Raw genomic sequence first — 47,397 nt, 5'->3', positions numbered from 1 at the left:
CAGAAAAGACCGATTTGCCTCGGTCCTGCCGAGCATGCACCGCGACACAGTGAATCATTCCCCGGACACCCCTGCCTGAAAGGGGGAAGGTCGGGATGGGGGTCAGCCGCAGGCGACGCTCCAAGTGGAGACAGCCGATCCCCACCCGCTTCGCTCTAACGAGCGAAGCGACCTCCCCTTTTCAAGGGGAGGTTTTGGAGACGGACGACGCCGGTTCGGAACCGAGAATAAGCGTGAGCCCCATCCAAAAGTTTACCTGTAATTCAAAACTGCGCCCGATTCCGGCGACATATGGCCTATAACATCATAATACCTTCTGCTAAAACTTGACGCAGTATTCAAAGCGAAAGTTGCGAAGGCTCGGCGATTGGGGTTATGAGACGGCCTCGATCGCTAAAGATCAAGAAACACGAGCAAGGGAGAACGCAGGATGCATAGGCTGATCGTTGCCGCCGCGGCAGCGCTGACGGTGTTGGGAGGCGCGGCGTCCGCGCAGGAATCCATCAAGATCGGCTATATCGATCCGCTCTCCGGCGGCGGCGCCAGCGTTGGCGAAGGCGGCCTGAAGACGTTTCAGTATCTCGCCGACGAGTTGAACGCCAAGGGCGGCATCCTCGGCCACAAGATCGAGATCGTCCCACTCGACAACAAGACCAATCCGCAGGAAAGCCTGGTGCAGGCGCAGAAGGCGGTCGACGCCGGCGTCCACTACATCACCCAGGGCAACGGCTCGTCGGTCGGCGCGGCGCTGGAAGACTTCGTCACCAAGCACAATTCGCGCAACCCCGGCAAGGAAGTGCTCTACTTCAACTACGCCGCGGTCGATCCGGCGATGACCAACGAGAAGTGCAGCTACTGGCACTTCCGCTGGGATGCGAACTCGGACATCAAGATGGAAGCGCTGACCAACTACATGAAGGGCCAGCCGTCCATCAAGAAGGTCTACCTGATCAACATGGACTATTCGTTCGGCCAGTCGGTGCGCACCACGGCGCGCAAGATGCTGGGCGAAAAGCGGCCGGATATCCAGGTCGTCGGCGACGAACTGCACCCGATGCTCAAAGTCACCGACTTCTCGCCCTACATCGCCAAGATCAAGGCGTCCGGCGCCGACACCGTCGTGACCGGCAACTGGGGCCAGGACTTCGCGCTGCTGCTGAAGGCGGCGGCTGACGCCGGCCTCAAGGTCAACTGGTACACCTATTATGCCGGCGGCGCCGGCGGACCGACCGCAGTCAAGCAGGCCGGCCTCGAGGGCCAGGTGTTCCAGATCAGCGAAGGCGTCCCGAACTCCGGCAACAAGGCGGCGATGGATTTCGAGAAGGACTTCCGCGCCAAGACCGGCATTTCCGTCTGGTATCCGCGCGCGGTCAACGAGATGCGGATGTTCAAGGCGGCCGCCGAGAAGGCCAATTCGATCGATCCGGTGAAGGTCGCGGCCGCACTCGAAGGCATGAAGTTCGAAGTGTTCGACGGCGGCGAGGGCTTCATCCGCAAGGACGACCACCAGTTCTTCCAGCCGATCTACATCTCCTCGTTCGGCGCGCTGGCCGACAAGACCAAGGAGCCGTTCGACGAGGAAAACACCGGCTGGGGCTGGCGCATCGTGTCCAAGATCGACACCGCGCAGACGATGCTTCCGACCACCTGCAACATGAAGCGGCCCTGATCGGCCGCTCTCTCCCGTCATTCCGGGGCGGTCCGCAGGACCGAACCCGGAATCTCGAGATTCCGGGTTCGGTCCTGCGGACCGCCCCGGAATGACAGGTAAGCTCCTTTCCTTCGACAGGTCTTTGATCACGTGAACCGTTCCAGTCTCAAGCGAGTGCGCCGTGGCTGAGCTGATCGTCATCTCGACGCTCAACGGCGTCCTGTTCGGCATGCTGCTGTTCCTGTTGTCCAGCGGGCTCACCGTCATCTTCAGCATGATGGGCGTGCTGAACTTCGCGCATGCCAGCTTCTACATGCTCGGCGCGTTCTTCGGCTTTCAGCTCACCCGCTGGATCGGATTCTGGCCGGCCCTGGTGCTGGCGCCGCTGCTAGTCGGCGCGGTCGGCATGGCGGTCGAGCGCTACGGTCTGCGCAACACCCACAAGCACGGCCATGTCGCCGAACTGCTGCTGACCTTTGGTTTAGCCTTCGCGATCGAAGAGATCGTCTCGATGATCTGGGGCAAGAGCCCGGTCGACTACCGCGTCCCGGCGGCGCTCGACTTCCCGGCCTTCACCGTGTTCTCCACCAATTACCCCGCCTACAAGATCTTCATGCTGGTGATCTCGGTCGTGATCTTCATCGCGCTGCTGGTCACCTTGAAGAAGACGCGCGTCGGCCTGATCGTGCAGGCCGCGCTGACCCATCCGAGCATGGTCGGCCATCTCGGCCACAATGTCGGACGCGTGTTCATGCTGGTGTTCGGCGTCGGCAGCGCCCTTGCGGGTCTCGCCGGCGTCATCGCCGGTCCCTCGCTGGTGACGCAGTCCGACATGGCCGCGCTGCTCGGCCCGATCCTGTTCGTCGTCATCGTGTTCGGCGGCCTCGGCTCGCTGCCCGGCGCCTTCATCGCTTCGCTCCTGATCGGCTTGATCCAGACCTTTGCAGTTGCTTTGAACGGCTCGCTCGCCAGCGTGTTCGGCCCGCTCGATCCGAGCCTCGGCCCCTCGCCGCTCACGGACATCTGGAACGTCACGATCGCGCAGATCGCGCCGATCCTGCCTTATGTGCTGCTGGTGCTGGTCCTGATCTTCCGCCCCATGGGCCTATTGGGGACGCGCGAGTCATGAGCAACGCTTCCACGCCCTCCATCGCTGCGGCCAAGCAGGAGCCCGGCAGCGCCTTGAGCGTCTATGGTGTCTGGCTGCTCGCCGCGGTCGCGCTGGTCGTGCTGCCGCTGGTGTTCGGCACCGGCGGCTCGCTGACCTCCTTCAGCCTGATCGGCATCGCGATCATCTTCGCGCTGTCCTACAACATCCTGCTCGGCCAGACCGGGCTGCTGTCGTTCGGACACGCGGTGCAGTACGGCCTCGGCGGTTTCCTCGCCGTGCATGTCATGAACGCGGTCGCGAGCCACAACTGGCCGATCCCGCTGCCGGTGATCCCGCTGGTCGGCGGCATCGGCGGCATGGCGTTCGCCCTCCTCGTCGGCTGGGTCATGACCAAGCGCGCCGGCACCGTGTTCGCGATGATCTCGCTTGGCATCGGCGAGCTGGTCGCCTCGTCGTCGCTGATCCTGCGTAGCGTGTTCGGCGGCGAATCCGGCATCACCACCGACCGCACCTCGCTGATGCCGATGTTCGGCTGGACCTTCGGGCCGCAGATCCAGGTCTATTACCTGATCGCGTTCTGGGTGATGGTGTCGGCGATCGCGATGTATGCGCTGACCCGCACGCCGCTCGGGCGGATCTGCAACGCGGTGCGCGACAATCCGGAGCGCGTCGAGTTCATCGGCTACGATCCGCATGTGGTGCGCTATCTCGCCTACATGTTCGCCGGCTTCTTCGCCGGCATCGCCGGCGGGCTGACCGCGATCAATTTCGAGATCGCCAACTCGGCCTATCTCGGCGCGACGCAGTCGGGCCTCGTGCTGTTCTCCGCGTTCATCGGCGGCACCGCCTATTTCTTCGGTCCGATCCTCGGCGCCATCCTGGTGACCTATCTGCAGCTCGGGCTGACCAGCGTCACCTCGGTCTGGCAGCTCTATTTCGGCATCATCTTCATCGGCATCGTGATGTTCGCACCCGGCGGCATCGCCGGCATCCTGATGAAGCACCGCCCGCTGATCCGCGCCGGAACGCTTCGTTCCGTGATCCCGTCCTATCTGGTCGCGACGATCCCGACGCTGGCGCTGGCGCTCGGCATCATCCTGACCATCGAAACCGTTGCGCGCTTCTCGGGCGGCGATGTGATCAACCTGCTCGGCGTTCCCTTCGTCGCCACGGCGCCGACGACCTGGGCGGCCGCGGCGGTCCTGCTCGTCGGCGGCTTCCTGGTCGCGCGCATCACCTGGCGGCGCGTTGCGGAAGCCTGGGACCGCGCCGCGACGGTGGCCCGTGACCGGGGGTATCTCGCATGACCGCTGCCATCCAAGTCAACGCCGTCGAGAAGAGCTTCGGCAATGTCGCCATCATCCGCGATCTCAACCTGAGCGTCGCCAAGGGCGAACGTCACGCCATCATCGGCCCCAACGGCGCCGGCAAGTCGACGACGTTCAACCTGATCAGCGGCCACATCAAGCCGACCTCCGGCGAGATCCGCCTCAACGGCGAGGTGACCTCGGGCTTGCGGCCCTTCGAGATCAACCGGCGCGGGCTGTCGCGCTCGTTCCAGGTCACCAACGTGTTCGCCCGCATGACGGTGTGGGAGAACGTCCGCTGCGCCGTGCTGTGGGCGACTGGCCACCGCTACGCGTTCTGGAAGAACGTCGACAATCTGCCCGAGGTGAAGCAGCGCACCGCGCAGATCCTCGACGACATCCATCTCAGCCACCGCCGCGACGTGCCGGCGGGCCTCTTGACCTATGCCGAGCAGCGCGAGCTCGAGATCGGCATCACGATCGCGGGCGGCGCCAGCGTCATCATGCTGGACGAACCGACCGCGGGCATGAGCCACGCCGAGACCGAGCGCGCCGTCGCGCTGATCCGCCGCCTCACCGAGGGGCGCACGCTCGTGATCGTCGAGCACGACATGAGCGTGGTGTTCGGCCTCGCCGACCGCATCTCGGTCTTGGTCTACGGCCACATCATCGCCTCCGGCACGCCGGAGGAGATCCGCGGCAACCCGAAGGTCAAGGAAGCCTATCTCGGCGAGGAGGTCGACTGATGCTCGAGGTCAGGAATCTTCACGCCTATTACGGCAAGAGCCACATCCTGCAGGGCGTCGATCTCGACATCGCCGCCGGCGAGGTCGTCAGCCTATTGGGGCGCAACGGCGTCGGCCGCTCCACCACCGTCAAGGCGATCATGGGCGAGGTGCCGCCGCAGGGCACCATCCGCTTCAAGGGCCAGGATATCGCGGGCCTGCCGAGCCACAAGATCGCACGCCTCGGGCTCGGCTATGTGCCGGAGCATCGCGACATCTTCCCGAGCCTGACGGTTCGCCAGAACCTGATCCTCGGCATCAAGGACCCGCGCCGCCCCGGCAAGTGGCGGCTGCAGGAGATGCTCGACATGTTCCCGAACCTCGCCGCGCGCGCCGACACGCCGGCGGGCGTGCTGTCAGGCGGCGAGAAGCAGATGCTGACCACCTGCCGCACGCTGCTCGGCGACCCCGAATTGATGATGATCGACGAGCCGACCGAAGGCCTGGCGCCGCTGATCGTGCAGCAGGTCGGCGAGCTGATCGCGCGGATCGCGAAAGCCGGCGTTGCGATTCTCCTCGTCGAGCAGAAGCTGTCGATCGCGATGAAGATCTCGAACCGGGTCTACATCATGGGCCACGGCCGCGTGGTGTTCGAAGGCACCCCCGACCAGCTCAAGAGCAATGCCGCCGTTCGCGAGGAATGGCTCGAGGTGTGAGGCGGGTGACGGCGATCGACGAAGCAATCGAACGTCGACGTAGCAGCGCCATCAGTCAGTTCGCGAACACGACCCAGACCAGCGCGACCAAGAGACTGTGGAAACAAATTATCGAAGCCAGGAATAGCCAGTCGTCCCCGGTCATGGGGCCGAAAACCACGGTCGAAGCGCGGCGACAGCGACACGCGAGCTGGGAAAAGAGGTTCGACTGCATGGGACTGCCCTAGCGGAGTACGCTCCGCCAGGTCTTGCTCGTCTGTGCCAGCTAGTTGAGAGCTGGTGTCAGCCCATCACCGATCGCCATTCGAGCTGCGATAGGCCCTCGGCGTGAGGCCGGTCCAGCGGACGAACGCATGCGTGAAGGAAGAGACCTCGCTGTAGCCCAATAGCCATGCGATCTTGGAAATCGGCAGCTCCTCATCTTCGAGGTAATGGCGGGCAAGGGCAATTCGAAACGCCTTGAGAACGTCTGAGAAGTCCACCCCCTCCGACGACAATGCGCGAGCGAGAGTTCTCCGGCTCATGCCAAGACGACGCGCGACCGCCTCGGCATTGGCTTTGCCGTGCGGAAGCAACTGGGCGATGTGTCCTTCGACGCGTGACTGCACGCTGCTTCGTCTCGGTGCCCGGTTACGAAGCGCTTCGTCGGCATATTGAAGCAACATCCTGTTGAGATGCAAATCGGCCCCCACGACAGGCAATGCGCCGATCCGGGACGGAAACAAGAGCTCGTCGCTGTCCGCTGCAAATTCGATCTCGCATCCAAGAAGAGATCGCACATCCGACGGCGTTTCTCGTCTGGAGTGCTTCAACTTGATTTGCTTTGGGACCAGCCTGCCGTCAGTCAGTACGCGGCAAATACGGATCAGCGCAACCAGCCAGAATTCCGCATGGTGACGATCCGACGACCGATCGATGTTGACATATTCGAACCCGATGGCGAAGCCGCGATCCAGAGAGCTTCGCAACCGCACACCCTCGTTGTTGATCGCGCAGTAGCGTCCGCCGATTTGCAAGGCGTCAACGAGATGCTCCGATGAAGCCATGACGTAGTACAGAAGCCCGATCTCGCCCAGCTCGAAGCCTTGAGCCAGATGGAGTCCGAAGCAGTCGTCCTGCAATTCCCTTGCGGCGAGTTCGAGCAGCCTGACCTGCGCTCGTGCATCGATGCGGCGCTTGCGGTCCTCGACGTCGTCGATTTCCAGGCCTGCAGCTGACACGATCGGGACCGGATCAACCTGCGCATCGCGCAGCCGGGCACATGCGAGACGCGCGATTCCCCCGGCAGAGCTCGGTATCGACGGCAAGGCGCTAGCAACGCGTGTGGCGGCTTTCATTCGGCACCGAACTGTGTTCGTGGCTCAACGTCGGGAGCTTCCGGGATCGTATTTTGACCTATGTCAAACGAGCTCATGGGTACGAGGCATCCGGTCTGACACCATCTCGCAATTTAACGACCCAGGATCACAAGACGCAACGGGCGCAAATCGTCTAGCCGATTGCTCCGCGGCCACTCCATTTCTGCCTTGAAACGACGGCAGTCAGCTTCCAATGGGCCCGCGCAGGGGCGAACGCGTCATGGGCTTGGTCAAGCATGCAAATTCGCTGGGACAGGCGATTGGTGCCCAAGCGAACAGCCATATGAGCTAGGTCGTGGTTGGACAAACACCTGCCCAGCATAGCGGCATTCATCGTTCAATTCATTACACGATCATTGAAGGCGAGGCCGCCGGCACCTGGCGTTACTCGTTCTCCATCGGCGATCGCAACTATTCGGGAACGGTTCAGGCGGTCCTGGGATTGCTGGCGGCACGCCGCGTGAGGATGAAGATCGATCGGGCGCTAAGGCAAAACGCGTCAATTGATCATCAAGGCCGGCAGCGGGTGGAGAAAGAGGCCGAGACGCCCGCTCCGCTCGTCCCACCGGCCGATCCCAAGGACTAGCGCGACTGTAGCCACCCTAGCCCGGCCGGAGCAACGCCACGACATCGCCCGCGCGCAGCGTCTGGCCGGGCTTCACCGGCACCGAGGCGATGCGGCCCGCCGCGGGTGCGTGCACGGAGATCTCCATCTTCATGGACTCGATGATGGCCAGCACGTCGCCGGCCGCGACCTTGGCGCCTTCCTCGACCAGCACCTTCCAGATGTTGCCGGGCACTTCGGAGAACGCGCCGATCTGACCGTCGGGAATCCCCGTCGCGGCGGCTGCCGCATCGATCGTTTCAGCCGGCGCCTCGTCGAGCTTCATCTCGCGCCAGCGCTGGCGCTCGGCGTCGAACGCGGCCTGCTGCGTTGCCTTGAACGCGGCGATTGACGGCTTGGCGTCGGCCAGTGTCCTGGCATAGTCGGCGTAGGAGAACTCGCCCTCTTCGATCCTGATGTCATACTGCCCTTGCGGGAACGCGGCGCGGGCGTCGAGGAGTTCATCGGCGTCGACCGGGAAGAAGCGGATCTTGTCGAAGAACCGCAGCAGCCAGGGATGGCCCGGCTCGAACACCCGCGTGGTGCGCCAGGTGTTCCAGACCTGGATGGTACGGCCGAACAGCTGGTAGCCGCCCGGCCCTTCCATGCCGTAGATGCACATATAGGCGCCGCCGATGCCGACCGCGTTCTCCGGCGTCCAGGTCCGCGCCGGGTTGTACTTCGTGGTCACCAGCCGATGCCGCGGGTCGAGCGGCGTCGCCACCGGCGCGCCGAGATAGACGTCGCCGAGGCCGAGCACGAAATAATCCGCGTCGAACACGATACGGCGGACATCGTCCTCGCTCGCAAGTCCGTTGATGCGCCGGATGAACTCGACATTCGACGGACACCATGGCGCATCGGCGCGCACCAACTCCTGATATTTGCGCATCGCAAGCTCGGCCTCCGGATCGCGCCACGACAGCGGCAGATGCACGGTGCGGCTCGGCACCCGCATCGCGTCGACCGGCGGCAATTCGCGCTCGATCCGCCTGAGCACGTCGAGCAGCTTCGTTCGCGACAACGCGGTGCCGTCATAATGGATCTGCAGCGAGCGGATGCCGGGCGTCAGATCGATCAGGCCACTGAGCTTCGCCTCTTCCAGCGCCTGCGCCAGCACATGCACGCGCAGCCGCAGCGCGATGTCGAGCTCCATCGGGCCATACTCGACCAGCAGATTGTCGTCGCCGGCGCGGCGGTAGACCACCGGAATCGGGCCGTCGTCATTCCGACCGATGATCGCCGATCCGAGCTCGGGCGCGCGCAGCACCGTGGGGCCGGCAACCGGATCGTCGCGTTTGACCGGCACGAAGCGGACCGTGTCGCCCGGCCGGAGCTGGCCGACCTTCCATAGCTCGTCGCGAGCGACCACGGCCGGACAGACGAAGCCGCCGAGGCTCGGTCCGTCGGGCCCGAGAATGATCGGCATGTCGCCGGTGAAGTCGATCGAGCCGACCGCATAGGCGTTGTCATGGATGTTCGACGGATGCAGCCCGGCCTCGCCGCCGTCGGCGCGCGCCCAGCGCGGCTTCGGCCCGATCAGCCGCACGCCGGTGCGGGCGCTGTTGAAATGCACCTCGTAGCTCGCCGCGAACAGCGTCTCGATATCCTCGTCGAGGAAGAAATCCGGCGCGCCGTGCGGGCCGTAGACGACGCCGATCTGCCACGCCGATGTGAGTTGCGGCCGCTCGTGTTCCGTGGCGCGCCGCGGCGCCGCAAGGCCCGATGGCTCGGCACCGATATGCAAGACGTCGCCGGCCTTCAGCGATCCCGTCGCATGGCCGCCGAAGGCGCCGAGCGCAAACACAGCACGCGATCCGAGAATTTCGGGTACGTCGATGCCGCCGCGCACGGCGAGGTAGGTGCGCTGCCCAGGGCCCTTGATGCTGCCGATCGCGAGCGTCTGGCCGGCGCGCACGGCGAGCGGCTCATCGTAGGCGACATCAGCGCCGTCGAGCGATGCCTTCATCTGCGCGCCCGACAGCGCGACGATCGCATCGGTGTTGAAGCGCAAGGTCGGCCCGTTGACCGTCAGCTCCAGTGCGGTCGTCGGCTCCGGATTGCCGACCAGACGATTGGCGAGGCGAAACGACCGTTCGTCCATCGGGCCGCTCGGCGGCACGCCGACATGCCAGAGATGCAGCCGGCCGGGCAATTCCTGCACGCCGCTCTGCGCGCCCGGCGCGACAACGTCGATGGTGCGGGGGCGATAGCCGAATTCGCCAAGCACACTCGTCGCCACTTGCCCGCTGCGGAACACGTCGGACGCCGCGATCGCACGCAGATAGTCCAGATTGGTCTCGATGCCGGCGACGACCGTATCGTCCAGCGCTTTCGAAAGCCGGGCGATCGCGGCCTCGCGCGTCTCGGCTGAAACGATGATCTTGGCCAGCATCGGATCGTAGAACGGCGACACCTCGGTGCCGGTCTCGATCCAGCCGTCGATCCGCGCATCCGGCGAAAAGCTGACCTGCGTCAGGCGGCCCGCGCTCGGGCGAAAGCCCGCGCCCGGATTCTCGGCATAGAGCCGCACCTCGATCGCAGCTCCCTTTGGCGTGAGCGCGCCCGCCTGGCCGAGCACGTCCTCGCCGGCCGCCTGCCGGATCATCCATTCGACGAGGTCGACGCCGGTGACCTGCTCGGTGACGGGATGCTCGACCTGCAGGCGGGTGTTCACCTCGAGGAAATAGAAATCGTCGCGCTCGACGTCGTAGATGAACTCCACCGTGCCGGCAGATTCATAAGACACGGCCTTGCCGAGCGACACCGCGGCCGCATGCAGCCGCCGGCGGATGTCGGCGGACAGCCCCGGCGCGGGCGTCTCCTCAAAGACCTTCTGGTTGCGCCGCTGCAGCGAGCAATCGCGTTCGCCGAGGGCCACCACGCCGCCCTTGCCGTTGCCGAAGATCTGCACCTCGATATGGCGGGCACTGGCGACGAACCGCTCGAGATAGACCCGGGCATCGCCGAAGCTGGCCCGCGCCGTGCGCTGCACTGATTCGAAGCGCTCGCGCAGTGTCGCCATGTCGTGGCACAGCTGCATCCCGATGCCGCCGCCGCCCGCCGTGCTCTTCAGCATCACCGGGAAGCCGATCGTTTCGGCCTGCTGCACCGCCTCGTCGATGGTCTCCAGCAGGCCCGAGCCCGGCAGCAGCGGCACGCCGCTGCGCTCGGCGATCTCCCGCGCCTTGTGCTTGAGACCGAAGGCGTCGAGATGCTCAGGCCGCGGCCCGATGAATTTGATGCCGTGCCCGGCGAGCCGCTCGGCAAAGCGGCGGTTCTCCGACAGGAAGCCGTAGCCGGGATGCACCGCCTGCGCGCCGGTGGCAAGGCACGCCGCCATGATCGCATCGACATTGAGGTAGCTCTCCGCGGCGGGCGCAGGACCGATCCGCACCGCCTCGTCGGCGTCGAGCACCGGCCGGGTGAAACGGTCGGCGTCGGAATAGACCGCGACCGAAGAGATGCCCATGCGGCGCAATGTTCTGCCGATCCGCCCGGCGATCTCGCCGCGGTTGGCAATCAGGACCTTGCTGAACATGCCTCACGCCTCCGGCTCGAAGATCGTCACCTGAACCGGCGTCGGAAAGAATCCGTTGCAGGGGTTGTTGATCTGCGGACAGTTCGAGATCAGGCACAGCACGTCCATCTCGGCGACCAGCTCGATGGCGTCGCCCGGCTTGGAGACGCCATCGACCACGGTGAAATTGCCGGCGGGATCGATCGGCACGTTCATGAAGAAGTTGAGATTCGGCACGATGTCGCGCTTCGACATGCCGTATTTCGCGGCCTCGATCACGAAATTCTCGCGGCAGGCGTGCTGGTAGCGGGTCTGGTGCCCGAACCGCACGGTGTTGCTTTCGCACGAGCAGGCGCCCGCCGAGGTGTCGTGCAGGCCGCAGCTGTCGGCCGTCACACGCAGCATCACGCGGCCTTCGTTGGACATGATCGTGGTTCCCAGCCCGACATAGGCCGAGCCCTGCGCGCGCAGCGTATCCTGGCCGCTGTAGCGCTCGCCGAAATCACTGGCGCAATAGAACAGCGTGTCGACCGCCTGCTGGCCATGGCTATCGGTGATCCGCAGCGTCTGCCCCTTGCGGATGATCGCCGACCACGGCTTGCGCGCGGGAATTTCGACATCGAGAACGATGCGGCCGGCGGTGCGAACAGGTTGCATGGTCATCGCACGGCTCCTTCCAGGGCTTCGCCGAGATACAGCGCATTGTTCTCGTAGGCGCGGGCCGCTTCCGCGGTCGCAGTCCGGCACAGATCGTCGGCCGCCGGCGCGGCCGCGCGGTAGCGCACGATCTCCACGCTCGCCTGCGGATAGATTTTGGCGGGATCGAGCGGATGCGGGCAGTTCGACAGCGCGATCAGAAGCTCCATCTCCGCGCGCAGATCGACGAAATCGCCCTGCTGCCGCCGCTGCTCCGACCAGACGAACTTGCCGTCGGCGTCGATCGCGACCGGTGCGAAGAAGCTGACGCAGGGATGCACGTCGCGGCGATCAAGGCCAAACTTGGCTGCGGCGAGAATGAAATTGTCGCGCGTGTTGCGGAAATTCCCGTCGCCGTATTTGGCCAGGTTGGTGGCCGCAGTCGAGCCGCCGACCACGGCATCATGTGCGGCGCTGCTGTCCTCGGTGATCCCGAGCAGCGCGCGCCCCATGTCGGACAGCAGCACCCGCCCCTTCTGCAACCGCGCCGCCCACTGCACCTTGATGGTGTCGGCGTGGTTGAGCCGTTCGGTGGTGTCGGTGCTGTTCCAGGCGAGCAGGCTGACGGTTGACGTCCCCGACGTGTTGACGATGCGCAGCGTGTCGCCGCGATTCAGCCGCGTGGTCCAGTACCAGCCGGATGGGATCGTCTCGCGGTGAATGACAGTGTCGGCATCGATCGACGCGGCGTCGCGCGCAGTCGGCGCCGGCAGTGCCCGCGGCGCGTGCTCCTGCCCCGCCGCCTTCACCTCGTTATACCGCCGGGTATGCGCCGCGATCTCGGCCTTTTGTTCCTCTGACAGGATCATGGTTGCTCCTTCAAGACGAGAGCGCCGGGCCGTCCCGGCTGGTGCTCCTTGCCTGACCGGGTCGTCCCGGTCGGAGCTGGTTGAACTGACGACCGCAGCTCCGCACTGCGGCGCGGAAATATCTCGAGGTCGCGCGACACCGTGGCGCCGTAGCGCTCGCGCTCCTCGGGGCGGTTGCGCTGCCGCTCCAGCGCGATCACGCGCGTCGCGAGTCCGAAGGCTTCACTGAGGTCATGCGTCACCATCACGACCGTCAGATGGGTCTCGTTCCAGAGCCGCTTCATCAGAAGGTGAATGTCGGCGCGGATTCCGGGATCGAGCGCACCGAACGGCTCGTCGAGCAGCAGGATCTTCGGCCCGCGCATGATCGCCTGCGCCAGCGCGAGCCGCTGCTGCATGCCGCCCGACAAAGCGGACGGATATTTGCTCTCCTGGCCGGCGAGCCCGACCTCGGCGAGCAGCTTCATCGCTTCGTCGGCGGCGGCGCGGCGCGCGGCGCCGAACAGCCGGCCGGTGAATTTGGCGTCGCGCAGTTCGCGCCCGAGCATGACATTCTGCAAAACCGTCAGATGCGGAAACACCGAGTAGCGCTGGAACACCACGCCGCGGTCGGCGTCCGGCTCGCCGGGCAACGGCTTGCCGTCGACCAGGATCTGGCCGCGGGTCGGCTGCTCCTCGCCGAGCAACATGCGGAGCAGCGTGGTCTTGCCGCAGCCGGACGGGCCGACCAGCGCAATGAAGGCACGCGGCTCGACCTCCATCGTGATGCGCTCGAGCACGATGTGGTCGCCATATTCCTTCCAGACGTCGTCGAAGCGGATCGTGCTCATTCCGCCCTCACCGAGGCAAACCACGGAAACAACCTTCGCTGCATGACGCGTAGGCCGACATCGATCAGGAACGCCAGCAGCGTGATCCAGGCGACGTAGGGGATGATGACGTCCATCGCGAGATAGCGGCGCACCAGGAAGATCCGGTAGCCGAGCCCGGAATCGGAGGCGATCGCCTCCGCTGCGATCAGGAACAGCCATGCCGGCCCGAGCTGCAGGCGCAGCACGTCGATCAGACGCGGCAGGGTTTGCGGCATCGCGACGCGCAGCGCGATCTGCCAGGTCGAGGCGCCGAGCGTCTGTGCCTTGACGATCTGCTCGCGCGGCAGCTCCTGCACTTTCATGGCGAGATCGCGGATCATGCAGGGCAGTGTCCCGATCACGATCAGCGCGATCTTGGAATTCTCCCCGAGCCCCATCACGATGAACAGGATCGGCAACAGCGCCAGCGGCGGCACCATCGAGGTCACCGATACGAACGGCCCGAGCAGGGCGTTGGCGCCCGGCAACAGCCCGATCACGATCCCGAGCACCAGCGCAGCCGCCGTCGAGATCGCCAGCGCCGAGCCCAGTCGCCCCAGGCTGGCGACGGTGTCGGAGGCCATCAGATAGCCGCCGGTGCGCGGGTCGACCTCGAACGCCATCTGCTTGACGGCCTGCACCATGCTCGGCAGCGCCGGCAGCAGCTTGTCGTTCGGGTTCTGCGCGAGCCGCGCGCTGGAGCCGGCGAAGTAGGCGATTGCGACCAATACGAACGGCAGCGCGAGCAGATAGAATCGCGTCTGCCGTCCCGGCCGTATGTTCACAAGTCGCATGGGCAGCTCCTGCTTGGGGCGACGCGCTGCGCGTCAGAGCTTGGCGTCAGAGCTTGCCCTTGGCGGCCTCGTCCATGTAGGTCGGGTCGAAGCGCAGCTTGACGTTCGACTTGTCGCCCAGCACCGATTTGTCGGCGAGCTCGATGCCGACGGCGTCGGCCGACTTCGCGCCCTTGCCGAGCAGGTCCTTCTCGAACAGGAACTTGCGCACGCGATCCATGGTCGCGCCGACGGTCTGGCTGCGCGTGAAGGCTTCGGCGTCGGTTGCCTTGTCGAACAGTTTTGTGGTCGAGAGCTGGCTGTCGAAGCCGGCGAGGTCGGTGCCGGAGGCCTTGGCCATCGCCTCCTTGGCGGCCTTCGCCGCGGCATCGTTCGCCGTCATTTTCGACAGCGTCTCGTACCAAATGCCGACCAGCGCCTTGGCGAAGTCCGGATTGTCCTTGGCGACTGCGGTGTTCACCACCATCAGGTCCATGATCTCGCCGGGGATTTGCGAGGAATCGAACACCTTCTTCGCATCGGGCGAGCCGAGGATTTCGGTTACGATCGGATTCCAGGTCACCACCGCACTGACGTCAGGCGTCTTGTAGGCGGCGGCGATATCGGCGTCGGAGGTGTTGATGACCTTGACGTCCTTCTCGCTCAGCTTGCTGGTCTCAAGCGCGCGCGCCAGCAGATAATGCGACACCGAGAACTCGACCAGGTTGACGGTCTGGCCCTTGATCGCGGCGAGATCAGACTTGTTCTTCAGGATCACCGCGTCGTTGCCGTTGGAGAAATCGCCCATCACGACCGCGGTGGTGTCGACGCCGCCGGCTGCCGGAATCGACAGTGCGTCCATGTTGGTGATGGTGACGGCGTCATAGCCGCCGGCGGTGTACTGGTTGATCGATTCGACGTAGTCGTTGAACTGCTTGACCTCGATCGCGATGCCGTATTTGTCGGCCCATTTCTTGACGATGCCGGTGTCGGCCGCATAGCCCCACGGCATCCATCCGACATAGATCGACCAGGCGACCTTGAAGCTTTTCTTCGGCGCGGCGTCGGCCGCAGGCGCAGCCGCCAGCACGACCGCGCAGCCGATGACAACAGAGCGAAGGAAGAAAACGAATTTGTTCATTGCCGATCCCTCTTGCGAAATTTCACAAAAAGGGACTGGCGAAAAGACCATCGCTCCGCCAATCCCTTGGCTGACGAGGTCTCCCGGGCTTTTATCCCGCCGTGCACCTGCGGGGATGTCTCCCCCGCAAGCGGCTGCTCTCGGACCAGCACCTTGCTTCGCAAGATCGGAACCCTAGCGGCCAACTCGACGCCATTGATGCACGAGGCGTGCCAGCGGGCGGGCAATTGAATCTCATGAGATTTTTCCGCGCGCGCGGCGCGGCCACGACAGTGTCTTGCTTAAAGATTGCGCAGATCTGCTCAGAATTGGCTCTGTCCTTTCGCCACCGGCATCAGCAGGATCGCACGATGGCTGATGTCGAGGGAGTTCGATGCGCAAGCTTCTGAGCGTTCTGTGCGCCGGCCTCTGGCGCGGATTGCACGGCCGGTTCGGCCTGGTGCCGAATTCCGAACTAAAAGACTGATCGCAAGATCGCAAAAAAAGAGCCCCGCTCTGCAGCGGGGCTCCTGCACAGAGATCCTATTTCCGATCGGAGTTTTGCGCCGGCGTCTGCGGGCTCTGGCCTGAGCCTGACGACGGCGGGTTGTTGTTCTGGTTGGGCTGGCTGGACTGCGTGTCCCGGCCGGCATTTGACTGATTGCCGCTACCCTGACCGACGGTCGACTGGTTCTGCGGTGCAGCCTGGCCCGTCGTATTCTGCTGCGGGGCCTGCTGCTGAGCGGACGGCTGATTTCCGCTCTGGCCGGTTGTCGACTGGTTCTGCGGCGAGTTCGCCTGACCCGTGGTCTGCCCGGTCGTGTTCTGCTGGGCAGGCTGCTGAGTGCCGGTCTGGCCGGTCGACTGGTTCTGCGGCGCGTTGGTCTGACCGGTCGTCTGTCCAGTCGTGTTCTGCTGGGTGCGGCTCTGGCCGACCGTCGACGATGCGCCCGCGCCCTGACCGATCCGATCCGACAGGCCGAGTGCGGCCACCGTGCGCGTGTCGACGCTGCCGCTGGTCGTGATGCCCTCCTGACGCTGGAAGGTGATCAGCGCCTCGCGGGTCCGCGATCCCAATACACCGTCAGCCTCGCCGACCAGCAGGCCGCGGTCGATCAGCACCTGCTGCACCTCGCGGATCTGCTGCGGGTTCAGGTCCATCATCGCAACGCTACCGCTACCACCGCCACCGCCACCGCCGCGATGGCTGAAGCGCGTCCGCGGTCCGACCGGGACGACGTCGACGACACGGCGCTCGCGATCGAGGAACACGACTTCATCCTCGACGACGAAGAAGCTGTCGTCGCGATAATACGGGAACGCATCGATCAGCGCCGGGAAGGCGGCAACCGACACCGCGTTGAACCTCCGCGGCACCACCACGCCCGGATTGACCGCGAAGTTGATCGTACTGACATTGACACGTGGTGCGTTACGCGCCGACAGCACCGAGCGCTGGATCGTGCTCTGCTGCTGCGCGGTCACGGTGCGCCCGGCCTCGGTCTGGACCGTGGCGTTCGACTGCGCCTGGGTCTGAGCGGTTGTCCCGGCTTGTCCCTGAGCCTGACCGGTGGTCTGTCCGGAGTTCATCCGGTTTTGCGTCGTACCGGACTGCGGAGCGGCCGCGCCCGTGGTCTGGCCGGCTCGCGTATTCGGGGCTGCCGTTGTGCCCTGGCCGGTGGTCGTGTTCGCGCCCTTTGCCTGGCCCGTGGTCGTGCTCTGGCCGGTCGTCATGCCCGGCTTGCCTTGAGTCTTGCCTTGAGCCTTGTCCTGAGCCGTGCCCTGGCCGGTCGTGGTGCCCTGGCCGCGGTTCGCGGTGTTGGCGCGATTCTCCTGCTGCTGGCTTTGCCGCGTCGTGGCGCTGCCGCGTTCGCGGGATTCAGATCGCCCCATCTGCTCGCGCTGGTCTCGGCCCTGGCCGACGGTCTGCTCTTGCTTGCTCTGGCTGCGCTGACCCTGCTCGGCGCGGCCGCTCTCGCGGGCCTGGCCGGTGGTCTGGCTGCGCTCGGCGGCACCGCGGCCCATCTGTCCTTCAGCCCTGCCGGTTTCTCGTGCGCCGCCCTGGCCGCGACCGACCGTCATGCCTTCGCTTCGCGATGCCCCGGGACTGCCATGCATTGCGCCGCCGGAACTGCCGGCCGACGAGCCTGCGGAGCGGCCGTGTTCACCACCGCCGCCACCGCCCGCACCGACGCTTCCGCCGCCGCCCGGGCCGCCACCACCCATGCCGCCCCCGCCACCCTCGCGCATGCCCTGCGCCGATGCGAGGCTGACGCCTGCCAACAGCACGGCCGTCGTCAGCAGAAATTTGCTCTTCATCATCTTGCTCTGCATTACCGATTCCTCCTGCAGTTTGGCGGCTATCCGGATCGCGAAGCTGGCGCCGATGGCTGGCACGCTCCGCGCCGGGGCCGCGTTCCAACAAAGCCGGCGAGCGACGCGACGCAACGGTACGCGCGTCTCGCCGGTGAACTCTGAGAAAACAGCGGCGCCGCCCGCACCGTTCCTAGACACCGCCGCGACGCGACATTTCGCGCCAAGGGAACACCACACGTTCATCTTGAGTTCATCTTGAGCCAGCGGCCTGATGTCTGGTCACGCTTCAGGAACCGATGGCCACGCTTTCCCGTTTTTAATCGAAGTGTGCGTTCGTCGTCATGACGATGCTCAGCGAGCTCACGCGGATCATCGTCCGCTGCGACTGGCGGTGGATCGAAACAGGCTCCGTTCGGCTTTGAACATTGGATTCGCCGTCAACGGCAGCACCACTGCGCCCACCTCGCCGCCGGGCCCGGATCCCTTGCAGGCGCGCGGCCATACGCAACCAATGCCACTCTCCTCCGTTGACCGGCTGGGCATCATCATCGAGGAGGATCACATGCGGAAAACAGGGCTTGTTCTTGCAACCGTCGGTACGCTTGGGGTGAGCGCCATCGCGGCCCCGGCGCCCGCCGAAGCACGGTGGGGACACGGAGGGTGGGGGTGGGGTCCGGCGGTCGCGGGCGGATTGATTGCCGGCGCAGTCGTCGGCGGCCTCGCCTCGTCAGCCTACGGCTATCCCGGCTATTCCTATGGTTACGGCTACCCCGGCTACGGCTACGGTTATGGCTATTCGCCCGCCTATTACGGCAGCTATGCCTATGACGACGGCTATTACGCTGCGCCGTATCGTTGGGGCGGCGGCTACACGACGACATATTATAGCGGATACCGGCCGGCCTATTACGGCTACCGCTATCGTCACGTGGTGCGGCCGGCATACGCCTATTATCGCGGCGGCTATCCGCGCTGGCGTCATTGGTGAGATCGGCCAGAGCAACCCGGCGCGGCCAGCCGAGCTGACTGGCGCCGGCAAGAGGCCGACAAGGGTCGACCGGGTTGAGCGGCAGCGTTACCCGGCGACCCGCAGCGCGGTCACGGCGACGCAGGCGTTGCCTAACGGAATCAGCACCACCTGCGCGCCGTGCGGCAGCGCCATCGGCGCGATCATCGAGCGTGCCGGTCTGTCCGTTGAGCTTGGCGAGTTCGGCGGCCGGTGCTCAAGCCTGCACGCGCGCGGACTTCCTGTACTGCGCGGTTTCGGCGCGCAGCAGATCGCAGAATTGAAGTGCGAGACGGCTTCGCGGCCGCTGCGAAGGAAGCAGCAACATGGTGGCGATCTCCAGCCGTGGCACGAACGGCTTGAGTACAATTTTGGAGCTTGCAAAATCCCGGGCCACGATCGGGTCGACGATTGAGAAACCCAGTCCCTGCGCAACCAGGGCACAACGCTGCATGCTGTACTGGATCTCCGCGACCGTCTTGATCTCGACCTTGGCCTCATCGAGGACGCGCTCAAAGCGGGATCGATGCGGTGCGCTCGGGGAAGCTGCGATCATGGGCTCTCCCCGCAGATCTTGCGCTGCGATCGATCGCTTCGAGCGTAACCGGTGCTGGCGGGGCAGGACGCAGACCGCCTCCGTTGTCATGAGGAGCTCGTCGTCGACCGCGGCAAACCCCGCCTGCGGCCGCGCCAGCCCGACGTCGCATTGTCCCGAGGCCACCAGGCTCCAGACGCGCTCGGGGCTGTGGACGGCCACCGATACGACGATGTCGGGATTCTTCCTCAGGAAGCTGCTGACGATCTGCGGCATCAAGGAATAGGTGAACGCCGGAAGACATGCGATCCTGAGCGTCCCGCTGCCGCGCTCGCGAATGCCGCGCGCGGCGCGCGCCAGATACTCGAGGCCGGCCTGGTTTCTCTCGACCTCGCGCAGGAATATCTCGCCTTCCGGAGTCAGCGTGACGCCGCCTCGCCCGCGTTCGAACAACGCAAAGCCGATCTCGCGCTCGAGACGTGCGATCGCGCGGCTGATGAAAGGCTGTCCCACCCGAAGGCTCAAGGCGGCCTTGGTGATTCCGTTGTGGCGCACGACCTCTCGAAACAGGTCAACATGTCTTGGATTCAAGGGCATGACTAATTTGCATATGAACTGGCTTTCCGGTCATTTGACGGCATGCGCATCGGGTGCGTCAATACGGCATGTACCCGTCGAGCAACCATGCAAGCTTCGCCACCGACCGCATCCTGTTGACCAGGATCACCGGCCCGGAGTCTTCGCGCGCACAGCAGCTTCGCGAGGCAGCGATGCTGCGGCGGCTCGATCGCGGCACATCGGATCGGCCGAATGCCGCACGCCCGGCGGCGGCACGGGACCAGGTCGACACCGCGGCCGCGTTCGCAATCGAGGCCGCGGGATCGGGAGACCTGCTCGGCGTGTCCGGGTTCGGCACGATCGACCGGCACGAGAAGCGGGCTACGTTCGCTCCAATCTGGAGCATCGGACGACTGGACGAGGCCGTGCTCGTCAGTCACGTTGCGCATCTGATGACGCGGTATGCGTTCGAAGTGCTCATGGTCGAGCGGGCCGAGGTGCATCTGGACTGGCGCCTGAGGCACATGCTTGATCTCTACGCCGACCTCGGTTTCCGCCGCGAAGGCAGGCTTCGCGCATACTTCGCTGCCGATGAAGAGCCGTCCGCCGATGCTGCGGTCCTCAGCGTGGTTCGCTCTGAATGGCCCTCCGTTGTGCGTCGGCAGCGCGGGGTTCTCGCCGGCGAAACGTGGCGCTACCGGCTTCCATCCGACCGCCCTCCGTAGCGGCGGCCAAGCTCGGACAAAACGATGTCACAAGAATGCGGGCGTATGACTCAACGGTCGAGCCACCCACTCAGTGTCGTCCCTGCGAAAGCAGGGACCCATAACCACGAATGCTGATTGTTGAACGATGCTGGGACGACGAGTCCCGTTCCCAACACCCGCCGCGGGGTATGGGTCCCTGCTTTCGCAGGGACGACGTGTGGAGGGAGCCGCGGTCCCTCGGTTCAAACACTGCTGTCTCTGGAATACTGGGTCACCCGCATGCGACGGGTGATGACACCAAAGTCGGAGGCCAAGCGGTCTTAGGAAGACAACTATAACACTCAACTCCTTGGCTCACAGAACGACATGGCTACGATCCGACTTATGACGGGTCGAGAGATTTATGGAGGTATCAAGAAACGGCTTGCCGAGCCGGAGCTCGCGGCCAAGGGCCCGCCTCCGCCCATTGGGCTTCGGCGCGGCATCCTTCTCTCGCTGCGCGAGCGAAGGATGGTGGGTGCGACAGGGATCGAACCTGTGACCCCTACCATGTCAAGGTAGTGCTCTCCCGCTGAGCTACGCACCCAAAGCGTATTTGGATCGGGTCCCTATAACGGACGGCGGCGGGGCAGGCAAGGATACAAAGTGAAGGTTTTTTGGCGAATCAGGCCGCCAGCAACTTGTTCACTTCGCTGACCAATTCCCTGAGGTGCACGGGCTTGGCCAGCACTTTGGCGTTTTTCGGCGCCTCCGAATCGGAATTGAGGGCCACCGCGGCAAAGCCGGTGATGAACATGATCTTGATATCGGGATCGAGTTCCGAGGCACGGCGCGCCAGCTCGATACCGTCCATCTCGGGCATCACGATGTCGGTGAGCAGCATTTCGAACGGCTCCTCGCGCAGCCGCTGGTAGGCCGACATGCCGTTGTCGTGCGGCGAGACCTTGAAACCCGCGTTTTCGAGCGCCTTGACCAGGAAGCGGCGCATATCGGTGTCGTCTTCGGCGAGAAGTATTTTCGGCATGGCAGGAATCGTCGAATCCGGCTTGAGGAGCAGTCCGAACAGTAAGCCCGACAGACGGTAAATTTCGGGTGAAATTTGCGTCAAGCCAGCGGCAAATGCGCGCCATCCATTTGTGGACCGAACCGGACATCGAATCAACCGGGTGCCGCATTTGCTGCTTTTAAGACGCGTTCCAGCTGAAACCACACTCTTTTCACTTGGCAGAATGATCGCGATTACCGACAATGCGTGCTCATAAATCTCCGCTTTTCCGGCAAACTCAGTTGCTGCGGGGCGAGGCGGACGCAAGGGACGGCGCCAAGGGAATGACCGAATTTGCTGGCGAGTTGTCGCCCCCGTTCGAGATCGTTGAGCCGCAGGCCTGGCGCGCGCCGATCATCTTCAATTCCCCGCATTCGGGCTCGGTCTATCCGGCCGAATTCCTCGACGCGTCGCGAATCGATGTGGTGTCGCTGCGGCGCTCCGAAGACTCTTTCATGGACGAGCTGATCGCGGGCCTCAGCGATCGCGGCTTTCCGATCGTGCGGGTCAACTTCCCGCGCTCCTATGTCGACGTGAACCGCGAGCCCTACGAGCTCGACCCGCGCATGTTCACCGGGCGGCTGCCGAGCTTTGCCAATACGCGTTCGATGCGGGTGGCCGGCGGGCTCGGCACCATCCCGCGCGTGGTCGGCGACGGCCAGGAGATCTATCGCGAGCGGCTCGACGTCGACGAGGCGCTGCGCCGGATCGAGGTGCTCTACAAGCCCTATCACCGCGCGCTGCGCCGGCTGATCAACAAGGCGCACCAGGCGTTCGGCGCCGTGATCGTGGTCGACTGCCATTCGATGCCGTCGGTCGGCGTGTCGCGCGACGAGCCGCGCCGGCCCGACGTCGTGATCGGCGACCGCTACGGCACGAGCTGTGCGGCGCTATTGCCCGACCTCGTCGAGGAGATCATGAGCTCGCTCGGCTATTCGATCGGCCGCAACAAGCCCTATGCCGGCGGCTTCATCACCGAGCATTACGGCAATCCGGCGAGCGGCCTGCACACCGTGCAGATCGAGCTCAACCGCGCGGTCTATATGGATGAGCGCCGCCGCGAGCGCGGCCCTCGCTTCGCGCAGGTGGCCGCCGACTTTGCGACCCTGGCGGATGCGCTCGCGAAAATCCCGTTCGGCGATCTCGGCCCGTTCCAGGCGGCAGCGGAGTAATCAATCCTTCGTCGGGCACTGCGATCCCGACGAAGTCATGAACTAGGAATTCAAGTTGGCGGCGCGATAAGCGCCGAACTGGATTCTCAGTTCACTTGCGGAAACGACGGCCCAAGAAAAAAGGGCCGCTTGAATGAACAAGCGGCCCAAGTCTAGGGAGGAAACGCCCAAGGAGGGCAGCGATAGCGCGAGGCGCTACCGCACCGCAACAATATGCGACCGCGCTGCACAAAACGCAAGAACTTTCGAAACATTTCTTGGGTAATGTTGGAAAGTCTGGCGAAACTGCAACAGGCCGGAAGGAGCGGCTTTCCGTATGTAGGATCAATATCTTACAAGGAAAGCCCCGGGCGGCCAGCGCTCTGCGCATAGCTTGTATACCAGAATTCGCAACTTCGTGATCGAGACCGGGACCCGGGGCGCTTTCGAATCCGAAGCCAAATCGAAAGTCCGGAACCGCGTCATCGGGCTGGATAACACTCCGTTAATCGTGCGCGCCGCGCCGGATTGAGCTAGGCAAGACCGCATCCGATTTCTACCGCGTCGTTTGCGCAGTTCAGGGACATGCCGTGACGGTCATCGACTTTACCGCCTTCATCGGCCGCCTTGCGACCGCATCCGGCGAAACCATCCTGCCCTTCTTCCGCACCTCGCTCTCGGTCGACAACAAGAGCTCGAACGATTTCGATCCGGTCACCGAGGCCGACCGGGCGGCGGAAGCCGTGATGCGGCGGCTGATCAAGTCGAACTTCCCCCAACACGGCATCGTCGGCGAGGAGTTCGGCAATGAGCGCGAGGACGCCGACTATGTCTGGGTGCTCGATCCGATCGACGGCACGAAATCCTTCATCGCCGGCTTTCCGATCTGGGGCACGCTGATCGCGCTGCTGCACAAAGGTACGCCGGTATTCGGCATGATGCACCAGCCCTATATCGGCGAGCGCTTCTCCGGCGACAACGGCTCGGCGCATTACTCCGGCCCGTCGGGCGAACGGCGGCTCTCGGTACGGCGCTGCGCCTCGCTGAAGGAGGCGACCGTCTTCACCACGAGCCCGCTGCTGATGAATCCGGATGACCGCGCCCGCTTCGGCCGCATCGAGAATGCAGCGCGCCTGTCGCGCTATGGCGGCGACTGCTACTCCTATTGCATGCTCGCCGCCGGTCATCTCGACCTCGTGGTCGAGACCGAGCTGAAGCCTTACGACATTGCCGGCCTGATCCCGATCATCACCGGCGCCGGCGGCGTCGTCACCACCTGGGACGGCAAGCCGGCGCAAAGCGGCGGCCGAATCATCGCGGCCGGCGACCCGCGCGTGCACGAAGCGGCGATGAAGCTTTTGAACGCCTGAGTTCCCTGCCTGATTCTTGAGTTGCCGGGCGTCTGATCTGCGCCCATCCTGACCGCAACCAGAAAAGCCAGGGATGGGCGACATGACGATGCGCGGCAGGCTGCTGGCAGCCCTTCTCCTGCTTCTCGCGCCCGTCACGGCTTTCGCCCAGGATTTCCCGACCAAGCCGCTCCGGCTGATCGTGCCGTTCCCGCCCGGCGGGCCGAACGACATCATCGCGCGGGTGATCGGGCAGAAGATCTCGGAGCTCGCAAGGCAGCCCGTGATCGTCGACAACCGCGCCGGCCAGGGCGGCGTGCTCGGCACCGACGCGGTCGCGAAGGCGGCGCCCGACGGCTACACGGTGGCGATCGCGAGCGCCGGCGCGCTGGCGATCAGCCCCAGCATGGAGAGGGTTGCCTACGACACGCTGAAGGATCTCGCGCCGGTGACGCTGGTCGCGACCGTGCCGGAGATGCTGGTGGTCGCCGCCAACGTGCCGGCGAGGAACATGAACGAACTGGTCGCGCTCGCCAGGGCGCAGCCGGGTAAGCTCAACTTCGCCTCCTCCGGCCCCGGCAGCCTGCCGCATCTCGCCTGCGAATTGTTCAAGCTGACGGCCAAGATCGACATCGTGCACGTGCCCTATCGCGGCGCCGCGCCGGCGGTGAACGACCTGTTGGGTCAGCAGGTGCAGATGACCTTCCTCGACCTGCCGGTGATCCTGCCGCAGATCAAGGCGGGCGCGCTGCGGCCGATCGCGCTCGGTGGGCGCGAACGCGCGCCGACCGCACCCGACGTGCCGACCACCACCGAGGCCGGCATGCCCGAACTGGTCATCGAGAACTGGTACGGCATGGTCGCGCCCGCACGAACGCCGCCCGCGATCGTCGCAAGGCTGAACCAGCTCGCCACCGCGGCGATGGCCGATCCGATGGTCAAGCAGAAGCTCGCCGAGCAAGGCCTGACGCTGGCCGGCGACACGCCGGAACATTTCCGCGACTTCATCGCCGCCGACATCAGGAAATGGGCGAAGGTGATCCAGGACGCCGGCGTGGTGACGACGAAATGAGCCAGCCGTCAGCGCTGCGCTTCGGCGCGCAGATAGTCCACAAGTTGCTTGGCCGCCCGCGGCAGCGCCTTGAAGCTGCGCGCGCAGATCGTCAGCCGGCGGTTGGCCCAGGCGTCGCGGATCCTTATCGTCGTGATCGGCATCGACGCCGCGCAGCGCCGCGCCGCGGTCTCCGGGATCACGGCGATGCCGACATCGGCGGCGACCATCTGGCAGATCGCGTCGAAGCCGCGCAGGCGGGCGCGGAAGCGCAGCCGCGCCCCGAGCTTTGCGGCATGCCGCGAGATATGAACCTGCAGCGCGGATGTTGCCGTGAGGCCGACGAAATCGCGGCCGACCACTTCCTGGAAGTCGATCTGGCGGCGGCCGCCGAGATCGCCGCGACGCGACGCCACCAGCATCAAGCGGTCCTCGCTGAACAGGAACCGCTCGACGCTGTCGGGCAGCGCGTGTTCCGCGGCGAAGCCGAGATCGGCGGCGCCGCTGGCGATCGCGGTCGCGATATCGGTGCTCTCGCGCTCCTCGACGTCGACGCTGATGTCGGGATGCTCGTGCAGGAAGGCCGCGAGCGCGCGCGGCAGATGCTCCGAAAGGCCCGAGGTGTTGGCGAGCAGCAGCACGTTGGCGCGCACGCCGCTGGCATAGGCGGCGAGATCGCTTTGCAGCGCCTCGACATTGTGGATCACGATGCGGGCGTGGCCGAGCAAGCTCTCGCCCGCCGCAGTAAGTTCGACGCCGCGGCGGCCGCGCTTGAGCAGCGCGACGCCGAGCGCTTCCTCGAGGCCCTTGATCCGCTCGCTGGCCGAAGCCAGCGCAAGGTTCGCGCGCGCCGCGCCCTGGGTGATGCTGCGCGCATCGGAAACCGCGATGAACAATTGCAAATCGGTCAGGTCGAACCGCATGACGTTTCCCACCCCATACCTTCGGGTCGTCCGAAGGCTAACTCCGTAACCTCCAGATTGTGCCGTTCGCATCGATCGGTCAATGTGCCGCCATGGTCGACCATCTCCTGATCTTCATCGCTTTCGCCTTCCTGCTCGCCGGCTTCGTCAAGGGGACGCTCGGCCTCGGCCTGCCGACGGTCGCGATGGGGCTGCTCGCAACCACGATGGCGCCGGGCCAGGCGATTGCTATCGTGATCGTGCCGGCGATCGTCACCAATATCTGGCAGACCTTCGTCGGCCCCTATCTGCGCGACATCATCAAGCGGCTGTGGCCGTTGATGCTCGGCACCGTGGCGGGCATCTGGATCAATGCCGGGCTGCTGACCGGGCCTTACGCGGCCTACGGCACCGTGGTGCTGGGCGTGCTGCTGGTGATCTACGCGATCGCCGGGCTGAGCCGGTTCAGCTTCAAGGTCGCGCGGCGCGACGAGAAATGGATCGGCGGCATCGTCGGCGTCATCACCGGGCTGATCTCGGCGGCGACCGGCGTTCAGGTCATCCCCTCGATGCCTTTCATGCAGGCGATCGGCATGGAGAAGGACGAACTGGTGCAGGCGCTCGGCGTGTTCTTCACCACTGCGACCGTGGCGCTCGCGTTCAACCTCACGGCATCGGGCCTGCTGACGGCAGCCACCGCGCTGCCGGGCGCGGTCGCGATGGCGGCGTCGTTCACCGGCATGTTCATCGGCCAGGCGGTTCGCACACGGATGCACCCCGAGGTGTTCCGCCGCTGGTTCCTGATCGCGATGATCCTGCTCGGCATCTATCTCGCCGGCAGCGCACTGCTCAAGATCCACGGCTAGAGCGGCAAAGCGAGAGCCTCAAGGCGCGAGCTAGCGCGCCTCCAGCGTCGCGACGCGGACGCCGAGATAGATGAAGAGCGCGCCGAGCGAGCGGTTGATCCAGGCGATCACGCCGGCCGATTGCCTGATGTGGCCGGCAGCCCGCGCCGCGAAGGCCGCAAGACCAAGGCACCACAGCGTGCCGCCGGTGATGAAGATCAGCCCGAGCACCAGGAAGGCGAGCGTCTTGTGCGGCGAATCGGCCGCCACGAATTGCGGCAGGAAAGCCAGGAAGAACAGCGCCACCTTGGGGTTGAGGATATTGGTCAGCGCCCCCTGCCAGAACACACGCGAGATCGAGGTCTCGCCGCCCTGCCCCGTGATGTCAGCGACTGGTCTGGCGCGCGCCAGCAGCATCTGCAGACCGGTCAGCACCAGATAGGCCGCGCCGACCAGCTTGACGGCCAGGAACGCGGTCGACGAGGCCATCAGCAGCGCCGACAGCCCGATCGCCGCACCCAGCACATGAACCAGGCAGCCGCAGCTGATTCCGACCGCCGCAGCGGCTCCGCCGCGCCATCCGAGCTGAATCGTGCGCCCGATGATATAGGCGGTATCCGGCCCCGGTGTGACGTTGAGCAGCAGGCCGGACAGGACAAACAGCCAAAGTTCGTGAATTCCCAGCATGGCAGTGAGATTAACCTATGCAAGTAACCGCCCGGAAAGGATGATCAGCCAGCCGGCGCCATCCCAGCGACACACGAATTCAGTAGAGAAACCACTGTACGATCCGTTGGTCGCATGCCAATTCCTGCTACTATGCATTATAGGTGCCTGCAAACCGGGCTTCCGCCGGACCCGGCCTGTCTTGTAAGTATCGGATTCGGTCACCTCGGCTAAGTGGCCATTCCAGGGCACAGGAGACATGGAAAGACGGCTCGCTGCCATTCTTTGCGCTGACATCGCCGGCTATTCCCGCATGATGGGTGCCGACGAGGCGGGGACGCATGCCTCGTTCAAGGCGCACCGCAGCGCGATTTACCCGATCATCCTCAATCATGGCGGCCGAATCGTCAAAAACACCGGCGATGGCTTCCTCTTGGAATTTCCGAGCATCATCGGCGCGATCGAGGCCGCCGTCGCGATGCAGACCCTGATGGCCGAGCGCAACGAACATTTGCCGGCCGACCGCGCCATGCACTTCCGGATGGGCGTCCACATGGGCGACGTGATGGCCGACGAGGACGAGGTGTTCGGCGACGACGTCAACATCGCAGTCCGTCTCGAGACGGTCGCAACGCCCGGCGGCATCGCGGTGTCGGACAAGGCCCGCACCGAAGCGGGACGGCGGCTTGCCGTCACCCTCGTCGACGCCGGCCCGCACCGCTTCAAGAACATCGCCGAGCCGGTCAATGTCTGGACCTGGGCGCCGGCCGGATCCGATGCCCAGGAGCAGGTTCCGGACGACGGCCCGCATCTGCCGGGGCAATACCGGACCGCAATCGTCGGCGTGCTGCCGTTCGACAATCTGAGCGGCGGCGCCGACGAATATTTCTCGGACGGCCTGACCGAGGACCTGATCCACGCGCTGTCGCTGCAATCCTTCTACCGCGTGCTGAGCCGCAACTCGACCTTCGCCTACAAGGGCAAGAACGTCTCGACGCGGCTGATCGCGCGCGAGATCGACGCGACCTATCTGATCCAGGGTTCGGTACGGCGCGCCGGCAACAAGATCCGCGTCTCCGCCGAGCTGATCGCGCCGGAGAAGGGCGAGCAGCTGTGGACCGGCCGCTACGACCGCGACATGGGCGACCTGTTCGCGATGCAGGACGAGATCACCGCGAATCTCTCCGCCGCCGTCGCGCAGGAGATCTATCGCGCCGAAGCATCGGCACCGGCGCGCTCGCCGAACGCCGAACTGACGGCGTGGGATCGCTTCCTGAAGGGGCTGTCGCACTACTACCAGCAGACCAAGGACGATTGCGAAACCGCGATCGCGCTGTTCAAGGAAGCGATCGAGCTCGACCCCGCGCTGTCGATCGCGCGCGCCTATCTGGCGCTGATTCAGATCCAGAGCATCCAGTTCGGCTGGATTCCGAGCACGCGCGAATTGTGGGCCTCGTCGGTCAGCCTGGCCGAGAGCAGCGTGCGGCTCGACCCGCGCTCCTCGTTCGCGTTTTCGCTGCTGGCCTATCTGCACGCGATGCAGGGCCATTACGAAGCCGCGATGGACGCCATCAAGCGGGCGATCGAGCTCAACCCCTACGACATGGGCGCGCGCGGCGTGCTGGGAATCTGCCACATGGTGATCGGCGACCATCGCAAGGCGGTCGATCTGTTCTCGACGGCGGTCCAGCGCGGCAACAGCGACCCGCGCTACCAATGGGCGGCGCTGAACGCGTTCAGCCATTATCTGCTCGGGCAATATGACGCGTCGCTGTCGTGGTCGCGCGAGGGGCTGTATCTGAACCCGAACCATCTGCAGTGCCTTGCGGTGCGCACCGCAGCGCTCGCCCAGCTCGGCCGCGCCGACGAGGCCGCGCAGGCGGCCGAGGCCCTGCTCGCCAACCATCCCGAGCTGACGGTCGAGCGTCACTTGCGCAATTTCCACTGGAAGAACCCGGCCGACATCGCGCATTATCGCGACGGCCTCTTGAAAGCCGGGCTGCCGTTCGGCAAACTCGCTCTGGTTGCATCCACCTCGAAATTCGCCGTCGACTCCTGAGCGAATTCATCCACCGGTAATGGATGCTTTTTAAGCTGAAGCTTTTCAGGATGTGGTTTGATGTCCGATACGGCTGCAAGCGCGGCGCCCGCCCCGCAGATTTCTCCTGACAATCCGTGCCCTTTCCTGCGGGCGCTCGCCGCCGGCAACTATGTCGGCGGCCATATCGTGCCGCTGCCTGAACTGACCGGGACCATCGGGCGCGCAACCGGCAAGACCGGGTTCGAGGGATTCACCGCGCGGGCGAAGATCTTCATGGTGGCGCAGATCGCCAACGGCCTCGGTCCTTTCAGCCAGCTGCGCAGCCTGTTCCAGGGCGCCATTCTCGACGCGTTACGCAACGGCCCGCTCGACAAGCACGGCGCCGGCTCGCGCATCCTCGACCAGCACGCGGTGGTCCATGAGGACGAGATCGCGCGGCTCGCGACCTTCGGCAGCGACCACAAGGCACCCGACGGCAGCGTCGAACGCGGGCTGTCGGCCGCCGAGATCAAGACCTTCATGGCGGCGAACTTCCAGCGCGCCAAGGACGAGCATCCGCCGTCCTACGGCATCCTGCACTGCTACTATCCGCTCCTGATGCTAGGCGAGTGGCCGGTGCTGCTCGACATCATGGGCAAGGGCGAAGGCAAGGACCGCTATCTCAGCGTCGCCGAGGTCAGGACGCTGTTCGTGGACAAGCGCTTTCCTGACCGGATCGTCGCGCTGCTACAGCGCTAGATTTTTGTTGGACGCGTTTTCTTCACGCGAACCGGTTTCCCCTTCGCTCGAAAACGCCATGTTTCACTTGAACAGCGGCGTGCCCGGCACGAACGCATCGAACGCCGCCCAGAATTGGCCGCGGTAGCGGTCCTGCTCCTGCAGGATTTCGTGCTTGGAGCCGGCGATCACCAGATGCGAACCGGCGCGCAAGTGATAGGCGAACTCCTCGATCGCGGCCGTCGACACCACCTCGTCATTGCTCGCCGCCAGCATCAGGATCGGCTGGCGGATTTCGGACGGATACGACGTGCCGCGGAAGGTGCGCATCGCGGTGAACGCGGTGTCGGCCCATGCGATCGTCGGCGCCGCGATGCCGAGCGTCGGATCTTCTTCCAGGATCGCCGCGTTGCGGGCATGGCGCACCGGATCGCTGGTGACGGGATTGCCGATGAAGGGCGCGAGGCCGACCAGTTCGTCGCTACCGCCGGGAACATAGCGGCCGCCCTGCCCGGCCAGCCGCATGATCCGAAGCAGCGCGCTCGGGAAGAACGACACGCGGCGGCGCGGCAGGTCGATCATCGGCGCCGACAGCACCATGCGGTCGAACCAGCGCTTGCCGGCATGCGCGAGGCGCAGCATCACCGCACCGCCCATCGAATGCGCCAGCGCGAAATAGGGCGGCGGGCAATCCGGCAGCACCACCTGCTGCACGAAGGTCTCGACGTCGACCTCGTAGTCGGCGAAGTCGCGCACATAGCCCTTGCGGGGATCGCGCAGCCGGCGCGACGAGTGGCCCTGCCCGCGCCAGTCGATCATCGCCACCGCAAAGCCACGGTCGCGCAGATCGCGCACGGTCTCGAAATATTTTTCGATCATCTCGCCACGCCCGCCGAACACGCAGACCGTGCCCTTGCGGCCGGGCGGCGGCGCCCAGCGCGCAAAGCGCAGCTCGGCCCCGTCTGGTGTCTTGATGGTACCACTGACAACGTCGTCCGGAACCGGGTTGGCGGGAATCGAGACGAGCGTCATGAAGGGGACCGGAGTGGTGAGACAGGGTGGAGATCAAGGACGCCGGCGCCGAAAAATGCGACGCGGTTTCCGCCTCTTGAACGCGACGTGACCCCTCCCATATCATTTCCGTGCAGGCCGCTACCAGTGCTTCGGAACCGAAACATCAGGCTGCACACATCTAAGCCCGGCCCGATGGCGGGCGGGTAACTGAAACAGTCGCTCAATGGAGGACTATTCCTATGCGTAGCTACGACCTCACTCCGTTCTATCGTTCCACCGTCGGCTTCGACCGCCTCTTCAACCTGCTCGATCAGGTGACCTCGGACGGCAGCCCCGGCTATCCCCCCTACAACATCGAGCGCACCGGCGAGAATGCTTACCGGATCAGCGTTGCGGTCTCCGGCTTCTCGCAGGCCGAGCTTTCGATCGTCGCGAAGGAGAACACGCTGACGATCAAGGGCGAGAAAACCGCCAACGAGAACTCCGGCAACGGCGCCGAAGTGCTCTATCGCGGCATCGCCTCCCGCGCCTTCGAGCGCGTCTTCCAGCTTGCCGACTTCGTGCAGGTGAAAAACGCTTCGCTCGAGAACGGTCTGCTCCACGTCGATCTCGTCCGCGAGATTCCCGAGGCCAAGAAGCCCCGCAGCATTCCGATCGGCGGGGGCGAGAAGGCTCCGCAGGTCGTTGACGGCTCGGGCGGCAAGGTCGCCGCCTAAGCAACAAATCCCGCGTCAGCAGATATTGGCTGATCGCGAAAACGCCCCGGGAAACCGGGGCGTTTTTTGTTGCCGGTAAACGCTACTCCAATCCCTGCACCTTGGGCATTGCCTGGGTCGGCAGGATCGCGGGCGCCGGCGGCGGAGCACCCTGACCGACGGTCGGAGCCTCGGCTTGCTGGACGGCTTGCTGCGCAGCCTGGGCCTCGGCCGGCTTCGGGGCTGCGGCCTGCTCGGCCGTCGCGGGTGTCGCTGCCTGAGCAGGCTGCGGCGTGGCCGCCTGCGGGACGGCGGCCTGGGCCGCCGGGGCCGGAGCCTGGGCTGCCGCCGGCGCTTGGGCTGCCGCCGGAGCCTGGGTCGCCGGAACCTGAGCCGCCGGAACCTGGGCTTTGGCCCCCAGCGGGTTCCGCTTCGGCACCGGCACGCGGCTGGCGACATGCGGGATGGGGAGTGGCGGGCGCGGCACCCGGGCCTGGATCGGCCGCGGCATCGGCCCGACGGGACCGTCGGTCGCGCTCATTTCCTCTTCGTAATTGTCGCCGAGCCGGGAGGCCGGCGTGAAGCGGATGATGTGGCCGTCGCGGGCATCGATCACCAGCCGGCCGTCGTCGCCGCCCTGGTCGATCACCGAGATCGTGTAGACGAACCCGCGCTGTCGGGGCGCGCCAAGCGGCAAATAGCCGTTCTCGCGGAGCACGGTATAGACCTCGACCGGCGGCAACAGGCTCGGGACCCGGCCAAAGCGCGGCGGCGGCGGAACCTCGGGCATGGCGGCATAGGGCCCGTCCATGTCGGATACCCTGACCAGAAGCGGGCTGCCGATCCGGGCGGACGTCGCCAGCTGGGCCTCGGCCGAGGCTGCGCTGAGCGCGAGGACGGCGGCAGCAACCGAACCTGTGAACAACTTCATCGCCGTAACTCCTGTCTGCCCCGCCCTGGAGCGTTTCCGCTCTCTTGCCGGCTTGCCCGGGGCAAAACTTCAGTTTCAAATTCGGCGGTCCTTGGTCCCTCCTTGGGCCAGATCACGGCGTGTTTGCTTCGAATCGGGGGCGCCACATGCCCGTCGAGCCGTTCGATCCGAGCATGCGGGCGAGGACTTCCTCGCGCTTGTGTGATAGACAAAAATTTGGCAAGGTCTAAGTTAGGACAGTAGAGCTGTCTCAATTTCGAGGCCATCCCGGCATAGGGATTGCAACGAGACCTCGGCGCCCCGAGCTCCGAGAATGCTGCAGGCAGGGCCGTTCCTCAGGGGACGTTGAAACGCCCGTCGTCTGAATTTAGGAAAATGCGGCTCGCGGCGGACGAGCGGTGGCCCGGTGGGTGCCGCAACGTCCAAGGTGCGCCAAATACGGTGGGGCCCTTACGAAAGGGAGAGGACACATGAGCGGGTCGGAATTCGAGCGCGAAAACATCGTGGCAGGAACGCTGTCGGCGACCGCGGACTCGAAAGCCGCCGAGCCCGCGCGTGAGTTGCATACTTGGCGCCCCGAAGCCGAGGGCCTGTACGATCCCAGCCTGGAAAAAGACTCCTGCGGCGTCGGCTTCATCGCCAACATCAAGGGCCAGAAGTCGCACCAGATCGTCTCCGACGCGCTGAACATCCTGTGCAACCTCGAGCATCGCGGCGCCGTCGGCGCCGACCCGCGCGCCGGTGACGGCGCCGGCATCCTGGTGCAGATCCCGCACGCCTTCTTCGCGCGCAAGACCGCGGAGCTCGGCTTCAAGCTGCCGCAGCCCGGCGAATACGCCATCGGCGCGCTGTTCATGCCGCGCGATGCCGCGTGGCGGAACGTGATCAAGAGCATCATCGCCGACGAGATCAAGAACGAGGGCTTCAAGCTGCTCGGCTGGCGCGACGTGCCCAGCGACAATTCATCGCTCGGCGTCACCGTGAAGCCGACCGAGCCCTACCACATGCAGGTCTTCATCGGCCGCAATGGTGCGGCCAAGACCGAGGACGATTTCGAGCGCCACCTCTACATCCTGCGCAAGTCGATCTCGCAGGCGATCTATCAGCGCCGCGACCGCGGCATGGCGGGCTACTATCCGTGCTCGCTGTCGTGCCGCACCGTGATCTACAAGGGCATGTTCCTCGCCGACCAGCTCGGCAAGTACTATCCCGACCTGCATGAGGCCGACTTCGACAGCGCGCTGGCGCTGGTGCATCAACGCTTCTCGACCAACACCTTCCCGACCTGGTCGCTGGCGCATCCCTACCGGATGATCGCCCATAACGGCGAAATCAACACGCTGCGCGGCAACGTCAACTGGATGGCGGCGCGACAGGCTTCCGTGCATTCGGAGCTCTACGGCAAGGACATCAGCCGCCTGTGGCCGATCTCCTATGAGGGCCAGAGCGACACCGCCTGCTTCGACAACGCGCTCGAATTCCTGGTGCAGGGCGGCTACTCGCTGCCGCACGCCGTGATGATGATGATTCCGGAAGCGTGGGCCGGCAATCCCCTGATGGATGAGCAGCGCCGCGCGTTCTACGAATATCATGCCGCGCTGATGGAGCCGTGGGACGGCCCGGCCGCGATCGCCTTCACCGACGGCCGCAAGATCGGCGCGACGCTCGATCGCAACGGCCTGCGCCCGGCGCGCTATCTCGTCACCAAGGACGACCGCATTGTGATGGCGTCCGAAATGGGCGTGCTGAAGATTCCTGAGGACCAGATCGTCACCAAGTGGCGGCTGCAGCCCGGCAAGATGCTGCTCGTCGACCTCGAGCAGGGCCGCCTGATTCCCGACGACGAGATCAAGGCCGACCTCGCCAAGAGCCATCCCTACAGCGACTGGCTGCATCGCACCCAGATCCAGCTCGAGGAACTGCCGGATGCGCCGGCCAAGGGCGTGCGCTCCAACCTGCCGCTGCTCGATCGGCAGCAGGCGTTCGGCTACAGCCAGGAAGACATCGCGATCCTGATGACGCCGATGGCCGCCACCGGCGAGGAAGCCGCCGGCTCGATGGGCAACGACACGCCGATCTCGGCGCTGTCGGACAGGCCGAAGCAGCTGTTCACCTACTTCAAGCAGAACTTCGCGCAGGTGACGAACCCGCCGATCGATCCGATCCGCGAGGAAATCGTCATGAGCCTCGTCTCGATCATCGGGCCGCGGCCGAACCTGTTCGACCTGCAGGGCGTCGCCTCGACCAAGCGCCTCGAGGTGCGGCAGCCGATCCTGACCGACGCCGATCTGGAAAAGATCCGCTCGATCTCCGACGTCGCCGAGACCCACTTCAAGTCGCGCACGCTCGACACCACCTTCCACGCCGGGTTCGGCGCTGCGGGCATGGAGCAGGTGCTCGACGAGCTCTGCGCGCGCGCCGAGGGCGCAGTGCGCGAGGGCATCAACATCATCATCCTGTCGGACCGCATGACCGGCACCGACCGGATTCCGATCCCGTCGCTGCTGGCCTGCGCCGCCGTGCATCATCACCTGATCCGCACCGGCCTGCGCACCTCGGTCGGCCTCGTCGTGGAATCCGGTGAGCCGCGCGAGGTGCATCACTTCGCCTGCCTCGCCGGCTACGGCGCCGAAGCGATCAACCCCTATCTCGCGTTCGAAACCATCCTCGCGATGAAGGACCGGCTGCCCGGCGCGCTCGACGACTACGAGATCGTCAAGCGCTACATCAAGTCGATCGGCAAGGGCCTGCTCAAGGTGATGTCCAAGATGGGCATCTCGACCTACCAGTCCTATTGCGGCGCGCAGATCTTCGACGCGGTCGGCCTGAAGGCCGACTTCGTCGCCAAGTATTTCGCCGGCACCCACACCCGAATCGAGGGCGTCGGCCTCGGCGAAATCGCCGAGGAGACCGTGCGGCGTCATACCGACGCGTTCGGCGACGGCCAGATCTACAAAAGCGCGCTCGATGTCGGCGGCGAATATGCCTACCGCACCCGTGGCGAGGACCACGCCTGGACCGCGGAATCGGTCTCGACGCTGCAGCATGCCGTGCGTGGCAATTCGCAGGAGCGCTACCGGGCGTTCGCCAAGATCCTCAACGAGCAGTCCGAGCGTCTCTTGACGCTGCGCGGCCTGTTCCGGATCAAGAGCGCCGAGGACGACAAGCGCAAGCCGGTCAAGCTCGAGGACGTCGAGCCGGCCAAGGACATCGTCAAGCGGTTCTCGACCGGCGCGATGTCGTTCGGCTCGATCTCGCGCGAGGCGCACACCACGCTCGCGATCGCGATGAACCGGATCGGCGGCAAGTCGAACACCGGCGAAGGCGGCGAGGAGTCCGACCGCTTCAAGCCGATGCCCAACGGCGACTCGATGCGCTCGGCGATCAAGCAGGTCGCCTCGGGCCGGTTCGGCGTGACGACGGAATACCTCGTCAACTCTGACATGATGCAGATCAAGATGGCGCAGGGCGCCAAGCCCGGCGAAGGCGGCCAGTTGCCCGGCCACAAGGTCGACGCGACGATTGCCCGCGTCCGGCATTCGACGCCGGGCGTCGGCTTGATCTCGCCGCCGCCGCATCACGACATCTACTCGATCGAAGACCTCGCCCAGCTGATCTACGACCTCAAGAACGTCAATCCGGACGGCCAGGTCTCGGTGAAGCTGGTGTCCGAGGTCGGCGTCGGCACGGTTGCCGCCGGCGTCGCCAAGGCGCGCGCCGACCATGTCACCATCGCGGGCTTCGAGGGCGGCACCGGTGCCTCGCCGCTGACCTCGATCAAGCATGCCGGCTCGCCGTGGGAGATCGGTCTTGCCGAGACCCATCAGACGCTGGTGCGCCAGCAGCTGCGCAGCCGCATCGCGGTTCAGGTCGACGGCGGCTTCCGCACCGGCCGTGACGTCGTGATCGGCGCGCTGCTCGGGGCCGACGAGTTCGGCTTCGCCACCGCCCCCCTGATCGCGGCGGGCTGCATCATGATGCGCAAGTGCCACCTCAACACCTGCCCGGTCGGCGTCGCGACCCAGGATCCGGTGCTGCGCAAGCGCTTCACCGGCCAGCCCGAGCACGTCATCAACTACTTCTTCTTCGTCGCCGAGGAAGTCCGCGAGATCATGGCGCAGCTCGGCTACAAGACGTTCGACGAGATGGTCGGCCAGGTCCAGATGCTGGACCAGACCGCGCTGGTCTCGCACTGGAAGGCCAAGGGCCTCGATTTCTCCAAGCTGTTCGTGCGGCAGAAGGAGGAGAAGGGCCAGACGATCTATCACTCGGAGAGCCAGAACCACCATCTGGAAGCCGTGCTCGACCGCCGGCTGATCGAGAGGGCGCAGGCCGCGCTCGATCGCGGCGCCCCGGTCAAGATCGAGGAAGAGATCAACAACACCGACCGTTCCGCCGGCGCGATGCTGTCGGGCGCGGTGGCCAAGATCTACGGCCATGCCGGCCTGCCGCTCGACACCATCCATGTCGGCCTGAAGGGCACGGCGGGACAGGCGTTCGGCGCCTGGCTCGCCAAGGGCGTCACCTTCGAGCTCGAGGGTGAAGGCAACGACTATGTCGGCAAGGGCCTCTCGGGCGGCTGCATCATCGTCAAGCCGCCGAAGATCTCCGGCATTGTGCCGGAAGAGTCGATCATCGTCGGCAACACCGTGATGTACGGCGCGATCGCGGGCGAGTGCTACTTCCGCGGCATCGCCGGCGAGCGCTTCGCGGTGCGCAACTCCGGCGCGGTCGCGGTCGTCGAGGGCGCCGGCGATCATTGCTGCGAATACATGACCGGCGGCATCGTCGTGGTGCTCGGCAAGACCGGACGCAACTTCGCGGCCGGCATGTCCGGCGGCATCGCCTATGTGCTGGACGAGGCCGGCGACTTCGACAAGCTGTGCAATCTTTCGATGGTCGAACTCGAGCCGGTGCTGTCGGAGGAGATGATCAACGCCGACACCTACCACCACTCCGGCGATCTCGAGGCGCATGGCCGGGTCGACGTGTTCCAGAACCTGCTCGACTCCGACGTGGAGCGGCTGCACGTCCTGATCACGCGTCACGCCAAGCTGACGGGTTCGAAGAAGGCGGCGGAGATCCTCGCCGACTGGAAGAGCTGGCTGCCGAAATTCCGCAAGGTGATGCCGGTCGAGTACCGCCGCGCGCTGAAGGAAATGAAGGCGAACGCCGACGCCGAGCCGAAGATCGCGATCGGCGCGTAGGGTTCATCACGCGTCATTCCGGGGCGCGCAAGGCGCGAACCCGGAATCTCGCAAGGCAACTTCAAGATTCCGGGGCGCGCAAGGCGCGAACCCGGAATGACGGAACAACTGAGATGCAGGGGCATCGGGTTTCAATGGGTAAGATCACAGGTTTTCTCGAGATCGAGCGGCATGACCGCAAGTACGAGCCGGTCGCCGATCGACTCAAGAACTTCAGGGAATTCGTCATTCCGCTGAGCGAGAAGGACACGCGCGACCAGGCTGCGCGCTGCATGAATTGCGGCATCCCCTATTGCCACGGCACCGGCTCGACCGCGCCGGGCACGCCGGGCTGCCCGGTCAACAACCAGATCCCCGATTTCAACGATCTCGTCTATCAGGGCAACTGGGAAGAAGCCTCGCGCAACCTGCACTCGACCAACAATTTCCCCGAATTCACCGGCCGCATCTGCCCGGCGCCGTGCGAGGCGTCCTGCACGCTCAACATCGACGACAACCCGGTCACCATCAAGACCATCGAATGCGCGATCGTCGACCGCGCCTGGGACAATGGCTGGCTGAAGCCGGAGATCGCTGCCGTTAAGACTGGCAAGAAGGTCGCCGTGATCGGCTCGGGTCCCGCCGGCATGGCCGCCGCGCAGCAGCTCGCGCGCGCCGGCCACGAGGTGCACGTCTACGAGAAGTTCGCCAAGGCCGGCGGCCTGCTGCGCTACGGCATTCCCGACTTCAAGATGGAGAAGGGCATCATCGATCGCCGCGTGGCGCAGATGGAAGCCGAGGGCGTCACCTTCCATTACGGCAAGGCCGTGGGCGGCTCGACGCCCGGCGCGATCGATCCGCAGGAGCTCGCCAAGCAGTATGACGCCGTGGCGCTGACCGGCGGCGCGGAAGCCCCGCGCGACCTGCCGATTCCCGGCCGCGAGCTTTCCGGCATCCACTTCGCGATGGACTTCCTGCCGCAGCAGAACCGCCGCGTCTCCGGCGAGCCGCTGAACGGTGCCGCCGACATCCTCGCCGGCGGCAAGCAAGTCGGATCGTAGCCATGTCGTTCTGTGAGCCAAGGAGTTGAGTGTTATAGTTGTCTTCCTAAGACCGCTTGGCCTCCGACTTGCCGCCCGAGCACGAGAACAAGGGCGTGACCTGGCCGAACTGGCCGCTGAAGATGCGCACGTCGTCGAGCCAGGCCGAAGGCGCGGTGCGCGAATTCGCCGTGCTGACGACCAAGTTCGAAGGCGTCGACGGCAAGGTGACGAAGCTGCATTGCGTCAAGGTCGACGATAAGTTCAAGCCGCTGCCCGGCACCGAGTTCACGCTCGACGCCGAGCTCGTGCTGCTGGCGATGGGCTTCGTCCATCCGGTGCACGAGGGCCTGCTCAAGACGCTGGGCGTCGAGCTCGATCAGCGCGGCAACGTCCGCGCCTCTCTGCACGACTACCAGACCTCGCGCGCGAAGATCTTCTCCGCCGGCGACATGCGCCGCGGCCAGTCGCTGGTGGTCTGGGCGATCCGAGAAGGCCGCCTGTGCGCGCGCTCGATCGACACCTTCCTGATGGGGAAGACCGATCTGCCGGGGTGAGCCCTCGGCGGTTTCGGCAAGCTATCTCCACACACTGAACTGTCATCGCCTGCGAAAGCGGGCGATCCAGTATTCCAGAGACGTCAGAGAACAACGGAGAAGCCGCGGCATACTGCGTGCCCCGCGTTCGCGAGGCACGACACCTCATTTGAGATGCGACTTGCGCACCCTCGCCGCTAGTTCTGCACCCGCACGCCGAGCATCACCACCGTCGACGCCGAGCTCTGTCCCGGCTGGTTGGAATCCAGCCAGTCGCGGCGCAGCGTGCCCTTGATCCAGAGGCTGCGGGTCATCTTGTAGATCAGGTCGCCTGACACCGAGTAGATCGTGTCGTTGCGGTTGTCGCCCTGGTAGTCGAGCGTGCCGTAGGTGAACTTGCCGATGCCGGTCAGCCAGCGGCGGAAGTCGTGGTCGACCTCGACGGTGTAGGTGCGCGACAGCACGCCCGAGGTGCCGGGCAGCGTGGTCTCGCCGATCTGGGTGTCGGAATAGAATTTGGCCGTGGTCAGCGGCGTCGCGGTCCAGGTCAGCGAGGCCGTTGTGAGCAGGCCTTCGAGTCGGCTAAGCCGCGGGTCGACATAGTCGCGCATCGCATAGCCGATCGAGATCTCACCGAACAACAGCCGGGTGAACTCGAACGACGTACCGACCTTGGCATAACCGCCCGATGAATTGCGCGCGTAACCGTTGCGGTCGAGATAGAGATCGTGGAAGCGGCTGTCGCCCTCGACTTCGACAAAGGGCTTCACGGCTGGATTGAGCTCATAGCTGACGCGGCCGACGCCGCCGTATTGGGTGAAGTTGCGGTCGTCGTTCGACGAAGAGGTGCCGTCGGTGAGCTTCGACCATTGGTAGTCGGTGCGGTCGACGGTGCCGCCGAGCGAAACCTGCATGCGGTTGAAATGCTGGTCGATGCCGAAGGTGCCGCCGACCGTGGTGTAGATCGGATATCTGGCGAGGCCGGCCTGCACGTTCGGGCTGCCGGGATTGTCGGTCGAGACCAGCAGGCGGGCCTGCCCCAGCAGATGCGTGTCCTTGGTGACGTCGAGACGGCCGTCGATATGGCCGGTGAAGTTCGGACGGTCGATGTCGAGCGGCGCCGACAGCGGCGTGCCGTCGGCGTTCGGCGTCAGCCCGGAGCCATAGCCGTTGAAGGAGCCGCGCAAATCGGCGACGACGGCGTGACGCTCCCAGTCGGAGACCGCGAGGAATTCCGGCGCGACCATGTAGAACGCCCTGCCCTGCGGCGAGTAGAGCCGACCGGGGTTGGTGTCGTAGCCGGCCATCACCTCGACCGCGGTCTTGACCATGAACGAGCCGGCATAATCGCCGACCGCGCCGAACGGATCGTCGTCGATCCTGAGCCGCTTGCGCGGCGGCTGGCCGACGATGGTACCGGCCATCGCCGGCGGCAGCGGCGTCTTGTTGGCGGTCTCCGAGGGAGGGATCGACAGCCGCAGTTGTCCCGTGGCGTTCAATGGCGGCGACGTCGGCTGCGGCGAGCCCGGTCCGGCCGGCGGCTTCGGTTTGGCCTGGCCCGGGTAGTATTTCGGCTTCTGGCGTTTGCGGTTGAGCGAGTCATAGCCCGACGTCGAGGCGCCGTTCGCCGCGGGGAGCCCGTAGGTCGGGACCTGCCCGATCCGCGTCGTCGATGTTGATGTCGATGAAGACGAGGAGGAACGGCGTTCGCGATCGGCGTCGGGCAGCCTCAGGCCGTTGAGCGGATCCATGGCGTCGGCCGTGGTCCGGCGCAGCGGCGAATCCTGCGTGATCACCTGGCTCTGGCGATTGGGGCTGAACAGATCGGGCGTCACGGTCTGGGCCGCGGCGAACCCGGTGGTCACGGTCAGCGCCAGGACGGTCACGGCAGGGCATGGCAAAACCGCGCGGACGAGGCGTCCACGCCGGTCTTGGCCGCTTGCTGGCCGCCGCAACACGATGGAAAAACTCCAACGAATTCACATACTTGTCGGACGAACTCCACCGGGCGGCGGAAAACGTCGTTAATGGAGTTAAAACAATTATGGTTAATGAGCCGTTGAGGATCGGCCGCCGCGCGTCGCATCGCGGAATCGAACGTGCTAAGGGAGACGCCCGGGTGCAAAACCCTCCCTTGGAATCCTAAATGGCCAAACCGAAACCGCTGATGACCAAATCATCCGGCCCCGATGACGGCGCCGTTCAATCGGCGCTCCGCACCCTCGATGCCGAAGCAAGCGGCGTCGCAGCCCTCTCCGCGGCACTGAAGTCCGACCTCGGCGCGCCGTTCGCGGCCGCGTCCGAGTTGATCGGCAATGCCAAGGGACGGCTGATCGTCACCGGGCTCGGCAAGTCCGGCCATATCGGGCGCAAGATCGCCGCGACCTTTGCCTCGACCGGCACGCCGGCGTTCTTCGTGCACGCCGCGGAAGCGAGCCATGGCGATCTCGGCATGATCACGATCGATGACGTGATCCTGGCGCTGTCATGGTCCGGCGAGCAGCCGGAGATGCGCAACCTGATCGCCTATGCCGCCCGCTTCGGCATTCCGCTGATCGCGATGACGGCCGACAAGGACTCGACGCTGAGCAAGGCCGCCGACGTGCAGCTGACGCTGCCGAAGGCCCGCGAGGCCTGCCCGCACAATCTGGCGCCCACCACGTCCTCGCTGATGATGCTGGCGCTCGGCGATGCGCTGGCGATCGCGCTGCTCGAGGGCCGCGGCTTCACCTCGACCGATTTCAGCGTGCTGCATCCGGGCGGCAAGCTCGGCGCGCTCCTGAAATATGCCCGCGACCTGATGCATGGCGGCGACGCGCTGCCGCTGAAGCCGCTCGGCACCAAGATGTCGGATGCGCTGGTCGAGATGACCTCCAAGGGTTTTGGCTGCGTCGGCATCGTCGACCGCCACGGCCATCTCGTCGGCATCGTCACCGACGGCGATCTGCGCCGGCAGATGCGCCCCGACCTTTTGACGCTGTCGGTCGACGAGGTCATGACGAGGACGCCGAAGACGATCAGCCGCGACACGCTGGCCGGCGAAGTGCTGGAACTGCTCAACGCCTCGAAGATCACGACGCTGATCGTGACCGACGCCAAGAAGCCGGTCGGCATCATCCATCTGCACGATCTGCTGCGCGCGGGCGTGGCGTAGAGCCGCGCTTTCTTCCGTCATTGCGAGCGAAGCGAAGCAATCCATCTCTCCTCGCGCGGAGACATGGATTGCTTCGTCGCTTTGCTCCTCGCAATGACAACTATGCTGGAAATCTTGCCGCGGTTTCCTCCAGCGGCAGGGCCAGCGCGTTGGCGAGGTAGGAGACCGTGCGGTAGAAGCCGCACAACAGGATGATCTCCAGGATCTGGTCCTCATCGTAATGCGCCGACAGCGCCGCGAATTCCTCCTCACTCAATGTCGCGCGGGCATGCAGCGCGTCGACTGCCGTGATCATTGCCTGTTCGGCCTGCGACCAGCAGCCGGCATCGGCCGCACCGCGCACGGTGGCGTGGACCTGCTGCTCCGTCAGTTCGGCGGCCGCGCCGAACGCCGTGACGTGGACGCCCCATTCATATTCGCAGGCATTGAGTGCGCAGGTGCGGTCGATCACGATCTCCCGCGCCCGCAAGGGAAGCGGCCCGCGGTCCAACAGGCTGCCACCGCGAAACTTCTCCCAGGCACGCGGATGGCCGGCCAACATGCGGAACAGCACCAGCGGCGGCTTGCCGCGCATGATGCGATCGAAATGCTGTTGAACGTCCGCCGGATAAGGCGGATCGAGCGGCGCGAGGCGTGACATGGCCGGATCCAGTTGCTACATTTAATGTAGCAACACGCTACAATATCTGTAGCGGATCGCAAGAGGGATTCGAAAGGAATTCGCGACATGCCGAAGCAGGGCCCAGTCACAAGACCCGGCGTCCGCGGCTCGCGGTCCGGCCGCCCGATCATGGCGCTGCTCGATCTCTTGGGACGGCGCTGGACCTTGCGCATCATCTGGGAGCTGCGCGAGGGCGCGCTGACCTCGCGCGCGCTGCGCACCGCCTGCGACGAGGCCTCGCCGACGATCCTGCAGACGCGATTGACCGAGCTCCGCGAGGCCGGGTTCGTTGAACTATCGGAGGATGGTTACGGCCTCACCACGCTCGGCCGCGAGTTATTTGCGACATTCACGCCGCTCAACCGCTTCGCCGAGCGCTGGAGCAAGCAGGGCGGCAGCTAGACCTCGGCGGCCGTCAGTGTGTAGCCCGCATGAGCGGAGCGACATGCGGGCCCGGTTTCCCCGGGTATCACGGAGCCTGTCATCGGGCGCGCATGCGCGCGACCCGTTGGCTCACCCGGGCTACGGATTACTCGCCCGAAGCAGCATCGGACGCTCGGGGCCGAGTCGTCGTCGATGGCTCAGGCCAGACTAAGCGATCGCCACCGTCAGGCTGGCGCCGTCGGCGCGGACGACCTTCACCCGGCTGCCGGCCGGCGCATCGGGGCCGGCGACGCGCCACACCGTATCGTCGATCCGCACCGTGCCTGATCCGTCAACGATCGGCTTCTCCAGCGTGAATTCGCGGCCGACCAGGGCTTCGTTGCGGCGGTTGAGGAAGGGATTGGTCTTGCTTGCCGCCGTCGCGCCCTTCGCGAAATGCCGCCATGCCGGCACCGCCAGGGCGGCGAACACTGCGAACATCAAGAGCTGTATCTGCCAGGACGGCGTGAAGGCGAACGACAGCAGGCCGACCAGCAGTGCCGCGAGCCCGAGCCAGAACAGGAACACCCCGGGCGCCACAAGCTCCAGCGCCATCAGGATGAAGCCGAAGATCAGCCAGTTCCAGGTACCCAATGTCGAAAACATCTCGGCCATGACGTGACCTCTACCATTGCGGGCGCGACGCCGTCACGCCCTTACCGCTGCGGCGGCACCGGAGGCGGCGCCGTCGGGCCGGCCGGCGGCACCGAGCCGCCGCGCCGTGCTGCGGCCGTAGCGGACGCCGCACTCTCGCCGAAGGTAGCCCGGGCGATCTCGCCGATGCCGGCCAGCGAGCCCAGCACACTCGAGGTTTCGATCGGCAGCATCAAGACCTTCTGGTTCGGCGATTCCGCGAGTTGGCCGAACGCCTTGATCTACTTGTCGGCGATGAAATAGTTCAGCGCGGCGACGTCGCCCTTGGCGATCGATTCCGACACCATCTGGGTCGCCTTGGCCTCGGCCTCGGCAAGCCGTTCGCGCGCCTCGGCGTCGCGGAAGGCGGCCTCGCGGCGGCCCTCGGCCTGCAGGATCTGACCCTGCTTGGCGCCCTCGGCGCGCAGGATTTCGGATTGCCGCTGGCCCTCGGCCTGCAAAATGTCGGCGCGCTTGACGCGCTCGGCCTTCATCTGCCGGCCCATCGCCTCGACGAGGTCGGCCGGCGGCACGATGTCCTTGATCTCGATGCGGTTGACCTTGACGCCCCAGGGCGACACCGCGGCGTCGACCACGCGCAGCAGCCGCTCGTTGATCTCGTCGCGATGCGACAGCACCTGATCGAGATCCATCGAGCCCATCACCGAGCGGATATTGGTCATGGTCAGGACGGTGATCGCCTGGTTGAGATTGGCGACCTCGTAGCTCGCCTTGGCGGCATCGAACACCTGGTAGAACGCGACACCGTCCACCGTCACGGTGGCGTTGTCCTTGGTGATCACCTCCTGCTCGGGGATGTCGATCACCTGCTCCATCATGTTGATCTTGCGCCCGATGCGATCGAAATAGGGCACGATCAAATTGAGGCCGGGCGACAGCGTGCGGGTGTATTTGCCGAACCGCTCGATGGTCCAGTCAAAACCCTGCGGAACGGTCTTGATCCCGGCGAACAGCGTAACGATGACGAGAAGAACAAACGCGATCGCGAAAACGTCGAAGCCAGTCATAAAGTCCTCCAGGGCCGGCGAGACCGTCGCCAGTCACGGCGTGCATTGGTCGGCAGGACCGCTCCGCCGGTTCAGCCGGCTGTTGTTCTCCCTAGCACATAGGAAGCTGCTGTCGGATGACCAGATGCCAACGAATGCCCGTGCCCGGTGTCACGGATCGTTAACAATCAGATCCAGCCTTGTTAAATCCAGCCTTGTTAGATCCAACCTTGCAGCTCGCGCAGCACGAGCTGGCGGATCACGTCCATGCCGCCGTCGCTGTCGTTGAGGCAGGGGATTGCCGCAAACTGCTCGCCGCCATTGTGCCGGAAGATCTCGGCATTCTCCTGCGCGATCTCCTCTAGGGTCTCCAGGCAATCGGCGGAGAAGCCGGGCGTGACCACGGCAATGCGCCGCACGCCGTCCCTGGCCAGCTTCTCGACCGTCTTGTCGGTATAGGGCTGCAGCCACTCGGCCTTGCCGAAGCGTGACTGGAAGGTGAGGATCAGCTTGTCGGCATCGAGCCCGAGCCGCTTGCGCAGCGCATTGGTCGTGGCGATGCATTGCGCCTGATACGGATCGCCCTTGTCGACATACTCCTTCGGCATGCCGTGGAACGAGGCGACGATGATCTCGGGCTGGAACGGCAATGTCGCGAGGTGCGCATTGATCGAGACCGCAAGCGCCTCGACGTAGTCGGGATCGTCGTAGTAAGGCGGCGTCACCCGCAGGATCGGCTGCGCGCGCATGCCGGCCAGCACGCGAAACGCCTCGTCGCAGACGGTCGCCGACGTCGCGGCGGAATATTGCGGATAGAGCGGCACCACCAGCAGCCGGCCGCAGCCCTGCGCCGCGAGCGCCTCGATGCGCTCCTTGATCGAGGGGTTGCCGTAGCGCATCGCCCAGTCGACCACGACGTGATCGTGATCGGCGATCGCCTCCGCCAGCTTGTCGGCCTGCGAGCGCGTGATGGTCTTCAGCGGCGACTCGTTCTTCTCGGTGTTCCAGATCTTCAGATAGTCGCGCGCCTTGCGGGCCGGACGGACCCGCAGGATGATGCCGTTGAGGATCAGCTTCCAGAGCAGGCCCTGATCCTCGATCACCCGCGGATCGGACAGGAATTCCTTGAGATAGACCCGCACGCCGGCGGCATCCGCCGTATCGGGCGTGCCGAGATTGACCAGCAGCACGCCGACGCGTTCCGGCTTCGGCGCCGCGGCAGACTTCGCGCTCTCGAAGGGGATCACCGTGCTCATGATGGCCTTGCGCTTGATATCCTTCGCCTGGGAGCTTTGGGCTTCGCGCGTTGCTCCAACCTTGTCAAGCCGAGTGCGGGTTGGCTACGTTCCCTGCGGAATAAGGGGGAACCATGACGATCGCCGAATGGTGCGTCTTCGGGACGCTGATGCTCTCGTTGCTGACGATCGTGTCGGTGAAGTGGACCGGCTTCCGCAGCTTCGACAATGCCAGGCCGCGCGATCCCGACTTCTACGACGACCCGATCCGCTCGCGGGCGCTCGGCGCGCACCAGAACGGCATCGAGGCCTTCCCGTTCTTCGCCTTCGCCGTGCTGCTCGCCGAATTCCGCGTCGGCCCGCTGCGACTGATCGACGAGCTCGCCGTGCTGTTCCTGATCGTGCGGATCGCCTACGTCTTCACCTATATCGGCAATCGCCCGACGCTGCGCTCGATCCTCTGGAGCATCGGTTTCGCGATCAACATCGCGATCTTCCTGCTGCCGGCGATCAGGGGCTATCTGACGAGTTGAGCCTGTTTCTTCTCCCTCTCCCCGTTCTTACGGGGAGAGGGCTGGGGTGAGGGGCCGTCTCCGCAAATTCGATGGAAGCGAGCGTGCGGAGACTCCCCCTCACCCGAAATTCGCGCACGCGAATTTCGACCTCTCCCCGCAAGCGCAGGGGTGTCCGGGGAAATTCAGGCATAGTGGAGCTCCATCTGGTCAGGTGAGATGGTTGATTTCCGACGGCTG

At 65.2% G+C, this 47,397-nt stretch carries 38 protein-coding genes, 1 tRNA gene, 3 pseudogenes and 1 riboswitch; of the genes and pseudogenes, 22 read left to right on the top strand and 20 right to left on the bottom strand.

The window, feature by feature from the left end:
- Positions 1–430 precede the first annotated feature (430 nt).
- From Q2M23_RS36970 to Q2M23_RS36945, 6 genes are all read left to right on the top strand, one after another.
- Positions 431–1,669 carry a branched-chain amino acid ABC transporter substrate-binding protein gene (locus Q2M23_RS36970; protein WP_316398668.1) on the top strand — a complete coding sequence of 413 codons (1,239 nt, stop codon included), beginning with the start codon at positions 431–433 and terminating at the stop codon, positions 1,667–1,669.
- A gap of 163 nt (positions 1,670–1,832) precedes the next feature.
- Positions 1,833–2,780, top strand: coding sequence for a branched-chain amino acid ABC transporter permease (locus tag Q2M23_RS36965; protein WP_016847025.1), 948 nt, complete (start codon positions 1,833–1,835; stop codon positions 2,778–2,780).
- A complete protein-coding gene (locus tag Q2M23_RS36960; RefSeq protein ID WP_316398667.1) occupies positions 2,777–4,069 on the top strand; it encodes a branched-chain amino acid ABC transporter permease in 1,293 nt (430 codons plus the stop codon). Before Q2M23_RS36965 ends, Q2M23_RS36960 begins: the two co-directional genes overlap by 4 nt.
- The gene (locus tag Q2M23_RS36955; protein ID WP_028332917.1) at positions 4,066–4,815 is read left to right on the top strand and encodes an ABC transporter ATP-binding protein; all 750 of its coding nucleotides are present in this window, start codon (positions 4,066–4,068) and stop codon (positions 4,813–4,815) included. The genes Q2M23_RS36960 and Q2M23_RS36955 overlap by 4 nt, the downstream gene beginning before the upstream one ends.
- A complete protein-coding gene (locus Q2M23_RS36950; RefSeq protein ID WP_050385202.1) occupies positions 4,815–5,510 on the top strand; it encodes an ABC transporter ATP-binding protein in 696 nt (231 codons plus the stop codon). The genes Q2M23_RS36955 and Q2M23_RS36950 overlap by 1 nt, the downstream gene beginning before the upstream one ends.
- A gap of 5 nt (positions 5,511–5,515) precedes the next feature.
- Complete coding sequence (locus Q2M23_RS36945) at positions 5,516–5,737, top strand: hypothetical protein (protein WP_229191779.1); 222 nt, start codon at positions 5,516–5,518, stop codon at positions 5,735–5,737.
- 63 nt (positions 5,738–5,800) lie between these two features.
- Here Q2M23_RS36945 and Q2M23_RS36940 read toward each other — a convergent pair whose 3' ends face one another.
- On the bottom strand, positions 5,801–6,847 hold the full coding sequence (locus tag Q2M23_RS36940; RefSeq protein WP_316398666.1) for an AraC family transcriptional regulator: 1,047 nt from the start codon (positions 6,845–6,847) through the stop codon (positions 5,801–5,803).
- A 316-nt stretch (positions 6,848–7,163) separates the two neighbouring features.
- Between Q2M23_RS36940 and Q2M23_RS36935 the strand changes: the two genes are divergently transcribed.
- Entirely contained in the window at positions 7,164–7,454 is a 291-nt protein-coding gene (locus Q2M23_RS36935; RefSeq protein WP_316398665.1) for a hypothetical protein, read from the top strand.
- 16 nt (positions 7,455–7,470) lie between these two features.
- On the opposite strand, the gene uca is transcribed toward Q2M23_RS36935, so the two are convergent.
- The 7 genes from uca to Q2M23_RS36900 all read right to left on the bottom strand — a co-directional run bounded on the left by uca (position 7,471) and on the right by Q2M23_RS36900 (position 17,575).
- Positions 7,471–11,013, bottom strand: a complete 3,543-nt coding sequence (uca, locus tag Q2M23_RS36930; RefSeq protein WP_316398664.1) for an urea carboxylase — start codon at positions 11,011–11,013, stop codon at positions 7,471–7,473.
- A gap of 3 nt (positions 11,014–11,016) precedes the next feature.
- Entirely contained in the window at positions 11,017–11,655 is a 639-nt protein-coding gene (locus tag Q2M23_RS36925) for an urea amidolyase associated protein UAAP2 (protein WP_141339589.1), read from the bottom strand.
- Complete coding sequence (locus Q2M23_RS36920) at positions 11,652–12,497, bottom strand: urea amidolyase associated protein UAAP1 (RefSeq protein WP_316398663.1); 846 nt, start codon at positions 12,495–12,497, stop codon at positions 11,652–11,654. Before Q2M23_RS36920 ends, Q2M23_RS36925 begins: the two co-directional genes overlap by 4 nt.
- Complete coding sequence (locus Q2M23_RS36915) at positions 12,494–13,327, bottom strand: ABC transporter ATP-binding protein (protein ID WP_316398662.1); 834 nt, start codon at positions 13,325–13,327, stop codon at positions 12,494–12,496. Before Q2M23_RS36915 ends, Q2M23_RS36920 begins: the two co-directional genes overlap by 4 nt.
- Positions 13,324–14,142 carry an ABC transporter permease gene (locus tag Q2M23_RS36910; protein ID WP_225647374.1) on the bottom strand — a complete coding sequence of 273 codons (819 nt, stop codon included), beginning with the start codon at positions 14,140–14,142 and terminating at the stop codon, positions 13,324–13,326. The genes Q2M23_RS36915 and Q2M23_RS36910 overlap by 4 nt, the downstream gene beginning before the upstream one ends.
- A gap of 46 nt (positions 14,143–14,188) precedes the next feature.
- Positions 14,189–15,262: a putative urea ABC transporter substrate-binding protein gene (locus Q2M23_RS36905; RefSeq protein ID WP_057017922.1), complete on the bottom strand. Its 1,074-nt coding sequence runs from the start codon at positions 15,260–15,262 to the stop codon at positions 14,189–14,191.
- A gap of 78 nt (positions 15,263–15,340) precedes the next feature.
- Positions 15,341–15,451, bottom strand: a riboswitch (guanidine-I (ykkC/yxkD leader).
- Positions 15,452–15,784: 333 nt separating this feature from the next.
- Complete coding sequence (locus tag Q2M23_RS36900; RefSeq protein ID WP_316398661.1) at positions 15,785–17,575, bottom strand: peptidoglycan-binding protein; 1,791 nt, start codon at positions 17,573–17,575, stop codon at positions 15,785–15,787.
- Positions 17,576–18,119: 544 nt separating this feature from the next.
- Between Q2M23_RS36900 and Q2M23_RS36895 the strand changes: the two genes are divergently transcribed.
- Entirely contained in the window at positions 18,120–18,545 is a 426-nt protein-coding gene (locus Q2M23_RS36895; protein ID WP_229193406.1) for a hypothetical protein, read from the top strand.
- 235 nt (positions 18,546–18,780) lie between these two features.
- On the opposite strand, the gene Q2M23_RS36890 is transcribed toward Q2M23_RS36895, so the two are convergent.
- Positions 18,781–19,695, bottom strand: coding sequence for a LysR substrate-binding domain-containing protein (locus Q2M23_RS36890; protein ID WP_076827668.1), 915 nt, complete (start codon positions 19,693–19,695; stop codon positions 18,781–18,783).
- 68 nt (positions 19,696–19,763) lie between these two features.
- On the opposite strand from Q2M23_RS36890, the gene Q2M23_RS36885 reads away from it, so the two are divergent.
- Positions 19,764–20,381: a GNAT family N-acetyltransferase gene (locus Q2M23_RS36885; protein ID WP_057016258.1), complete on the top strand. Its 618-nt coding sequence runs from the start codon at positions 19,764–19,766 to the stop codon at positions 20,379–20,381.
- A gap of 493 nt (positions 20,382–20,874) precedes the next feature.
- On the opposite strand, the gene Q2M23_RS36880 is transcribed toward Q2M23_RS36885, so the two are convergent.
- A tRNA-Val gene (locus Q2M23_RS36880) sits at positions 20,875–20,949 on the bottom strand.
- Positions 20,950–21,027: 78 nt separating this feature from the next.
- Positions 21,028–21,387 (bottom strand): cell cycle two-component system response regulator CpdR, encoded by a 360-nt coding sequence (gene cpdR, locus Q2M23_RS36875; RefSeq protein WP_016843340.1) that lies wholly within the window; start codon positions 21,385–21,387, stop codon positions 21,028–21,030.
- 305 nt (positions 21,388–21,692) lie between these two features.
- Between cpdR and Q2M23_RS36870 the strand changes: the two genes are divergently transcribed.
- From Q2M23_RS36870 to Q2M23_RS36860, 3 genes are all read left to right on the top strand, one after another.
- The gene (locus Q2M23_RS36870; RefSeq protein ID WP_057016267.1) at positions 21,693–22,580 is read left to right on the top strand and encodes an N-formylglutamate amidohydrolase; all 888 of its coding nucleotides are present in this window, start codon (positions 21,693–21,695) and stop codon (positions 22,578–22,580) included.
- Between the two features lie 569 nt (positions 22,581–23,149).
- Positions 23,150–23,929, top strand: a complete 780-nt coding sequence (gene hisN / locus Q2M23_RS36865; RefSeq protein WP_076827670.1) for a histidinol-phosphatase — start codon at positions 23,150–23,152, stop codon at positions 23,927–23,929.
- 82 nt (positions 23,930–24,011) lie between these two features.
- A complete protein-coding gene (locus tag Q2M23_RS36860; protein WP_316398660.1) occupies positions 24,012–24,980 on the top strand; it encodes a tripartite tricarboxylate transporter substrate binding protein in 969 nt (322 codons plus the stop codon).
- Between the two features lie 8 nt (positions 24,981–24,988).
- Here Q2M23_RS36860 and Q2M23_RS36855 read toward each other — a convergent pair whose 3' ends face one another.
- Positions 24,989–25,882 (bottom strand): LysR family transcriptional regulator, encoded by an 894-nt coding sequence (locus tag Q2M23_RS36855; RefSeq protein ID WP_076827672.1) that lies wholly within the window; start codon positions 25,880–25,882, stop codon positions 24,989–24,991.
- Between the two features lie 92 nt (positions 25,883–25,974).
- On the opposite strand from Q2M23_RS36855, the gene Q2M23_RS36850 reads away from it, so the two are divergent.
- Positions 25,975–26,727, top strand: coding sequence for a sulfite exporter TauE/SafE family protein (locus Q2M23_RS36850; RefSeq protein ID WP_316398659.1), 753 nt, complete (start codon positions 25,975–25,977; stop codon positions 26,725–26,727).
- A gap of 30 nt (positions 26,728–26,757) precedes the next feature.
- On the opposite strand, the gene Q2M23_RS36845 is transcribed toward Q2M23_RS36850, so the two are convergent.
- Positions 26,758–27,393, bottom strand: a complete 636-nt coding sequence (locus Q2M23_RS36845) for a LysE family translocator (protein ID WP_316398658.1) — start codon at positions 27,391–27,393, stop codon at positions 26,758–26,760.
- 238 nt (positions 27,394–27,631) lie between these two features.
- On the opposite strand from Q2M23_RS36845, the gene Q2M23_RS36840 reads away from it, so the two are divergent.
- Both Q2M23_RS36840 and Q2M23_RS36835 read left to right on the top strand, forming a co-directional pair.
- Entirely contained in the window at positions 27,632–29,431 is a 1,800-nt protein-coding gene (locus Q2M23_RS36840; RefSeq protein WP_057016253.1) for an adenylate/guanylate cyclase domain-containing protein, read from the top strand.
- A 60-nt stretch (positions 29,432–29,491) separates the two neighbouring features.
- The gene (locus Q2M23_RS36835) at positions 29,492–30,151 is read left to right on the top strand and encodes a hypothetical protein (RefSeq protein WP_316398657.1); all 660 of its coding nucleotides are present in this window, start codon (positions 29,492–29,494) and stop codon (positions 30,149–30,151) included.
- Positions 30,152–30,214: 63 nt separating this feature from the next.
- On the opposite strand, the gene Q2M23_RS36830 is transcribed toward Q2M23_RS36835, so the two are convergent.
- Positions 30,215–31,162, bottom strand: a complete 948-nt coding sequence (locus Q2M23_RS36830; RefSeq protein ID WP_057016251.1) for an alpha/beta fold hydrolase — start codon at positions 31,160–31,162, stop codon at positions 30,215–30,217.
- A gap of 221 nt (positions 31,163–31,383) precedes the next feature.
- Between Q2M23_RS36830 and Q2M23_RS36825 the strand changes: the two genes are divergently transcribed.
- On the top strand, positions 31,384–31,860 hold the full coding sequence (locus tag Q2M23_RS36825; protein WP_092087522.1) for an Hsp20 family protein: 477 nt from the start codon (positions 31,384–31,386) through the stop codon (positions 31,858–31,860).
- 82 nt (positions 31,861–31,942) lie between these two features.
- Here the strand turns inward: Q2M23_RS36825 and Q2M23_RS36820 are convergent, their stop codons facing one another.
- Positions 31,943–32,770 (bottom strand): hypothetical protein, encoded by an 828-nt coding sequence (locus Q2M23_RS36820; RefSeq protein ID WP_316398656.1) that lies wholly within the window; start codon positions 32,768–32,770, stop codon positions 31,943–31,945.
- Between the two features lie 470 nt (positions 32,771–33,240).
- Here Q2M23_RS36820 and gltB point away from each other — a divergent pair, with 470 nt between their 5' ends.
- The 3 genes and pseudogenes from gltB to Q2M23_RS44200 all read left to right on the top strand — a co-directional run.
- Positions 33,241–37,977, top strand: coding sequence for a glutamate synthase large subunit (gene gltB / locus Q2M23_RS36815; RefSeq protein WP_229192682.1), 4,737 nt, complete (start codon positions 33,241–33,243; stop codon positions 37,975–37,977).
- A gap of 134 nt (positions 37,978–38,111) precedes the next feature.
- Positions 38,112–39,008: pseudogene (locus Q2M23_RS44205) on the top strand (glutamate synthase subunit beta); the annotation flags it as partial.
- Between the two features lie 80 nt (positions 39,009–39,088).
- A pseudogene (locus tag Q2M23_RS44200) lies at positions 39,089–39,553 on the top strand (FAD-dependent oxidoreductase); the annotation flags it as partial.
- Positions 39,554–39,729: 176 nt separating this feature from the next.
- Here Q2M23_RS44200 and Q2M23_RS36805 read toward each other — a convergent pair.
- Entirely contained in the window at positions 39,730–41,418 is a 1,689-nt protein-coding gene (locus Q2M23_RS36805) for an outer membrane beta-barrel protein (protein ID WP_316398655.1), read from the bottom strand.
- Positions 41,419–41,678: 260 nt separating this feature from the next.
- Between Q2M23_RS36805 and Q2M23_RS36800 the strand changes: the two genes are divergently transcribed.
- Positions 41,679–42,686 carry an SIS domain-containing protein gene (locus Q2M23_RS36800; RefSeq protein WP_057016246.1) on the top strand — a complete coding sequence of 336 codons (1,008 nt, stop codon included), beginning with the start codon at positions 41,679–41,681 and terminating at the stop codon, positions 42,684–42,686.
- 100 nt (positions 42,687–42,786) lie between these two features.
- Here the strand turns inward: Q2M23_RS36800 and Q2M23_RS36795 are convergent, their stop codons facing one another.
- Positions 42,787–43,326 (bottom strand): carboxymuconolactone decarboxylase family protein, encoded by a 540-nt coding sequence (locus Q2M23_RS36795; protein ID WP_316398654.1) that lies wholly within the window; start codon positions 43,324–43,326, stop codon positions 42,787–42,789.
- Between the two features lie 87 nt (positions 43,327–43,413).
- On the opposite strand from Q2M23_RS36795, the gene Q2M23_RS36790 reads away from it, so the two are divergent.
- Positions 43,414–43,749 carry a helix-turn-helix domain-containing protein gene (locus tag Q2M23_RS36790; RefSeq protein WP_316398653.1) on the top strand — a complete coding sequence of 112 codons (336 nt, stop codon included), beginning with the start codon at positions 43,414–43,416 and terminating at the stop codon, positions 43,747–43,749.
- A gap of 189 nt (positions 43,750–43,938) precedes the next feature.
- Here Q2M23_RS36790 and Q2M23_RS36785 read toward each other — a convergent pair whose 3' ends face one another.
- The 3 genes and pseudogenes from Q2M23_RS36785 to hemH form a co-directional block, all read right to left on the bottom strand.
- Complete coding sequence (locus Q2M23_RS36785) at positions 43,939–44,385, bottom strand: NfeD family protein (protein ID WP_057016243.1); 447 nt, start codon at positions 44,383–44,385, stop codon at positions 43,939–43,941.
- A gap of 41 nt (positions 44,386–44,426) precedes the next feature.
- Positions 44,427–45,431, bottom strand: a pseudogene (locus tag Q2M23_RS36780) (SPFH domain-containing protein).
- A 197-nt stretch (positions 45,432–45,628) separates the two neighbouring features.
- Complete coding sequence (hemH, locus tag Q2M23_RS36775) at positions 45,629–46,666, bottom strand: ferrochelatase (protein ID WP_316398652.1); 1,038 nt, start codon at positions 46,664–46,666, stop codon at positions 45,629–45,631.
- A gap of 113 nt (positions 46,667–46,779) precedes the next feature.
- On the opposite strand from hemH, the gene Q2M23_RS36770 reads away from it, so the two are divergent.
- The gene (locus Q2M23_RS36770; RefSeq protein ID WP_016842609.1) at positions 46,780–47,178 is read left to right on the top strand and encodes an MAPEG family protein; all 399 of its coding nucleotides are present in this window, start codon (positions 46,780–46,782) and stop codon (positions 47,176–47,178) included.
- Positions 47,179–47,397 lie beyond the last annotated feature (219 nt).

It is taken from the genome of Bradyrhizobium sp. 33ap4, assembly GCF_032654765.1.
Lineage (GTDB): Bacteria > Pseudomonadota > Alphaproteobacteria > Rhizobiales > Xanthobacteraceae > Bradyrhizobium > Bradyrhizobium australafricanum.
Note: the sequence above shows the minus strand (reverse complement) of the source record. Positions and strands in the feature narration are given on the sequence as shown.

Bases quoted from the DNA above. Each gene is read 5' to 3' on its own strand.
- Q2M23_RS36970 (WP_316398668.1), top strand. From the start codon at position 431: ATGCATAGGCTGATCGTTGCCGCCGCGGCAGCGCTGACGGTGTTGGGA.
- Q2M23_RS36960 (WP_316398667.1), top strand. From the start codon at position 2,777: ATGAGCAACGCTTCCACGCCCTCCATCGCTGCGGCCAAGCAGGAGCCC.
- Q2M23_RS36955 (WP_028332917.1), top strand. From the start codon at position 4,066: ATGACCGCTGCCATCCAAGTCAACGCCGTCGAGAAGAGCTTCGGCAAT.
- Q2M23_RS36950 (WP_050385202.1), top strand. From the start codon at position 4,815: ATGCTCGAGGTCAGGAATCTTCACGCCTATTACGGCAAGAGCCACATC.
- Q2M23_RS36940 (WP_316398666.1), bottom strand. From the start codon at position 6,847: ATGAAAGCCGCCACACGCGTTGCTAGCGCCTTGCCGTCGATACCGAGC.
- uca (WP_316398664.1), bottom strand. From the start codon at position 11,013: ATGTTCAGCAAGGTCCTGATTGCCAACCGCGGCGAGATCGCCGGGCGG.
- Q2M23_RS36925 (WP_141339589.1), bottom strand. From the start codon at position 11,655: ATGACCATGCAACCTGTTCGCACCGCCGGCCGCATCGTTCTCGATGTC.
- Q2M23_RS36920 (WP_316398663.1), bottom strand. From the start codon at position 12,497: ATGATCCTGTCAGAGGAACAAAAGGCCGAGATCGCGGCGCATACCCGG.
- Q2M23_RS36915 (WP_316398662.1), bottom strand. From the start codon at position 13,327: ATGAGCACGATCCGCTTCGACGACGTCTGGAAGGAATATGGCGACCAC.
- Q2M23_RS36910 (WP_225647374.1), bottom strand. From the start codon at position 14,142: ATGCGACTTGTGAACATACGGCCGGGACGGCAGACGCGATTCTATCTG.
- Q2M23_RS36905 (WP_057017922.1), bottom strand. From the start codon at position 15,262: ATGAACAAATTCGTTTTCTTCCTTCGCTCTGTTGTCATCGGCTGCGCG.
- Q2M23_RS36900 (WP_316398661.1), bottom strand. From the start codon at position 17,575: ATGCAGAGCAAGATGATGAAGAGCAAATTTCTGCTGACGACGGCCGTG.
- Q2M23_RS36895 (WP_229193406.1), top strand. From the start codon at position 18,120: ATGCGGAAAACAGGGCTTGTTCTTGCAACCGTCGGTACGCTTGGGGTG.
- Q2M23_RS36890 (WP_076827668.1), bottom strand. From the start codon at position 19,695: ATGCCCTTGAATCCAAGACATGTTGACCTGTTTCGAGAGGTCGTGCGC.
- Q2M23_RS36885 (WP_057016258.1), top strand. From the start codon at position 19,764: ATGTACCCGTCGAGCAACCATGCAAGCTTCGCCACCGACCGCATCCTG.
- cpdR (WP_016843340.1), bottom strand. From the start codon at position 21,387: ATGCCGAAAATACTTCTCGCCGAAGACGACACCGATATGCGCCGCTTC.
- Q2M23_RS36870 (WP_057016267.1), top strand. From the start codon at position 21,693: ATGACCGAATTTGCTGGCGAGTTGTCGCCCCCGTTCGAGATCGTTGAG.
- Q2M23_RS36860 (WP_316398660.1), top strand. From the start codon at position 24,012: ATGACGATGCGCGGCAGGCTGCTGGCAGCCCTTCTCCTGCTTCTCGCG.
- Q2M23_RS36855 (WP_076827672.1), bottom strand. From the start codon at position 25,882: ATGCGGTTCGACCTGACCGATTTGCAATTGTTCATCGCGGTTTCCGAT.
- Q2M23_RS36850 (WP_316398659.1), top strand. From the start codon at position 25,975: ATGGTCGACCATCTCCTGATCTTCATCGCTTTCGCCTTCCTGCTCGCC.
- Q2M23_RS36845 (WP_316398658.1), bottom strand. From the start codon at position 27,393: ATGCTGGGAATTCACGAACTTTGGCTGTTTGTCCTGTCCGGCCTGCTG.
- Q2M23_RS36840 (WP_057016253.1), top strand. From the start codon at position 27,632: ATGGAAAGACGGCTCGCTGCCATTCTTTGCGCTGACATCGCCGGCTAT.
- Q2M23_RS36835 (WP_316398657.1), top strand. From the start codon at position 29,492: ATGTCCGATACGGCTGCAAGCGCGGCGCCCGCCCCGCAGATTTCTCCT.
- Q2M23_RS36830 (WP_057016251.1), bottom strand. From the start codon at position 31,162: ATGACGCTCGTCTCGATTCCCGCCAACCCGGTTCCGGACGACGTTGTC.
- Q2M23_RS36825 (WP_092087522.1), top strand. From the start codon at position 31,384: ATGCGTAGCTACGACCTCACTCCGTTCTATCGTTCCACCGTCGGCTTC.
- Q2M23_RS36820 (WP_316398656.1), bottom strand. From the start codon at position 32,770: ATGAAGTTGTTCACAGGTTCGGTTGCTGCCGCCGTCCTCGCGCTCAGC.
- gltB (WP_229192682.1), top strand. From the start codon at position 33,241: ATGAGCGGGTCGGAATTCGAGCGCGAAAACATCGTGGCAGGAACGCTG.
- Q2M23_RS36800 (WP_057016246.1), top strand. From the start codon at position 41,679: ATGGCCAAACCGAAACCGCTGATGACCAAATCATCCGGCCCCGATGAC.
- Q2M23_RS36795 (WP_316398654.1), bottom strand. From the start codon at position 43,326: ATGTCACGCCTCGCGCCGCTCGATCCGCCTTATCCGGCGGACGTTCAA.
- Q2M23_RS36790 (WP_316398653.1), top strand. From the start codon at position 43,414: ATGCCGAAGCAGGGCCCAGTCACAAGACCCGGCGTCCGCGGCTCGCGG.
- Q2M23_RS36785 (WP_057016243.1), bottom strand. From the start codon at position 44,385: ATGGCCGAGATGTTTTCGACATTGGGTACCTGGAACTGGCTGATCTTC.
- hemH (WP_316398652.1), bottom strand. From the start codon at position 46,666: ATGAGCACGGTGATCCCCTTCGAGAGCGCGAAGTCTGCCGCGGCGCCG.
- Q2M23_RS36770 (WP_016842609.1), top strand. From the start codon at position 46,780: ATGACGATCGCCGAATGGTGCGTCTTCGGGACGCTGATGCTCTCGTTG.